At 64.8% G+C, this 55,444-nt stretch carries 59 protein-coding genes and 1 tRNA gene; 18 read left to right on the top strand and 42 right to left on the bottom strand.

The annotated features are described in order from the left end of the window. From RMN95_RS09650 to RMN95_RS09670, 5 genes are all read left to right on the top strand, one after another. Window positions 1-608 (top strand): exodeoxyribonuclease VII large subunit (locus RMN95_RS09650; protein ID WP_309616707.1); only part of this gene is annotated, 608 nt, incomplete at its 5' end. A gap of 1 nt (window position 609) precedes the next feature. Beyond that, complete coding sequence (locus RMN95_RS09655; protein ID WP_309616708.1) at window positions 610-843, top strand: exodeoxyribonuclease VII small subunit; 234 nt, start codon at window positions 610-612, stop codon at window positions 841-843. A 16-nt stretch (window positions 844-859) separates the two neighbouring features. Beyond that, window positions 860-1,489 (top strand): DUF4245 domain-containing protein, encoded by a 630-nt coding sequence (locus RMN95_RS09660; protein WP_309616709.1) that lies wholly within the window; start codon window positions 860-862, stop codon window positions 1,487-1,489. After that, on the top strand, window positions 1,486-2,157 hold the full coding sequence (locus RMN95_RS09665; RefSeq protein WP_309616710.1) for a carbonic anhydrase: 672 nt from the start codon (window positions 1,486-1,488) through the stop codon (window positions 2,155-2,157). Before RMN95_RS09660 ends, RMN95_RS09665 begins: the two co-directional genes overlap by 4 nt. 77 nt (window positions 2,158-2,234) lie before the next feature. Continuing rightward, window positions 2,235-3,644 carry a class II fumarate hydratase gene (locus RMN95_RS09670; RefSeq protein ID WP_309616711.1) on the top strand — a complete coding sequence of 470 codons (1,410 nt, stop codon included), beginning with the start codon at window positions 2,235-2,237 and terminating at the stop codon, window positions 3,642-3,644. A 14-nt stretch (window positions 3,645-3,658) separates the two neighbouring features. Here RMN95_RS09670 and RMN95_RS09675 read toward each other — a convergent pair whose 3' ends face one another. The 5 genes from RMN95_RS09675 to RMN95_RS09695 all read right to left on the bottom strand — a co-directional run bounded on the left by RMN95_RS09675 (window position 3,659) and on the right by RMN95_RS09695 (window position 8,546). Continuing rightward, window positions 3,659-4,207: an A24 family peptidase gene (locus RMN95_RS09675; protein WP_309616712.1), complete on the bottom strand. Its 549-nt coding sequence runs from the start codon at window positions 4,205-4,207 to the stop codon at window positions 3,659-3,661. A 58-nt stretch (window positions 4,208-4,265) separates the two neighbouring features. Beyond that, window positions 4,266-5,027, bottom strand: coding sequence for a fumarate hydratase (locus tag RMN95_RS09680; RefSeq protein WP_309616713.1), 762 nt, complete (start codon window positions 5,025-5,027; stop codon window positions 4,266-4,268). A 61-nt stretch (window positions 5,028-5,088) separates the two neighbouring features. Continuing rightward, a complete protein-coding gene (locus tag RMN95_RS09685) occupies window positions 5,089-6,435 on the bottom strand; it encodes a PhoH family protein (RefSeq protein ID WP_309616759.1) in 1,347 nt (448 codons plus the stop codon). A gap of 207 nt (window positions 6,436-6,642) precedes the next feature. Then, window positions 6,643-7,764: an aminotransferase class V-fold PLP-dependent enzyme gene (locus tag RMN95_RS09690; protein ID WP_309616714.1), complete on the bottom strand. Its 1,122-nt coding sequence runs from the start codon at window positions 7,762-7,764 to the stop codon at window positions 6,643-6,645. Then, window positions 7,761-8,546, bottom strand: a complete 786-nt coding sequence (locus tag RMN95_RS09695) for an isoprenyl transferase (protein ID WP_397545099.1) — start codon at window positions 8,544-8,546, stop codon at window positions 7,761-7,763. Before RMN95_RS09695 ends, RMN95_RS09690 begins: the two co-directional genes overlap by 4 nt. Window positions 8,547-8,610: 64 nt before the next feature. Here RMN95_RS09695 and RMN95_RS09700 point away from each other — a divergent pair, with 64 nt between their 5' ends. Continuing rightward, entirely contained in the window at window positions 8,611-9,366 is a 756-nt protein-coding gene (locus RMN95_RS09700) for a hemolysin III family protein (protein WP_309616715.1), read from the top strand. Here RMN95_RS09700 and RMN95_RS09705 read toward each other — a convergent pair. Together RMN95_RS09705 and mca are read right to left on the bottom strand one after the other, a co-directional pair. Next, a complete protein-coding gene (locus RMN95_RS09705; RefSeq protein ID WP_309616716.1) occupies window positions 9,347-9,664 on the bottom strand; it encodes a hypothetical protein in 318 nt (105 codons plus the stop codon). The two genes, RMN95_RS09700 and RMN95_RS09705, sit on opposite strands and share 20 nt — an antisense overlap. After that, window positions 9,661-10,554, bottom strand: a complete 894-nt coding sequence (gene mca / locus RMN95_RS09710) for a mycothiol conjugate amidase Mca (RefSeq protein WP_309616717.1) — start codon at window positions 10,552-10,554, stop codon at window positions 9,661-9,663. Before mca ends, RMN95_RS09705 begins: the two co-directional genes overlap by 4 nt. Window positions 10,555-10,609: 55 nt before the next feature. Between mca and RMN95_RS09715 the strand changes: the two genes are divergently transcribed. Both RMN95_RS09715 and greA read left to right on the top strand, forming a co-directional pair. Then, window positions 10,610-11,056 (top strand): DUF4307 domain-containing protein, encoded by a 447-nt coding sequence (locus tag RMN95_RS09715; protein WP_309616718.1) that lies wholly within the window; start codon window positions 10,610-10,612, stop codon window positions 11,054-11,056. Between the two features lie 63 nt (window positions 11,057-11,119). Further along, entirely contained in the window at window positions 11,120-11,608 is a 489-nt protein-coding gene (gene greA / locus RMN95_RS09720) for a transcription elongation factor GreA (protein ID WP_309616719.1), read from the top strand. 127 nt (window positions 11,609-11,735) lie between these two features. Here the strand turns inward: greA and ilvA are convergent, their stop codons facing one another. Together ilvA and RMN95_RS09730 are read right to left on the bottom strand one after the other, a co-directional pair. Then, a complete protein-coding gene (gene ilvA / locus RMN95_RS09725; RefSeq protein ID WP_309616720.1) occupies window positions 11,736-12,971 on the bottom strand; it encodes a threonine ammonia-lyase in 1,236 nt (411 codons plus the stop codon). Next, a complete protein-coding gene (locus RMN95_RS09730) occupies window positions 12,964-14,121 on the bottom strand; it encodes an AI-2E family transporter (RefSeq protein ID WP_309616721.1) in 1,158 nt (385 codons plus the stop codon). Before RMN95_RS09730 ends, ilvA begins: the two co-directional genes overlap by 8 nt. An 87-nt stretch (window positions 14,122-14,208) precedes the next feature. On the opposite strand from RMN95_RS09730, the gene RMN95_RS09735 reads away from it, so the two are divergent. Beyond that, window positions 14,209-14,451 carry a hypothetical protein gene (locus tag RMN95_RS09735; protein ID WP_309616722.1) on the top strand — a complete coding sequence of 81 codons (243 nt, stop codon included), beginning with the start codon at window positions 14,209-14,211 and terminating at the stop codon, window positions 14,449-14,451. A 12-nt stretch (window positions 14,452-14,463) separates the two neighbouring features. Here the strand turns inward: RMN95_RS09735 and RMN95_RS09740 are convergent, their stop codons facing one another. Genes RMN95_RS09740 through RMN95_RS09755 form a run of 4 tightly spaced genes read right to left on the bottom strand, consistent with a single transcriptional unit; the run spans window position 14,464 to window position 18,418 of the window. Further along, the gene (locus tag RMN95_RS09740) at window positions 14,464-15,549 is read right to left on the bottom strand and encodes an ABC transporter ATP-binding protein (protein ID WP_309616723.1); all 1,086 of its coding nucleotides are present in this window, start codon (window positions 15,547-15,549) and stop codon (window positions 14,464-14,466) included. Beyond that, window positions 15,546-16,367 (bottom strand): ABC transporter permease subunit, encoded by an 822-nt coding sequence (locus RMN95_RS09745; protein ID WP_309616724.1) that lies wholly within the window; start codon window positions 16,365-16,367, stop codon window positions 15,546-15,548. Before RMN95_RS09745 ends, RMN95_RS09740 begins: the two co-directional genes overlap by 4 nt. After that, a complete protein-coding gene (locus tag RMN95_RS09750) occupies window positions 16,355-17,299 on the bottom strand; it encodes an ABC transporter permease (RefSeq protein ID WP_397545275.1) in 945 nt (314 codons plus the stop codon). Before RMN95_RS09750 ends, RMN95_RS09745 begins: the two co-directional genes overlap by 13 nt. Window positions 17,300-17,314: 15 nt before the next feature. Then, complete coding sequence (locus RMN95_RS09755; RefSeq protein ID WP_309616762.1) at window positions 17,315-18,418, bottom strand: ABC transporter substrate-binding protein; 1,104 nt, start codon at window positions 18,416-18,418, stop codon at window positions 17,315-17,317. A 139-nt stretch (window positions 18,419-18,557) separates the two neighbouring features. On the opposite strand from RMN95_RS09755, the gene RMN95_RS09760 reads away from it, so the two are divergent. Together RMN95_RS09760 and RMN95_RS09765 are read left to right on the top strand one after the other, a co-directional pair. Continuing rightward, window positions 18,558-19,871, top strand: coding sequence for a DNA glycosylase AlkZ-like family protein (locus RMN95_RS09760; RefSeq protein WP_309616725.1), 1,314 nt, complete (start codon window positions 18,558-18,560; stop codon window positions 19,869-19,871). A 99-nt stretch (window positions 19,872-19,970) separates the two neighbouring features. Continuing rightward, complete coding sequence (locus RMN95_RS09765; protein WP_309616726.1) at window positions 19,971-21,095, top strand: hypothetical protein; 1,125 nt, start codon at window positions 19,971-19,973, stop codon at window positions 21,093-21,095. A gap of 77 nt (window positions 21,096-21,172) precedes the next feature. Here the strand turns inward: RMN95_RS09765 and RMN95_RS09770 are convergent, their stop codons facing one another. From RMN95_RS09770 to RMN95_RS09780, 3 genes are all read right to left on the bottom strand, one after another. Next, entirely contained in the window at window positions 21,173-21,805 is a 633-nt protein-coding gene (locus RMN95_RS09770) for a class I SAM-dependent methyltransferase (protein ID WP_309616727.1), read from the bottom strand. Window positions 21,806-21,980: 175 nt separating this feature from the next. After that, complete coding sequence (locus RMN95_RS09775) at window positions 21,981-22,874, bottom strand: M48 family metallopeptidase (RefSeq protein ID WP_309616728.1); 894 nt, start codon at window positions 22,872-22,874, stop codon at window positions 21,981-21,983. A 38-nt stretch (window positions 22,875-22,912) separates the two neighbouring features. Then, window positions 22,913-23,479, bottom strand: a complete 567-nt coding sequence (locus RMN95_RS09780; protein ID WP_309616729.1) for a LemA family protein — start codon at window positions 23,477-23,479, stop codon at window positions 22,913-22,915. A 184-nt stretch (window positions 23,480-23,663) separates the two neighbouring features. Between RMN95_RS09780 and RMN95_RS09785 the strand changes: the two genes are divergently transcribed. The 3 genes from RMN95_RS09785 to RMN95_RS09795 all read left to right on the top strand — a co-directional run bounded on the left by RMN95_RS09785 (window position 23,664) and on the right by RMN95_RS09795 (window position 27,090). Further along, the gene (locus RMN95_RS09785; RefSeq protein WP_309616730.1) at window positions 23,664-26,072 is read left to right on the top strand and encodes an immune inhibitor A domain-containing protein; all 2,409 of its coding nucleotides are present in this window, start codon (window positions 23,664-23,666) and stop codon (window positions 26,070-26,072) included. Between the two features lie 62 nt (window positions 26,073-26,134). Further along, a complete protein-coding gene (locus RMN95_RS09790; protein ID WP_309616731.1) occupies window positions 26,135-26,503 on the top strand; it encodes a hypothetical protein in 369 nt (122 codons plus the stop codon). A gap of 50 nt (window positions 26,504-26,553) precedes the next feature. Continuing rightward, a complete protein-coding gene (locus RMN95_RS09795) occupies window positions 26,554-27,090 on the top strand; it encodes an adenine phosphoribosyltransferase (RefSeq protein ID WP_309616732.1) in 537 nt (178 codons plus the stop codon). A gap of 195 nt (window positions 27,091-27,285) precedes the next feature. Here RMN95_RS09795 and RMN95_RS09800 read toward each other — a convergent pair whose 3' ends face one another. From RMN95_RS09800 to RMN95_RS09815, 4 genes are all read right to left on the bottom strand, one after another. Further along, the gene (locus RMN95_RS09800) at window positions 27,286-28,650 is read right to left on the bottom strand and encodes a GH1 family beta-glucosidase (RefSeq protein WP_309616763.1); all 1,365 of its coding nucleotides are present in this window, start codon (window positions 28,648-28,650) and stop codon (window positions 27,286-27,288) included. 77 nt (window positions 28,651-28,727) lie between these two features. After that, window positions 28,728-30,056, bottom strand: coding sequence for a D-arabinono-1,4-lactone oxidase (locus tag RMN95_RS09805; RefSeq protein ID WP_309616733.1), 1,329 nt, complete (start codon window positions 30,054-30,056; stop codon window positions 28,728-28,730). Beyond that, window positions 30,053-31,273, bottom strand: coding sequence for an alanine racemase (locus RMN95_RS09810; RefSeq protein ID WP_309616734.1), 1,221 nt, complete (start codon window positions 31,271-31,273; stop codon window positions 30,053-30,055). Before RMN95_RS09810 ends, RMN95_RS09805 begins: the two co-directional genes overlap by 4 nt. After that, entirely contained in the window at window positions 31,270-32,025 is a 756-nt protein-coding gene (locus RMN95_RS09815; protein ID WP_309616735.1) for a TetR/AcrR family transcriptional regulator, read from the bottom strand. Before RMN95_RS09815 ends, RMN95_RS09810 begins: the two co-directional genes overlap by 4 nt. A 31-nt stretch (window positions 32,026-32,056) precedes the next feature. Between RMN95_RS09815 and RMN95_RS09820 the strand changes: the two genes are divergently transcribed. Further along, window positions 32,057-34,294: a hypothetical protein gene (locus RMN95_RS09820; RefSeq protein WP_309616736.1), complete on the top strand. Its 2,238-nt coding sequence runs from the start codon at window positions 32,057-32,059 to the stop codon at window positions 34,292-34,294. 186 nt (window positions 34,295-34,480) lie between these two features. On the opposite strand, the gene RMN95_RS09825 is transcribed toward RMN95_RS09820, so the two are convergent. The 9 genes from RMN95_RS09825 to RMN95_RS09865 form a co-directional block, all read right to left on the bottom strand. Beyond that, window positions 34,481-34,969 carry a hypothetical protein gene (locus RMN95_RS09825; RefSeq protein WP_309616737.1) on the bottom strand — a complete coding sequence of 163 codons (489 nt, stop codon included), beginning with the start codon at window positions 34,967-34,969 and terminating at the stop codon, window positions 34,481-34,483. A gap of 207 nt (window positions 34,970-35,176) precedes the next feature. Continuing rightward, window positions 35,177-35,722 carry a DNA starvation/stationary phase protection protein gene (locus RMN95_RS09830; RefSeq protein WP_309616738.1) on the bottom strand — a complete coding sequence of 182 codons (546 nt, stop codon included), beginning with the start codon at window positions 35,720-35,722 and terminating at the stop codon, window positions 35,177-35,179. A gap of 85 nt (window positions 35,723-35,807) precedes the next feature. Next, window positions 35,808-36,533, bottom strand: coding sequence for a GAF and ANTAR domain-containing protein (locus RMN95_RS09835; RefSeq protein WP_309616739.1), 726 nt, complete (start codon window positions 36,531-36,533; stop codon window positions 35,808-35,810). A gap of 86 nt (window positions 36,534-36,619) precedes the next feature. Further along, window positions 36,620-37,171, bottom strand: coding sequence for a GAF and ANTAR domain-containing protein (locus RMN95_RS09840; RefSeq protein ID WP_309616740.1), 552 nt, complete (start codon window positions 37,169-37,171; stop codon window positions 36,620-36,622). Between the two features lie 310 nt (window positions 37,172-37,481). Beyond that, on the bottom strand, window positions 37,482-38,447 hold the full coding sequence (locus RMN95_RS09845) for a bacteriorhodopsin (RefSeq protein WP_309616741.1): 966 nt from the start codon (window positions 38,445-38,447) through the stop codon (window positions 37,482-37,484). Window positions 38,448-38,458: 11 nt separating this feature from the next. Next, entirely contained in the window at window positions 38,459-38,788 is a 330-nt protein-coding gene (locus RMN95_RS09850; RefSeq protein ID WP_309616742.1) for an ATP-dependent DNA ligase, read from the bottom strand. Window positions 38,789-38,897: 109 nt separating this feature from the next. Continuing rightward, complete coding sequence (locus RMN95_RS09855; protein WP_309616743.1) at window positions 38,898-41,126, bottom strand: heavy metal translocating P-type ATPase; 2,229 nt, start codon at window positions 41,124-41,126, stop codon at window positions 38,898-38,900. Window positions 41,127-41,129: 3 nt separating this feature from the next. After that, window positions 41,130-41,348, bottom strand: coding sequence for a cation transporter (locus tag RMN95_RS09860; protein WP_309616744.1), 219 nt, complete (start codon window positions 41,346-41,348; stop codon window positions 41,130-41,132). A 25-nt stretch (window positions 41,349-41,373) separates the two neighbouring features. Beyond that, entirely contained in the window at window positions 41,374-41,655 is a 282-nt protein-coding gene (locus tag RMN95_RS09865; RefSeq protein WP_309616764.1) for a metal-sensitive transcriptional regulator, read from the bottom strand. A gap of 169 nt (window positions 41,656-41,824) precedes the next feature. On the opposite strand from RMN95_RS09865, the gene RMN95_RS09870 reads away from it, so the two are divergent. Both RMN95_RS09870 and sufU read left to right on the top strand, forming a co-directional pair. Next, window positions 41,825-43,105 (top strand): SufS family cysteine desulfurase, encoded by a 1,281-nt coding sequence (locus RMN95_RS09870; protein ID WP_309616765.1) that lies wholly within the window; start codon window positions 41,825-41,827, stop codon window positions 43,103-43,105. Window positions 43,106-43,118: 13 nt separating this feature from the next. Next, window positions 43,119-43,586 carry a Fe-S cluster assembly sulfur transfer protein SufU gene (gene sufU / locus RMN95_RS09875; RefSeq protein WP_309616745.1) on the top strand — a complete coding sequence of 156 codons (468 nt, stop codon included), beginning with the start codon at window positions 43,119-43,121 and terminating at the stop codon, window positions 43,584-43,586. A 180-nt stretch (window positions 43,587-43,766) separates the two neighbouring features. Here the strand turns inward: sufU and RMN95_RS09880 are convergent, their stop codons facing one another. The 3 genes from RMN95_RS09880 to RMN95_RS09890 form a co-directional block, all read right to left on the bottom strand. Then, window positions 43,767-44,165 carry a type II toxin-antitoxin system VapC family toxin gene (locus RMN95_RS09880; protein ID WP_309616746.1) on the bottom strand — a complete coding sequence of 133 codons (399 nt, stop codon included), beginning with the start codon at window positions 44,163-44,165 and terminating at the stop codon, window positions 43,767-43,769. A gap of 355 nt (window positions 44,166-44,520) precedes the next feature. After that, window positions 44,521-45,081 carry an AAA family ATPase gene (locus RMN95_RS09885; RefSeq protein ID WP_309616747.1) on the bottom strand — a complete coding sequence of 187 codons (561 nt, stop codon included), beginning with the start codon at window positions 45,079-45,081 and terminating at the stop codon, window positions 44,521-44,523. A 43-nt stretch (window positions 45,082-45,124) separates the two neighbouring features. Continuing rightward, complete coding sequence (locus RMN95_RS09890; protein ID WP_309616748.1) at window positions 45,125-45,451, bottom strand: hypothetical protein; 327 nt, start codon at window positions 45,449-45,451, stop codon at window positions 45,125-45,127. A gap of 242 nt (window positions 45,452-45,693) precedes the next feature. Between RMN95_RS09890 and RMN95_RS09895 the strand changes: the two genes are divergently transcribed. Further along, window positions 45,694-47,103, top strand: a complete 1,410-nt coding sequence (locus RMN95_RS09895; protein WP_309616749.1) for an MFS transporter — start codon at window positions 45,694-45,696, stop codon at window positions 47,101-47,103. 167 nt (window positions 47,104-47,270) lie between these two features. Here RMN95_RS09895 and RMN95_RS09900 read toward each other — a convergent pair whose 3' ends face one another. The 10 genes from RMN95_RS09900 to RMN95_RS09945 all read right to left on the bottom strand — a co-directional run. After that, window positions 47,271-47,789 carry an AAA family ATPase gene (locus RMN95_RS09900; protein ID WP_309616750.1) on the bottom strand — a complete coding sequence of 173 codons (519 nt, stop codon included), beginning with the start codon at window positions 47,787-47,789 and terminating at the stop codon, window positions 47,271-47,273. A 359-nt stretch (window positions 47,790-48,148) separates the two neighbouring features. Continuing rightward, window positions 48,149-48,222: transfer RNA gene (locus RMN95_RS09905), tRNA-Leu, on the bottom strand. Window positions 48,223-48,266: 44 nt separating this feature from the next. Beyond that, complete coding sequence (locus tag RMN95_RS09910) at window positions 48,267-49,688, bottom strand: NAD(P)/FAD-dependent oxidoreductase (protein ID WP_309616751.1); 1,422 nt, start codon at window positions 49,686-49,688, stop codon at window positions 48,267-48,269. 51 nt (window positions 49,689-49,739) lie between these two features. Beyond that, window positions 49,740-51,026 (bottom strand): S8 family peptidase, encoded by a 1,287-nt coding sequence (locus RMN95_RS09915; RefSeq protein ID WP_397545276.1) that lies wholly within the window; start codon window positions 51,024-51,026, stop codon window positions 49,740-49,742. Next, window positions 51,008-51,511: a DUF501 domain-containing protein gene (locus RMN95_RS09920; RefSeq protein ID WP_309616753.1), complete on the bottom strand. Its 504-nt coding sequence runs from the start codon at window positions 51,509-51,511 to the stop codon at window positions 51,008-51,010. The genes RMN95_RS09915 and RMN95_RS09920 overlap by 19 nt, the downstream gene beginning before the upstream one ends. After that, window positions 51,508-52,017 carry a septum formation initiator family protein gene (locus RMN95_RS09925; protein ID WP_309616754.1) on the bottom strand — a complete coding sequence of 170 codons (510 nt, stop codon included), beginning with the start codon at window positions 52,015-52,017 and terminating at the stop codon, window positions 51,508-51,510. The genes RMN95_RS09920 and RMN95_RS09925 overlap by 4 nt, the downstream gene beginning before the upstream one ends. Before the next feature lie 157 nt (window positions 52,018-52,174). Then, window positions 52,175-53,455, bottom strand: a complete 1,281-nt coding sequence (gene eno / locus RMN95_RS09930; protein ID WP_309616755.1) for a phosphopyruvate hydratase — start codon at window positions 53,453-53,455, stop codon at window positions 52,175-52,177. A 59-nt stretch (window positions 53,456-53,514) separates the two neighbouring features. Beyond that, window positions 53,515-54,261 (bottom strand): alpha/beta hydrolase, encoded by a 747-nt coding sequence (locus RMN95_RS09935; RefSeq protein ID WP_309616756.1) that lies wholly within the window; start codon window positions 54,259-54,261, stop codon window positions 53,515-53,517. Then, a complete protein-coding gene (locus tag RMN95_RS09940; protein WP_309616757.1) occupies window positions 54,258-54,602 on the bottom strand; it encodes a MarR family transcriptional regulator in 345 nt (114 codons plus the stop codon). Before RMN95_RS09940 ends, RMN95_RS09935 begins: the two co-directional genes overlap by 4 nt. Window positions 54,603-54,687: 85 nt before the next feature. Further along, on the bottom strand, window positions 54,688-55,444 hold a 757-nt coding region (locus tag RMN95_RS09945; protein ID WP_309616758.1), incomplete at its 5' end, for an ATP phosphoribosyltransferase regulatory subunit.

Genomic DNA, 55,444 nt, shown 5'->3' on the forward strand with positions numbered 1-55,444 from the left:
CGGCACTGTCGACTCCGTTGGTGAGCGCGATCGGGCACGAGGCCGATCGACCCATGCTTGACGATGTGGCCGACCTGCGGGCATCCACCCCCACCGATGCTGCCAAGCGGGTCGTTCCGGATGTCAGCGACGAACTCGCGAGGGTGCAGCAAGCCAGAAGCGGCATGCGGCTTCGCATCACGCAGCGCATTTCTACTGAAGTCGACCGGCTGGGAGCCCTGAGATCACGTCCGGTTCTGGCCAACCCCGCCTCGATGATCGATGGCAGGTCGGAGGATCTGACGCGCCACGTGGCCAGAAGTCATGAACTGATCGAACGGCGGCTCGAGCGCGCTCACACCGGAGTCACCGAACTCACGAGCCAACTGCGGGCGCTGTCGCCGCAGCGCACGCTCGAACGTGGGTACGCGATCGCCCAGTTACCGGATGGCGCGGCCGTGCGTGACGCCGCTCAGGCGCCCACCGGCACGCGGCTCGTACTGACGGTCGCGGCGGGCAGGCTCTCCGCGACCGTGGATGACGCGCACAACGGCTCCTTCACAGGCGCAGCCGCATCAACTCGCACACCGATAAGGGCGGCCGCAACCGGGCGCGCCGGGCACGGATAGAATGAAGATCGTGGCCAGCGAACCGAAGAACGATGTCAGCGCGCTCAGCTATGAACAGGCTCGCGATGAATTGATCCGGGTGGTGAGCGAGTTGGAGCAGGGCTCCTCCAGCCTCGAAGAATCACTGGCGCTGTGGGAACGCGGAGAGTCACTGGCAACCCGCTGCGAAGAGTGGCTTATCGGCGCGCGCGCCCGGCTTGAGGCGGCCCGCACTGCAGCCCCCGCCAATAAGTAGCACCCGGGAGATCACCATGACACCCAAGGAACCCGCGATCGTCGCCGAATTGGGCAGGCCCGAGACCGCGGACGAGACAGCGCAGCGGAAGGCCGAAAACTCCCGCAAGCACAGGGCGAACCAGACCGCGTTGAACCTTGTGGGGGCAACGGTCGCGTCGCTGGCGATTGTCGCCTTCCTCATCATCGTGGTCGTGCGCCCCACCCCGGCGCCCGCCGAGTCGATCGACTACATCACCATCGCCAGCCAGGCGCAGGTGAACTCGGACCAACCGCTGCTGGCGCCCGTGCTGCCCGACACCTGGGCTGCGAACGATGCGCGCTTCGAGAGCAGGTCGCAGGTGCCGACCTGGTACATCGGGTTCGTCACCCCGAAAACCCAATTCATCGCACTCAACCAGGGGATCGGCGCCAACCCAACCTGGCAGGCTGCCGTGCTCGATAATGCCACGGAGACGGGCTCGGTGACCATCGAGGGTGTGACGTGGACAGTCTTCGACCAGCGCGATTCGGCGAGCCCCGGCAACTTTGCATATTCGATGGCCACGACCTCCGGCGACAGCACCATCGTGCTTCACGGCACCGCAAGCGACTCGGAATTCGAAGCACTTGCCACGGCCATCTCTCCCGAATTGGATGCTCCATGAGCGAAATCGACCTGGCACCACCCGGGCACCTAGCCCGGCCTCGGCGCACCCCTGCCAAGGCATGGGAGGAGATGGTGCGCGGCAATGAGCGGTTCGTCAGGGGCGAGCCGCAGCATCCACGACAGGATGTGGAGAGACGCGAGGCTCTGGTCGGCAAGCAAACTCCGGATGCAGCTCTGTTCGGCTGCAGCGACTCTCGCCTGGCAGCCGAGATCATCTTCGACAAGGGAATCGGCGACCTATTCGTTGTGCGCAACGCGGGCCAGATCATCTCGGAGTCGGTGATCGGATCGCTTGAGTACGCGGTGAGCGTGTTGGATGTTCCGCTGATCGTGGTGCTCGGCCACGACCAGTGCGGTGCCGTGCTCGCCGCCATCGAATCCCAGGGCGCCGAGGCGCCCACGCTGCCCCCTCATATCGGGTTACTGATCTCCAAAATCATCCCGGCCGTGCGCCGAGTAGGGCGCAGCGCCGGAATGCTCGATGTCGGCCTGATCGACTCGCAGGATGTGGGCCGGGAGCATTTGCGCGACACGATCACCGAGTTGCTCGAGACCTCCGAATTAATCAGCGACGCGGTCGCCGCGGGTACGCTGGCTGTGGTGGGGGCCAACTACCGCCTGCTCGAAGGTCAGGCCGTGCCTGACGTCATCCTCGGTATGAGCTGACCGGCCACCACGCCAGTTCCCCGCACCAATCCAGCCGATCGAGCCCGCGAAGCTCCAGAAAAGGACGACACAGCGCCGTGAGCAGCCCCACAACCCCAGACGGACACTTTCGAATCGAACACGACACCATGGGCGAGGTTCTGGTGCCGGTCGACGCCCTGTATGGGGCCCAAACCCAGCGTGCCGTCGAGAATTTTCCCATCTCGGGGTCCGGGCTCGAAGCAGCACAGATCGTCGCCCTGGCCAGGATCAAGCGAGCCGCAGCGATCGTCAACAGCGAGCTGGGCATCCTGGAGCCTCAAATCTCAGCCGCCGTCGTGGATGCCGCTGACACCCTGATCGCCGGGTCGCACCACGACCAGTTCCCGGTCGATACGTACCAGACCGGCAGCGGAACGTCGTCGAACATGAACATGAACGAGGTGCTCGCGTTTATTGCCACCGAGTCGCTCGGCCGTCCCGTTCATCCCAATGACCACGTGAACATGTCCCAGTCATCCAACGACGTATTCCCCACGTCGGTGCATCTCGCCGTGACCGGAGCGCTGCTGCACGACCTGATCCCGGCCCTTGACCACCTCGCCGCGTCGCTGGAGGTGAAGGCGGCTCTCTGGAAAGATGCCGTCAAGCCCGGGCGCACCCACCTGATGGATGCCACCCCCGTCACCCTGGGGCAGGAATTCTCCGGCTACGCCCGGCAGATTCGCCTCGGCATCGAACGCGTCCAGGCCACCATCGTGCGTGTCGCCGAGGTTCCGCTCGGTGGCACCGCAACAGGCACCGGCATCAACACCCCGCAGGGATTTCCCCAGCGCGTCATCGCGGTGCTCGCCGCAGACTCGGGGCTGCCCATCACCGAAGCACTCGACCACTTCGAGGCCCAGGGCGCCCGCGACGGTCTCGTCGAGGCGTCCGGAGCGCTCCGGACGCTCGCGGTATCACTCACCAAGATCTGCAATGACCTGCGCTGGATGGGGTCGGGGCCGAACACCGGTCTCGGCGAACTGCACATCCCTGACCTGCAGCCTGGGTCATCCATCATGCCGGGCAAGGTGAATCCTGTGATACCCGAGGCCGTGTTGATGGTGTGCGCGCGCGTGATCGGCAACGATGCGACCATCGCCTGGGCCGGGGCATCCGGAGCCTTCGAACTGAACGTCGCCATCCCGGTCATGGGAACAGCACTGCTGGAGTCGATCCGCCTGCTTTCCACGTCGTCCGTGGCGTTGGCCGAAAAGACGGTAGACGGGCTGGAAGCAAATCTCCCTCGCGCCAGGGCGCTGGCCGAATCATCCCCTGCGATCGTGACACCGTTGAACAAGATCATCGGCTACGAGGCCGCCGCAAGAATTGCCAAGCATTCCGTCGCGGAAGGCGTAACCGTGCGAGAAGCTGTCATCGACCTCGGGTTTGTCGAGCGCGGCGAGGTCACTCTGGAGCAACTCGATGTGGCCCTCGATGTCATGTCGATGACCCACCCTGGGTAGAGCGTACGCAGCACCTAGAGCGGAAGCAGCACGGCCGCCCAGAAGCCGGCGAGAATGAACGGCCCGAAGGGAATGTGCGTTCCGCGTGCGCTGCGCACGAGCGTGATGGTTGCGGCGACGCCACCGGCGAGAAACGCGAGCATGGGCGAAACGACGGCTGCCTCCACTCCAAGCATCCCTGCCGAGATCCCGAGAGCGCCCGCAAGCTTGACGTCACCCATGCCCATTCCACCGGCGAGGCTCAAGGCGAAGAGCAGACCGAAGTACCCGAGCCCTGAAAGTACGGCGACGACAGGGAACTGCCCCGCTAGGACTCCCTGCGCGACGAGCGCGACGATGAGTACGGCGTAGGCAGGCAACACCAGTCGATTCGGCAGTCGGCGTACCGTCAGATCTGATCTGACCAGGGCTGGAGTGACGGCGGCAAGATAGAGCAGGGTCACTGTGACGGGCCCCATCCCCGCCGCGAGTACTGCCGCAACCCCGAGCCCCACTGCTGCGGGAACTTCCCACGCCGGATCCTGGCCGCGCGAATGCGTGGTGGGGAGAACACTGGCGACCATACGCCTGACGCTAGCCGCAGGTCGGGCAGGCGGGAGCGAAAATTCCACAGGCTCCGAACTACTCGATCAGGTAGATCACCGGAACGGGAGCGCCCGTCAGATCCTGGACTATGCGGTCACCGAGGGGTGTAGACAGGGACACTGGGACGAGCACTGAGCTGGTGACGACGCCGGCGGCCGGGCATCCGGCGACATGATCGGGCGTCACGCCCGAGGGCTGATCAGGCAGGCCGTAGTACACGCCGATCTGAACCGTGGTCTCGCTCTCGATCACGACGACCTGCCGGGGGATGCACAGCAGCGGCCCGCGAACATTCACCACGAGACTGGCCGAGCCCTCCGCCGAAAAACCCGGGCTGGCTTGCGACCCTACATACCCCGGGACATCGGCGTTACCCAGGAGCGAGAACGACGGAAGTAACCGCACGTAGAGCGGCAGCCCGTCGTCAAAGTCCTGGGCTCCCAGAATCGGCGCCTCCACTAGGCCCGTCGGGGCGGCAGTCAGCCCATCGATGATCCGATCGACGAAGTGCGGTGCCGGCGATCCCCACATCTGCTCAATGGTGGTGGGAGGCACCCCAGGGCGGGGCGGGTTCACTATCGACGCCAGCCAGGGGGCGCCCGCGACCGCGAGCAGCCCGATAATGCCGAGGCCCGAGATGAACCGCCTCCACGCGTACGCTGCGCCACCCGGCTCGTTGGCGTTCGGATGTGACACCATCCACGCCGAGAGGGTTCGCCACTGGGACCGCGGTGCGAAAAGTCCCCACAGGAACACGATCCCCAAAGTTACCGCGAGGGCCCCAAATACCCAGCTCACGAATAGACCCTACGTGGTCTACCCCCAAACCGAATAATGCTGCCGCCGCGGTGACTCGCTCTCAGGCCAGTTCGTTGGACTCGAGCATCTCGGTCACGAGGGCCGCGATCGCCGACCGCTCAGATCTCGTGAGCGTGATGTGCCCAAACAGTGGATGACCCTTCAGCGTTTCGATCACGGAGGCTACCCCGTCGTGACGGCCGACACGCAGATTATCGCGCTGGGCTACATCGTGGGTGAGCACCACTCGCGAATTCTGCCCGATGCGGCTGAGCACGGTCAACAGCACATTGCGCTCAAGCGACTGCGCTTCATCCACAATCACAAATGCATCATGAAGGGAGCGACCACGAATGTGGGTGAGAGGAAGCACCTCCAGAATGCCGCGCTCGAGCACCTCGTCGAGTACGTTCTGGGACACCACCGAACCCAGCGTGTCGAACACCGCCTGCGCCCACGGGTTCATCTTCTCGGACGCATCCCCTGGTAAGAAACCGAGCTCCTGGCCGCCCACGGCGTAGAGAGGGCGGAACACCATGATCTTGCGGTGCTGCTGCTTCTCAAGCACAGCCTCCAGGCCCGCGCACAGCGCCAGCGCCGATTTCCCGGTGCCCGCCCGACCGCCGAGCGAGACGATCCCAATATCGGAATCGAGCAGCATGTCGATCGCCAGGCGCTGTTCGGCCGAACGCCCGTGCAGTCCAAAGAGGTCACGATCGCCGCGCACCAGCCTCATCTGACCCCGAGCGGAGACCCTACCGAGGGCAGAGCCGCGATCGGAGTGGATGATCAGCCCGGTATTCACCGGAAGATCCTCGATCACCCGCGACTGTAACTGCTCGTTGTCGTACAACTGCGACATCTGGCCCGAGGAGAGGTCGATATCCTTCTGTCCGGTCCAGCCCGAGTCGACCGCGAGTTCTGCGCGGTACTCCTCCGCGGCAAGCCCGATGGATGCCGCCTTGACGCGCAGCGGAAGATCCTTGGAGACCACCGTGACGGCGAGGCCGTCGTTGGCGAGGTTGAGCGCAACGGCCAGGATGCGCGAGTCGTTGTCTCCGAGCTGAAGCCCGGACGGCAGCACCGACATATTGGAGTGGTTGAGTTCCACCCGCAGTGACCCGCCATCACCCACCGCGATGGGGAAGTCGAGTCGTTCGTGCTGCACGCGCAGTTCGTCGAGATTGCGCAGGGCCTGCCGGGCGAAGTAGCCGATCTCGGGATCGTTACGCTTCGACTCGAGTTCCGTGATGACAATCACCGGAAGCACCACGTGGTGCTCGGCGAAACGGAAGATTGCCTTCGGATCCGACAGGAGCACCGAGGTGTCGAGAACGTAGGTGCGCTCGAGCTGCGATGTGCCAGAGCCTCCCGTTCGCGAGTCGTTCAGCTTCGACGTCGGGTTCATTTGCTCGGCCACGTGCACTCCATCCCCGAGTGCACAGCACCCGGATCCAGTAACGCGAAGACGGCCAGTACGTTGCGAGACGAACTTGCGTGGCCGCCTCGACCAGGCGCCGTGCCCGGTACTCATGACGCTAGGCGGTCGCCGTCAAGCCGCGCGAATCGACACGCCCAGTGAGTGTGTCCACACGGTGAATCTTCGCTGCTATTCCTAGACCGAGTACGCCACCAGGCTTGAGCGCAGCATTGCGAAGGTCTCGTCATCGGTGGTGGCGTGCGGGCTCAGGCGCACGGCACCCTGTCGCGTCGTGACGGTGACGCCGTGGTTGTGCAGGGATGCGGTGAGAGCGGTAAGCCGGTCGGCCGCGGGCTCCACCACGACGATTCCAGCCCGCTCCGCATCGTCCCGAGGCGAGACGACGTCGAGCGCGAATTCGTCGGCCATGTCGATGATTCTCGCGGTCTGCTCCGCGAGCCGAGCGGCGATGACCGCGACGCCCACATCGGCGATCTCCTCCAGCGCAACCGCGAAACGCGCCTGCGCGATCGGGTCCGGGTTGCTCACCTCGAATGCGCCGACGCCCCTGGTCGGCGGCGGCACCTCGTCCAGCGGAGTCCCCTCGGTGTCGGTGGCGGAGAACCCCGAGAACACGGGGACGAGGTGCTCCGCGGCACGGTCGCTCAACGCCAGGAATCCGGTGCCCCACCCGGCGCGAACCCACTTCTGGCCGCCAGACACAACGACATCGGCGACCTGGAACGGGGCATCCACTATTCCGAATCCCTGGATGGCATCGACGATGAGCAGGCGATCGCCGATGACCTGCCGGATGCCTTCGAGGTCGACGACATAGCCCGTGCGAAAGTCCACAAGGCTGACCGCCACGGCCACCGTCGAGTCGGTGAGCTGGTCACGCAGATTGCCCGGGGTGATCCGGCCGTGATCGCTGTCGAGCCACCGGGGGCTCACCGCCCCCAGCGCATCCGCCGCCCTGGTGATGGCGAACGGACTGCTGGGGAAGTCGGCGGAACTGACCGCCACCTCCCCGGTGAGTCCGAACATCACGTGCATGAGTCCCTGGCTGGTATTCGGCTGGAAAATTACCTGCCGCGGGTCGAAACCGATCACCGCGGCCACGGCGTCACGCACCCGCGCATCCTGCTCATCGAGAGTCGAGAGCGTGCCATACCGGGAATGTGCGAGCAGGGTCATCATGGCCTGCTCCTCGCCGAGCACGGTGGTGCCGACCGGCCCCATCCGGGCGAAATCGAGATAGCCGGGCTCCGCCTCGAAACGCTCCGCGAACGCCTCAAACGACACGCCGGCGGTCACTGGCCGAACCGTCTCTGGCGCCGCGAAAAATCGCGCAGGGCTCGCAGAAAGTCGACCTCGCGCAGGTCCGGGCCGAGGGCCTCGACAAAATAGAACTCACTGTGGGCACTCTGCCAGATCATGAAGTCGCTGATCCGCTGCTCCCCCGAAGTGCGGATGACCAGGTCAGGGTCGGGCTGCCCACCCGTGTAAAGGTGCTCACCGATCAACTCGGGCGTGAGAATTTCGGCGAGGGCGTCCAGAGTGCCTCCCTCGCTCTCATGGGTCTGGACGATGCTGCGCATCGCATCCGCGATCTCACGACGGCCGCCGTAGCCGATCGCAAGGTTCACATGCAGGCCGGTTTTATGTTGAGTGCGGTCCGCCGCCGCGGCGAGCTTCTGAACCAGAGCCGGCGGCAATCCTTCGGTCGATCCGACATGTTGGACACGCCAGTCGCGGAAGTGCGACAGGTCTTCCGCGAGGTCTCCAATGATGTCAAATAGGCCATCGAGTTCGACGGTCGTGCGACCGGTCAGGTTATCCGTCGACAGCAGGTACAGGGTGGCCACCGAGATGCCGAGGTCGTCGCACCACTGAAGGAACTCGCGGTACTTCGCCGCCCCGGCGCGGTGCCCGTGGGCTGCCGTCTCCATCTCCCGCAGCTTCGCCCACCTGCGGTTACCGTCGATGATCATGGCGACGTGGTGGGGCAGCGTCTCGGTGTCGAGCATGCGGCGAAGGCGGTTCTGGTAGATGCCGTAGAGGAAGCCCGGACCTAGGGCGCTCTGGCTGTCTTTCACATGGATACGCTAGCCCACTGTGAGCTGCCAGCCTGAGGATCGGCGGCTCCCGTACACTGGCGCGATGAGTGCCTCAGCATCAGCAACCGAGCCAGCAGGCACGCCCGACGTCGATCTTCCCAACATTCCCCTGCTCGATGACGCGATCGATTTCGACCATGCCACGGCGACGAACCCCACCGAAAAGAAGCCCACCTGGCGGGGCTGGATCCACACGGGAACGTTCCCGGTGGCGATCGCGCTGGGAATCATCCTCCTCGTGATGGCTGACGGCCCCACGGCAAAAATTAGCTGCACGGTCTTCTTCGTGTGCTCGCTATTGCTGTTCGGCACGAGCGCTCTGTATCACCGCATCAACTGGAGCCCTAAGGTTAGGGCAATTTTCAAGCGCCTGGATCACGCCAATATCTTCCTGCTGATCGCCGGCTCCTACACACCCATCGCGGCGCTCGCGCTGCCGCAGGACAAAGCCACGCTATTGCTCTGGCTGGTCTGGATCGGGGCCGGGCTCGGCATCCTGTTCCGGATCTTCTGGATCGGCGCGCCCCGCTGGCTCTACGTGCCGCTGTACCTGCTTCTCAGCTATGCGGCACTCGCGTTCATCGTCGACTTCTTCACCGCCGCACCGATCATGATGACGCTCATTCTCGTCGGGGGGCTGTTCTACACGATCGGAGCGGTCATTTATGGCCTCAAGAAGCCGAACCCTGTGCCCGGTGTCTTCGGATTCCACGAGATTTTCCACACCCTCACGCTTCTCGCGTTCCTGTGCCATTGGACGGGGATTTTCCTGGTGGCAACTAACCCGCCGCTGTTGTAGGCGGATCGCTCTCCTGCGCGTTTTTCGATGGCCGTGAGCCAGGCTGTGCATCCGAGGCCGCGATCGCTTCTTCGGCCTGCTCGATCGCGATCTGCTCGCGAATTTCGCTGCGGTAACGCACCCTTCGCACCCGACGGCTCATGTCTACCAGCAGCAGCACGGTGGCAATGGCAATGAGGAACGTCACTGCGAAACCGACCACACCGGGGGTGATGAGGTTCACGTCGCCCTCGTACGCTGGCACCGGCGTGGGTGTCGAGTCTGCCCACAGAATCACGAGCGAAGCAAATACGGTCATACGGAAACCTCGTCGTTCAGGTCGATGCCGGCAAAGAAGTCGTCCTCGGGAACCGTGCCCTGCACCGCCGAGCTGATGAGCTGGAAGTCTTCGAACGGCCAGGCCTCACGCTGCACATCGTTCGGCCAGAAGAAGAATCGGCTGTCGGGAGCAACCTGGCTGGCGTGCGAGCGCAACGCGGCATCCCGAACATCGAGAAAATCGCCCACCGGGATGTGAGTGGTAGCAAGCGACGGACGATCCCCCATCCATCCCTGGAACTCCTCCATCTCGGCGAGGCTGGGATGGCCGCTCGCCGTCATCACCTCGACCATTTTCGAGACGCGCTGGGAGTTGAAAATGCGGTCATAATAAACCTTCGGAATGCGCCAGGCCAGCCCCTGCTCCGGGTAACGCCCGGGGTCGGCGGCGGCCTCCCAGGCGTACATCGAGATCTCGTGGGTGCGGATATGGTCGGGGTGGGGATATCCGCCGGTCTCGTCGTAGGTCACCATGACCTGGGGGCGCAATTGCCGGATGACCCGCACGAGTGGCTCGGCGGAAATCTCCAGCGGCACCAGCGCAAAACAGTTGGCGGGCAGCGGTTCGATCGCACCTTCCTCGGTGCCGGTGCCCTCAGGGAGCCCCGAATCCGCGTAGCCCAGCCACCGATGCTCGACCCCCATCACGCGCTGGGCGTTCGCCATCTCGATGCGGCGAAGACCGGCGATGTCGCGCTCGGCCATCGCCCGAGGTTCCAGCGCCTCGTTCTGCACGTCGCCGCGCTCGCCGCCGGTGCAGCTGACAATTACCACTTGCGCACCCGAATGCGCGTAGGCGGCCCAGGTGGCAGCGCCCTTACTCGACTCATCGTCGGGATGAGCGTGTATCGCAAGCAGACGCCGTGTCACCGAACTCCTAGGTTGTGCCTCTAGCCTTGGAGTACCAAGCCTAATGGAGTCGTGCGTGCCCAATCCTGAGCCCCCTGGCGATACTGGCCGCGGCGCCGACCACGCCGCAGCCGTACTCGATGCACGCTACGGGCGATCACGCTCCTCCGCGAAGCGCACCCGTTGGATCGGCATTGCCACCGCGGCCGCCTTCACCATCGTTTTTGTCGCCTGGGCCATCTGGGGCGGACTCATCGGAGCTCCGGATGCACAGTTCACGGCCGTCGACGCGAGGCACACCGTGGTCGACGAGACCACGGTCGAGGTGACCTGGGAGTTCACCGCCCCACCCGGCACCCCCGCCCGCTGCGCCGTACAGGCCCTGAACTCGACGTTCGCCATCGTGGGATGGAAAGAGGTGGATGTGCCAGCCTCCACCAGGATCAACCGTGTGCTCACCGAGCGAGTGCTCACCACTGAGCGAGCCGTCACCGGTTTGATCTACCGCTGCTGGCTCACCTAGGCTGGGCTGATTAACCATGGAACCGGCCAGCGACGGCCGGTTCCTTTTTGTCAGGAGTACACCGTGGCCCACTCACATTCGGACACCTGGTTGACCCAGGAAGCCTTCGACCGCCGCACCGCGGAGCTCGAGCAATTATCGGGCGAGGGCCGACTCGAGATTGCCAAGAAGATTGAGTCGGCACGGGAGGAGGGCGACCTGAAGGAGAACGGCGGCTACCACGCTGCCAAGGAGGAACAGGGCAAAATCGAGGCCCGCATCCGGGTACTCACAGAACTGCTGCGTCACGCGACGGTGGGTGACGCGCCCGCATCAACCGGTGTCGTCGAACCCGGCACTGTCATCACGGCGACGATTATGGGCGACGAGTCGACGTTCCTGATCGGCAGCCGAGAGATCGTGGGAGACAGCGACCTTGACGTCTACAGCGAGGGAAGCCCGCTCGGCACCGCCATCATCGGCATGAAGGTCGGCGATGAGACCAGTTATACGGCCCCCAGCGGCAAGGTCATCCCCGTGAAAATTATCAGCGTCGAGACATACATTCCCTGACCCACCCAACACCTTCCCTTTCATTATCCAGGAGGTTGTGACAGGTGAGGCTAGTGTCACACAGGCAACAGCTCACCATTCACTCCGGCCTCACCAGCCCCATCACCTCCTGAATGATGAAAGAGAGCTAGAAGTCGATACGGGGCTCGTAGCCCTCATCGCGCAACCGCGTCAGCACCTCTTCGGCGTGCTCGGGCCCGCGCGTCTCGATGTGCAGTTCGAGCTCGACCTGGCTGATCTGCATCCCGTTGCTGTGCCGTGTGTGCAACACCTCGACGACGTTGGCGTTGGCCTCGGCAACGATCGCCGCGGTACGCGCTAACTGTCCGGGGCGATCCGGCAGCGGGATGCGTAACCGCAGGTAGCGCTCCGAAGTCGAGAGCCCGTGGCTGATGACCCGCTCCATCATCAGGGGGTCGATATTCCCCCCGCTCAGGATGGCGACGGTAGTGCCGCTCGCCGACACCTTGCCCGCCAGGATCGCTGCGACTCCGGCGGCTCCGGCGGGTTCCACGACGAGCTTGGCCCGCTCCAGCAGCACCAGCAGCGCCTGCGCCATGTCGTCCTCGGTGACGGTCACGATGTCATCCACCATCGCCCGCACGATCTCGAAGTTCAGCTCGCCCGGCCGCGCCACCGCGATCCCGTCGGCGATGGTGGGCTGCATGATGATCTCGGTCGGCGCCCCGTTAAGTAGCGACAGAGGGTATGGCGAGGCGTTCGCCGCCTGCACGCCAATAATGCGGATGATGCGGCCGTCGAGTGCGGCGCGCTGCTTGGCCGCGCTCGCGACACCCGAAATGAGCCCGCCGCCGCCAATCGGCACCACGATAGTCTCGACATCCGGTCGCTGATCGAGAATTTCGAGGCCCACCGTGCCCTGCCCGGCCACCACGTCAGGGTGATCGAACGGGTGGATGAACACCGCCCCCGTCGCGCGGGCGAACTCGGCGGCCGCCCTCAGCGGTTCGGTGATGGTATGCCCACGCAGCACCACCTCAGCGCCGTAGGCCCTGGTCGCCTGGAGCTTGGGCAGTGCGACCCCGAGGGGCATGAAGATCGTGGATGAGATTCCCAGTTCGCGCGCGGCGAACGCCACGCCCTGGGCGTGGTTTCCGGCGGAAGCGGCAACGACGCCGCGGGACTTTTCCTCGTCACTCAGGCGCGAAATCCGGTTGTAGGCGCCTCGGATCTTGTATGAGCCGGTGCGCTGCAGGTTTTCGCACTTCAGGAACACAGGCGAACCGAGAACCTCGGCCAGGTATCGCGAACTCTCCATCGGGGTAAGTTCGGCCACGCCAGCCACCCGATCCCGGGCGTCCTGGAAGTCGGCCAGAGTAGGGCCGATGATGGTGTTATGCATTAGGAAGAATGTCCTCCGCTGTCGGCCGCGGGTTGGTCTTCCCATCACCGCCTGCTATGTATTTCACCATGACATTGAGCACCGCGATGACCGGGACGGCGAACAGGGCGCCCGGGATGCCCGCGAGGAACGAACCGGCGGCCACCGCGAACACGACGGCGAGCGGATGCACTTTGACCGCCGACCCCATGATCAGGGGCTGCAGGATGTGGCCTTCGACCTGCTGGACGAGCAGCACGATGCCCAGCATCAGCAGCGCAGGGAACGGCCCGAGGTACACGAGGGCGACGAAGACGGCGATGGTTCCCGTGATCAGGGCGCCCACCACGGGAATGAAGGAGCCCAGAAACACGGCGATAGCAATCGGGATGACCAGGGGAAATCCGCCGAAAACGAGCCCGAGGATCCACGCGCCGAGCCCGATGCCCGTCGCATCCACGGCGGCGACAAAAATTTGCACCTTTACGAAGGTAGTGAGGGTAACCCAGCCTGCATGGCCAGAGCCGTCCACTGCGGATCGGGCGGTGCGGGGGAAGAGGCGTACGATCCAGGCCCAGATTCGGGCGCCATCGATCAGGATGAACAGCGTCGCGAAGATGATCAGCAGCAGCCCCGCGAGCACGTGCCCGGCGGTCGAGCCGAACGACAGGGCGCCCGTGACCAGCACCTGGCTGTCGCGCTGCACGGCGGCGATGGCCTGGTCGATCAACGCGGCGAATTGCTTATCATCAATCTGAAATGGCGGCCCGGCGAGGAAGCTCTTAAAGTCGCCGTACGCTGCCAGGGACCGACGCTGCAGGTCGGGGTAGCCGCTGCGGATCTGCGAGATGATCACGAATATCAACCCGGCGACAATCGCGAGCGTTCCGAGCATTGCCACCGCGATCGCAAGCGGTTTGGGCCAGCGATGGCGCACCAGCCACTGCACGAGAGGTACGAGCAGTGCCGCCACGAGCACGGCGATCATGAAGGGAACCACGATGTCACGCAGCTGCATGATAAGGAAGATGACCACCGCGATGACGCCGACGACCAGCAGGATGCGCCACGAATAGGCTCCCGCGATGCGCAACCCGGGAGGCACCGTGGCATCGGCGTTCGCTCGAGCAGTCTCCGGCGCCTGAGCAGCTTTCTTGCTGTCGAAAGTCATCCTCCCAGTTTAGGCATCGGAGGGCTGGGCGCCGCGGGCGCGTCGGGGCCCGGAGCTAAACTTGACACACCGAGGAGGAGCGCCCAGATGACCACGACAGAGCCCGAGCAGCCGCGCACACCCGCGGCCCGGAGCATCCCGTCCCGCCGCGTTCTCGTCGCCATTGCCGCTGGATTGATCGCGATGATCGTGGCGCTGGGAGCGCTGGTGATTGACCTGTCGGTGGCCCGGTCCGATCTTCAGGCGCAGCTTGGCGACAACAGGCGCATCATCAACGCGCTCACGAAACAGTTGTACTGGGCACAGCAGCAACTTAACGACCTGAAGTAACGACCGGCGAGGTCACAATGTTCGCCGCACCGCACTCACCGGCGACGCGGTGAGACGCACGAAGACGGGGTCACCCTGCTGTGGCCGGAGGTCGACATGGTGCTGGATCGAGAGCAGCGAATCGTCGGACAGAATCACTTGGGTGCGGCGCAGGCTGCCGAGAAAGCTCGACGAGACGACGGTGGCCGGGACTCCGGAACTGACGATCTCGACGTTCTCCGGGCGGACGAAGGCGGTAACGGGGCCGTCGGCCATCGGTTCGCCGAGCAATGCCATGCTCGCGCCGTGGACGATCACCCGGCCGTCCACCAGTTCGGCGGCAATTCGATTGCTCAGCCCCACGAAGTCGGCGACGAACGGGGTGCTCGGCGCCGAGTACAACTCTTCGGGGGTACCGATCTGCTCGATGACACCCTCGCGCATCACCGCAACCCGATCGGCGACGGCGAGCGCTTCCTCCTGGTCGTGCGTGACGAAGACCGTGGTGATGCCCAGTTCGATCTGGATGCGCCGGATCTCGTCGCGCAACTGCACCCGCACCTTCGCGTCGAGTGCGCTCAGCGGCTCATCGAGCAGCAACACGCGTGGGCGGGTCACTAAGGCCCGCGCAAGGGCAACACGCTGCTGCTGCCCCCCGGAGAGCTGGTGCGCAAAACGTTCGGCGAACGAGGCGAGACCGACCATGTCGAGTGCTTCGGTGGCTCGCCCGCGGCGCTCGCTGGCGGAGACCCTGCGCATCCTGAGCCCGAATTCGATGTTCTCGATCGCCGTCAGGTGTGGGAATAGTGAGTACGACTGGAACACCATTCCGATGTCGCGCTTATTGGTCGGCACCCCCGCGACATCGTCGCCGTCGATGACGATGCGACCCCCGTCGATGAGTTCGAGACCGGACAGCGCGCGGAGGGCGGTGGTCTTGCCGCAGCCCGAGGGGCCGAGCAGCGCGACGAACTCACCCGGCGTGATCGAGAAGTCGATCGAGTTGAGTGCCCGGTGCGTGCCATAGTTCTTCACCACACCGATCAACTCGACCGTGGCGCCAGTGGAGGCAGACAGGGAGGGCGCGATGGTACTGGCGATGGGGATGCTGCTGGTCATTCTCTACTCCGTTTGCGTGAGGCACCGAGTCTGCCGATGAGAAGGAGCAGACCGAATGCGACGGCCAGCGCGAGGAACGCGAAGATTGCCGCGACGTAGGGGTCTGACTGGGATATCTGCAGGAGCGCGGTCTGCAGGTTCGTGCGGTTCAGGAGGCTGGCGATGGTGAACTCGCCCAGCACCACGGCGACGGAGATGAAGGATGCGGCCAGCACTCCCCTGCGCAGGTTTGGAAGCAGCACGAGCCGCAGCACTGTCGGCCAGTCCGCCCCGAGTGAGCGCGCGGCCTCGCTGAGCATCACCGCGGGAATCGCGTCGAGGTTGGACTGGATCGCCCTGTACGCATAGGGCAACACGGTGATGCCGTAGGCGAAGGCAAGCGTCCACGCGCCGCTGCCGAAGATCCTGACAACGACCCCGTAGACGGGCGCGAGGCCCACGACCAGCACGATCGCAGGCACGGTGATCGGGATGATGCAGATGAACTCGAGCACCCGCGAGAACTTCGGAAACTGGATGTGCACCAGGATCATCGTCGGAAGCAGCAGCACGAGCACGATGCCGACAGTGACGATGGCGAGGACCACCGAGTTGCCGATTGCCTGGAACAGGCTGCGATAGGTGCGCGCGGCATCCTCTCCGATGAGGTTGTTCCAGTGCTCCAGGGTGTACCCGCCGCCGAGGCCGTCCCGGAAGGTGAACTGAAGTAGGGCTATGAGCGGGATGGCGAAGACCGCTCCGACGACGCCCAGGATCACTCCACGGGTGACTTTGTTCGGCTCGGTGCCGAGTCGGGACGCCGCCGTCACTTCTGCCACCTGGACGTGCGTAACTGCAGCACCGAATAGCCCCACATCACGATGATCATGACCGCGATCATCCCGAACGCAAGGGCACCAGCCATGTTCTCGCGACCCAGCACCGTCTCGCTGACGAGGGCCCCGCGGATCTGCAGGGGCACGATGGGTGAACCCTGGCTGACCAGCGCGGCGGCGGTGGCGTACGACGAGAACGCGTTCGCGAACAGCAACAGCAGGCTGCCGATAAACGACGGCGCAAGCACGGGGATGGCGATGCGGGTCCAATAGGTCACACGGGTGCCGCCCAGTGTGGCATTGGCCTCTGCCCAGGTGGTCCTAAGACCCTCAAGGGCCGGCATAAACGTGATGATCATGAGTGGAACCTGGAAGTAGACGTAGACGACAACAAGGCCCGGCACCTGGTAGAGCCAGGGGCCGCTTGCGAAAAGGTCAATGCCGAACGCGTCAGCGAGGAACCTCGTGACCAGGCCCTGGGTTCCGATAGTCGCGATGAAGGCGAACGCGAGCATGACCCCGCCGAATTGGGCGAGCACGCTGGAGATCGAATCGATGGTGGATCGAAGCGTGCCCTCCGCCCCAGTGCCGAGAAGCGCGTAACAGACGAGAGCGCCGATCACGGCACCGATCACGGCGGTCACGGCCGAGACAAGGAATGAACTACCGAACGTGGAGAGCACGTTCGGGGCGAAGATCCCGGCAATGTTGTCGAGAGTGACGCTGCCATCCTCGGTAAAGAAACCGGTCGTGACGGCGAGAACCGTGGGGATGACCAGGAACAGGATCACGTAGAGGGCGAACGGGGTGAGCCCGAGATATGTGCCGAGACTCCGACGTGCGGGGTGACGGGGGACCGGCTCTGAGAGCGGGTGACGCCGAGGCCCGGCCTCGGCGTCACCGCTGATCAGTGCTGGCGCAGGTACGACAGACACAGTGGATGTTGACTGCTAGCTGATCGCCGCAGCCCACTTCTCTGCGAGGATGGCGGCGTTCGCCTCGGCCTGCTCGGGTGTCGGGGTGACGAGGTCGCCCTTCAGCTCACCGAGAGTGTCGAGCGCTGCGGTGTCGACGGTGCCGGCATCCTGAAGCGTCTGGATCGTGACCGGGTAGGCGCCACCCTTGATGAAGAGGTTCTGGGCCTCTGCGCTGTAGATGAACTCCTGCCACAGGCGAGCGGCGGCGGGGTGTGGGGCATCCTTGCTGATGGCCTGGTTGTAGAAGCTGGTGTAGACCTCGCCCGGAAGCGTGGTCACCTCCCAGCCGTCGACCGTGGCCGCAGCAGAGAGGTTGTTGTAGCTCCAGTCGAAGACGACCTTGGTCTCGCCCGCGGCAATCGTCGCTCCCGTGGCGTTGACGGGCAGGAAGTTGCCCGCCTTGTTCAGTTCGGAAAAGAACTCGATGCCGGGGGTGAAGTCGTCGAGAGTTCCGCCCTGCTGCACGGTGACGAGCCCGATGGCGGCGAACGCTGCGCCGGCCTGGGTCGGGTCGCCGTTCAGCGCGACGGCGCCCTTGTACTCGGAGCCGAGCAGGTCATCGAGGCTGGTGGGCTTCGGAACCGAGTTCGAGTCATACCCGATCGACATGCTGCCCGTGTAGTCGTTGACGTAGAGTCCGGTCTCCTCCTTGTTCTCGGCGGGGATCTCATCCCAGTTGGCGACCTGGTATGGCGCGAAGTAGTTAAGGCTGTCGAGGGTCACGGCAGTTCCGAGGTCGAAGACGTCGGGGGCGGTGTCCTGGCCCTTGAGGTTATCGGCAGCAGCGATCTCCTCGGCGCTCGAGATATCGGGGTCGGCCGAGTTGACCGTGATGCCGTACTTCTCCTCGAATAGAGCCTTTATCTCGCCGTAGTTGGCCCAGTTGTCCGGGAGGGCGATGACGTTGAGCTGGCCCTCCGCCTTGGCGGCCTCGATGAGGGCATCCATTCCGCCAAAGTCGTCAGCGCTGGTGGCGGTGGTGGCATCCACGTCGGATGCCGCGGGGGTGCTCGCAGCGCAGGCGCTGAGTGTGATCGCGGCGGCAGCGATGACCGCAATGCCGGCGAAGTGGCGCATTCTCAACAAGGGTTCCTCTTTTCGTGCCTCCCGGCTGCCCGCGCTGCGGGTGAAGCGGACATGATAAAACCGGTTGACTGCTGAGAACGCTAGGCAGCGCAGGCGACGCGCTGGCATCCGTCGGGTGAACGGTGGGCGAATGTCGCCTGTCAGTGGCGGCGAGTACGGTCGGAACATGGTCGACACCGTGTCAGCGGGGCAGGCACGGCGCATCGCGTTGGCCGCCCAGGGCTTCGGCCGCACCGCCAGCGCGGGGAGCACTGGCACGGGTACACGACAGCTCAATCTGCTCATCCAGAAGCTCGGCGTGCTGCAGCTTGACTCGGTCAACGTGTTCGAACGCAGCCACTACCTGCCCGTGTTCGCGCGACTCGGCGGCTACGACAAGGCACTGCTCGACAGGCTTACGTTCGGCCCGCGCTCGCACTACACCGAGGCGTGGGCACACCAAGCGGCGATCATCCCGGTGCAATCCTGGCCGCTGTGGCGTTGGGCGATGGATGCCCGGCGCACGCCCACGAGCAACTGGGGCCGATGGGCCAACGCCAACGGCCCCATGCTCGAGTTCCTGCGGTCCGAACTGGCCGCGAAGGGCCCGCTGGCCGCTGGGAAAATCGAGCACGACGCCAACGTGCGTAAAGGCCCGTGGTGGGGCTGGTCTGACGTCAAGACCGGGCTCGAATGTCTCTTCATGACCGGCGAGGTGGTCACCGCGGGTCGCACCCGCTTCGAGCGCATATACGCGCTGGCCGAGCATCAGCTGCCCGCCGAGATCATTGACCGGAGCATCCCGAAGCATGACGCGGTGCGTGAACTGGTTCGATCGGGGGCGCAGGCGTTGGGCATCGGAACCGTGCGCGATATCGCGGACTACTGGCGACTGCCCCAGGCGCTGACGAAGGCAGCGATCGGCGAGCTCATCGACTCGGGTGACCTGCTGCCGGTCACCGTGGGTGCTCGCGGCCGTGCTGGCAGACGTGCTGGCCAAGGTACGGGCCGCAGCGCCGGCGAAGGCGGCGATCGCGGCGGGGGCAACGACTGGGGCGCACCGGCCTTCCTGCACCGGGATGCGCGCATCCCGCGCCGCATCGAACACAGTGCGCTTCTCTCCCCTTTCGACCCGATCGTCTGGGCACGTGCGCGTGCCCTGCGGATGTTCGGCTTCCACTACCGAATTGAGATCTACACCCCCGCGTCGAAACGAATCTTCGGCTATTACACGCTTCCCCTGCTGATGGATGACGCGATTGTGGGCCGCATCGACCTCAAGACCGATCGGCAGAACTCGGTGCTACTCGTGCAGTCGGCCTGGCGGGAGGCCGATGCGATCATCGACCTGGAACGCGTTGCCGCGCTCCTGCGCGACACGGCGCACTGGCAGGGCATGGAGCGGATCACCGTGGTGGGCCCAGGCGATCTGAGCGCCGAGCTTGCGGGGGCGCTGGGCGGGTGAATTCTTGATGCAACTACCATCGACAGAGAAAAATAACGATTATGTCTCGTTTTTAATGGTGATGGTGATGGTCTGGGCGGTAACCATAGAGTCTCGAATATGACCCAACGTGCACTCGTCGCCGCAACGCTGTTCGTGCTCGTGGGTGCCCTCACGGGATGTATCACTCAACCACAGACGACTCCATCTGCTTCCCCAACGGCAACGGCAGTACCCAGCCCGACCGCTACCCCTGAAGCAGGCGCCCCGGAAACCCGGTTCGACCTCGACTGCGATTCACTGGCATCGACAGCGGCCGTGGCAGCGTTCATCGGCGGACCAATTGAGAAACAAGATCCGCTGGCAAACTACTCCGAGCAGTCGCCAGAACTACCGCGACTCACCTACATCGAGGCGATGGGCGGTCTCGTGTGCGATTGGTCGAACGGAGTGTCAACTTTCTCGTCGTCAGGGGGTTCAGGAATCCCCTACATCGGCACGTCGATCATGATTCTTCCGGAAGCAGACACTCAATTCGCCAAATTTGAGACGATATATGGGCCAGCTTCTGGCGTGCAGTGTTCTGCGTCAGGGCCAACGTGCGGCCTCGACACGCTGGTCAACGGCTACTGGCTGAGCGTTGAGATGCACGGAGTTATCTTTGATGACCCGACCTCCGACCTGCCTCCCGCGCTCGTGTTGGAATTCTTCAACTCGGTCGACTCACTTATGTCTGCCCTCGGCGCACCCGCACCGAGATGGTCTCCTCCCGAGGGCACCATCGCACTCGGGGCTGATTGCGAACTAATAATTCCCGTGTCTGACGTTCAGTCGGCCCTCGCTCTGACGAATGAACCCAGCGTTCACAAGCCCGGCGGCGGCTGGAGCATGTGGGCAGGAGCTACGGTCGAGAGTGGAGGCGGGCGTTGCTCCTGGTCGGCCAACGACGAAGAGACCTACTATGGCGGGCTCTCTTGGCTCCCTGGAGGCGCATGGGCAGCTGAGAAGTTACTTCCCAGCACAACCAACCCATCAGGCGTGACCCCTGTCGCCATTCCCGACCTCGCAACGAGCGATAAGGCATTCCTCCGATGCGCAGACGACGATTCACACTGCGTCGTCGACCTGGTCATCGGCGGAAATTGGGTCCAGGTAGACGGTTACGCCAGTTCGGGTGAGTTGAACGTTGCGCACGATCGCGCCATTGCCCTGGCCGGTGTCATCGCGGCCCGCATCAACGGCTGACCGCCTCGCCGCAGGGTGGGGGCTTCGTACGAAGGTGCCCGTGTGCGGTGGAAGCCAGGGGGAAACCGCCTGCAATGTCAGGCTATTCGCGCGAGCATAAATGCCTGCGGTGTCTTCTCCGACGTGTCGGGCTCGCGGATGAGCTGCGCCTCGACGGCGAAACCTGCCGCCGCGAGGAGGCCTGCGATGCTCTCGGGCTGGAGCCGGTCTGCGTCGAGCGCGATGTCGTGCCCGTAGGCGTGGGACAGGTGGCGCGGCTCGTCGCCGATCTGGAACGCGAGCAGGAGCAATCCCCCCGCAGTGAGCACGCGGTGGAATTCGGCGAAGACCGCCGGCAGCCGGGAGGCCGGGGTGTGGATGATCGAGTACCAGGCCACGATGCCGCCGAGAGCGGCATCCGGAGTCTCCAGCGACTCCATCGCGCCAACCTCGAATCGCAGCGCGGGGTGTTCGCGGCGGGCGACCTGGACCATGCCCGGAGACAGGTCGATGCCGAACGTGTCCACCCCAAGCTCGGCGAGATAGGCCGTGACTCGCCCAGGTCCACATCCGATGTCCGCCACAGGGCCGTGCACCAGTTCGGCGAAGAGACAGAGCATCGCGCGGTCGGCAGGCTTATCGGCAAGCTCCGCGCGGAGCAACTCCACATAGTCGAAGGCAACCAGATCGTAGGCAGCTCGGGTGGCGCGCACGTCGTCGGGTTCACTCACGCGCAGAACCCTACCAAGTGGCTGGATGCGCTAACGGTGCCGTGCGCGCTTTTCACGGCGCCCGCTGCGCCACCGAAGCAGAATTCTGCGCCGAGAACGCCAAATATGCTGCCTCAGCCCGCGGCAACCCCGCACAAGTGGCGTTCTCGATGGTGCACGTCCGCAAGCGATGGGCCTAGAACCCGCCGCCGATCTTTCCGAGGCGCGCGATACGATCCGCCAGCGGCGGGTGGGTGCTGAACAGCCGGTCCATGATGCCGGGCTTGGTCGGATCCGAGATCCACATGTGCGCCATGGTGGAATTCTGTCGCCGCATCGGCCGACTGTAGTCGGCGAGTTTCTGCAACGCACTGGCGAGGGCATCCGGATGCCGCGTGGTCAGCGCCCCCGTGGCATCCGCCAGATATTCGCGCTGGCGAGAAATCGACGCCTGCACGGCCGCAGCGACTAGCGGCGAGATGACCAGCGCGGCGATACCGACGACGATCATGATCGGATTTCCACCGCCGTTGTTGTTGTTGTTCCCGCGGCCACCGAACAGGGTGAATCGCAGAGCAATGTCCGAGATGAAACCGACCGCCACGACGAGGCCGAACACGATCATCGAGACCCGGATGTCATAGTTCTGGACGTGGCCCATCTCGTGCGCCATGACACCTTCAAGCTCGCCATCATCCAGAATTTCCAGGATGCCCGTAGTCGCTGCGACTACGGCGTGCTGGGGATCACGGCCCGTAGCGAATGCGTTCGGCGCCGGGTCGTCGACGATGTACACCTTCGGCATGGGTGTACCCGTCGTGATCGACAGGTTCTCGACGATGCGGTAGAGGCGCGGGTTGTCTGCCTTCTGGATCTCCCTCGCGCCGCTCAGCGAGAGCGCCTGGCCGGACGCGGCGAAGTATTGAATGATCGTGAAGATGCCGGCGCCGATCACCGTGCCGATGGTGATCGTGAGCGGGTCTCCACCCATCAGGAAGCTCAGGGCAAAACCCAGGAACCCGATGATGATCACGAACAGGATGATGATGAATACCGTGTTGCGTTTGTTCTTCGCTATGGCGCGATACATCTAGTCTTCCAGCTCATACTCTCGGCATGGGGCAGTGGTTAGAACTGCACCCGGGGCGGCTCGGCGATCGCCGCGGCATCCGTCACCTCAAAGAACTCGCGCTCGGTGAAGCCGAGCTTGCGCACGAATAGCGTGTTCGGGAACACCTTGATCTTCGTGTTCAGCTCACGAACGCCGCCGTTGTAGAAGCGGCGCGAGGCCTGGATCTTGTCTTCGGTGTCGACCAGCTCGCCCTGCAGCTGAAGGAAGTTCTGGCTGGCCTGCAGTTGCGGGTACGCCTCGGCGACGGCGAAGATGCTCTTCAGCGCACTCTGCATATGGTTTTCGGCGGCTGCCGCATCCACCGGACCCTGCGCGCTCAGGGTCTCGGCGCGAGCCTTGGTAACTGCTTCGAACACGCCCTTCTCATGCGCCGCGTAGCCCTTTACGGCCTCGATGAGGTTGGGCAGCAGGTCGGCACGACGCTTGAGCTGGACTGTGATGTCGCTCCACGCCTCGTCAACGCGAACATTGAGTGTCACCAAAGAGTTGTAGGTCGACCACAGGTAGATACCCACGATCACGACGAGAAGGACGATAACGCCAATGACAATGAGGAATTCCATAGGCAGATCATAACTGAAGCTCATGTCAATGGGTCTCGTGGCACGAAGGCCGTCACCACACCGAATCTCGTTATGCAAACGTTATGTCCTCCCCTCTTTTGGGGGTAGACCGAAAGTTATGTTAGGGGCGTTGTGTATTTCAACCTTGGGGACGACCCCGTCCCTCCACGAAAAGGACCAGTCTGTGAGCTACAAGCCCAGCCGAAAAATCTCGACACTAGTGACAACCCTGGTCGGAGCGGCTCTTGTCGCTGCTGGTCTGGTGGGGGGCAGTCCGCTGACGGCGTCCGCCTCACCGCCGACGGCCGCGCCTCCGGAAGACACCTCGGTCGCCGCACCCCCGTCAGACGAGTTACTCAACCCTGCCGAGGATAAGCGGCGTGAGCTCCGCGAAGAAGCGGTGCAGCAGGTTCTCAACGGCGAGGCCACCGCGACCCAGAGTGAAGGGAGCACCGTCGTCAAACTCGATGGGACCGCTCGCGAGGGAAAGCAGGATAAGTTCGTCGAGATCGAGCGTGAGAAAACCGACAAGATCTTCGTGATCCTGACCGAATTCGGCGACCAGCGCGATCCGGCCTACCCCGACCAGGACACTGACCCCACCACCCCGGGGCCGGCAGTGTTCAACGGTCCGCTTCACAACGCCATCCCGCAACCCAATCGCACGCTGGACAACAGCACGGTGTGGCAGGCCGACTACAGCCCGCAACACTACCGAGACCTCTACTTCGGCACCGGGACTGGCGTTGAATCGCTGAAGACCTACTATGAAGCCCAGTCCTCCGGGCGATACAGCGTCGACGGTCAAGTCTCTGACTGGGTCAAGGTTCCCTTCAACGAAGCACGCTACGGCCGCTCCGACGGATTCCCGTGCGCATCGAATGTCTGCAGCAACACGTGGGACCTCGTGCGGGACGGAGTCAACCAATGGGTTGCCGACCAAAAGCTGGCGGGTCAAACCGACGCGCAAATCAAGGAGACGCTGGCCACCTACGACCTGTGGGACCGCTACGACTTCGACCTCGACGGCGACTTTAACGAGCCAGATGGATACATCGACCACTTCCAGGTCGTGCACTCGGGCGGTGACCAGGCTGACGGTGACCCGAACCAGGGCGAGGATGCTATCTGGAGTCACCGTTGGTACGCCTACTTCAACCAGTCCGGACAATCGGGCCCCGACGGCAATCTGCTCGGTGGGACACAGATTGCCGACACGGGCGTATGGGTCGGTGACTACACCATCCAGCCGGAGAACGGCGGGTTGAGCGTTTTTGCCCACGAGTACGGTCACGACCTGGGTCTTCCCGACGATTACGACACCGCGGGTGGCCCGAGCAACAACAACGAGTGGTGGACCCTGATGTCACAGAGCCGCCTGGGCGCGGCGGGCCAGGCTCTCGGCGAGAAGCCGGGAGACATGGGCGCATGGGAGAAGCTGCAGCTGGGTTGGCTCGACTACGAAATCGTCCTCGCCGGGGAGGAGAAAACTCTCGAACTCGGACCGGAGGAGTACAACTCGGCCAAGGCACAAGCCGCCGTCGTCGTGCTACCCAAGAAAGTTGTCACCAACCAACTCGTCACGCCGATAGCCGGAACGTACGAGTGGTGGAGCGGCCAGGGCAACGACCTCGACCAAACGCTGGCGCGAAGCGTTACTCTTCCCGCCGATCCCGCGACCCTCACGTTCCAGGCCAACTGGAACATTGAGGACTGTGGACCGGATCCGTGTGACTACGCGTACATCGAGGTGGACGACGGTACGGGCTGGAAAGCAATACCCGGCTCGATCGCCAACCCTGCTGAGGGCAACGGCATCGACGGCCTGAGCGCTGGCTGGGTTCCTGCCACCTTTGACATGACCGCATTCGCGGGCAAGACAGTCGGAGTGCGATTCAGCTACGTGAGTGATGGAGCGGCCCAGGGCACCGATGCCAAGCTGCCGTCGGGCCTCTTCATCGACGAGGTGAGCATCGCAACTGCGACCTCGGTCCTGTTCACGGACGGGGCAGAAACTCTCGATCCGGGCTGGACTGCCAGCGGATTCGTGCGCACCACGGGCGTCGAGACGGCGGAGTTCGACAACTACTACATCGCCGGCAACCGCTCGTACGTGGGTTATGACCGCTATCTCAAAACGGGACCGTACAACTTCGGCTTCGCCAACACGAAGCCCGACTTTGTCGAGCATTTCCCTTACGGCCAAGGCCTGATGATCTCATACTGGGACACCTCCCAGTCCGACAATAATGTCAGCGTGCACCCAAGTGAGGGGCGGAACCTTTACGTTGACGCTCATCCACAACCGATCAATAACCTCAATGGCACACCGTGGCGAAACCGCATCCAGCTCTACGACGCACCGTTTAGCCTGAAGAAGGCCGCTTCGTTCACGCTGCACCTCAACAGCAAGGCGTCATACATTCGCGGACAGGCTCCACAGCCGCTCTTCGACGACACGCTGAACTGGGACGGGATCTCGGCGATCGGGCAGGGAGTGAAGGTCGCGAACGCGGGCGTGAAAATCGAGGTCACCAAACAGAACGGCACGTCGATGACGGTTCGATTCTCCGGCACGACACCGAGGAGCTGAGCCGAATCATTCATGGGAAGCCGGTCATCTCTCGCGCAGCGCGGGTTCGATGGGCAGGAGCCATGCTCCTGCTCACCGGACTGGCGCTCGCGGGGTGTGCTGGCGTGGGGTCCGGCGTGAACTCGTCGGATCCCACCGATCCGCCCCTCTCGTCGACCACACCGCCAACGATCCTTCCCCCGACAGCGCCTCCGAAGGACCCCACTGATGTGCAGGGGGCATCGCGGCGCACGGGTACCGTGACCGTGGGCGGGAACGGTCCCTGCTACGGGTTTGTCACGGACGATGGCGCTGAACTCGCGCTCTACTCCGAAGCCGGACTCACCCTCACCGAGGGCCAGACGCTCACGGTGCAGGTGAGCCCCGCCGCATTCACGGCAGACTGCGGGCCGGGCATCCTGATGCGACTGCTCAGCGTCGATGCTGGCTAGGAGAGATGCTGGCCAGGAGCGAAGCGAGCTGGTGCGCATAGGCTCAGCAGGTGACATCCACCTTTGACTCTGCCGCTCGCGCTGTCGACGAACTGACGGTACTGGTGCCCGACTTCCCGAAGCCCGGCATTGTCTTTCGTGACCTGACCCCGGTGTTTGCCGATGGGCGGGCCCTGAAACTCATCACCGATGCGCTGGTCGAGCCCTTCAGGGGCGCAGTCGATGTCGTCGCCGGGGTCGAGGCCCGCGGGTTTCTGCTTGCCGCGGCGGCGGCCTATGCGCTGGGTGTGGGTGTCGCGGTCATCCGTAAGGCCGGCAAGCTTCCGCGGGAGGTCCTGGCCCAGGGCTACCTGCTCGAATATGGCCAGGCCACACTCGAAGTGCAGCCGCACGACTTGCCTCCAGCATGCCGCGTGCTGGTGCTCGACGACATCCTGGCCACCGGCGGAACACTTGCCGCCGCGACGACACTCGTGGAGCGCGCCGGATGGACCGTGGCCGGCGCGAGCGTAGTACTCGAGCTCGACGGGCTGGGTGGACGCGCCGCACTGCCGGGCCGCGACATCCGGTCCCTCGTCATCGCCTAACCCCCGTGCCGCCGCCACGCGCCCCCGGCGGCCGACCCGCTGCCTTTCATTATTCAGGAGGTTGAGGGACCAGAGGGACTGAAGTGGCCAGTGAGGTAACCAAAATCCCTTCAGCCCTCATCAACCCCACAACCTCCTGAATAATGAGAGGAGACAGCCGCGGCAGTCAGCCGTGGCAGGGGCGGGACAAGGATGCTAGCGCCGCTCGCGCAGAACATGCTGTAGCCAGGCGTACGACCGTTTCGGGGTGCGCTGCTGTGTTTCGGCATTGACGTGGATGAGGCCGAACCGCTGCTCGAAGCCGGCCGCCCACTCCCAGTTATCGAGCAGCGTCCACACGTAGTACCCGCGCAGGTCGACGCCTTCCACCCCGGCGAACGCGGCCGCGAGATGCTCGGCCAGGTAGCTGGCACGGTCAGCATCATCCACTGAGCCGTCCGCGGCGACCACATCGTCGAAGCTCGCGCCGCCCTCCGTGATGTAGACCGGCGGCAGAACACCTTGGTAGCGAGTGGCGTAGTCCTCCAGCGTCTCGGTGAGAAACTCGGGCGCGATCGGCCAGCCGAAGGCGGTGGTCGGGTACTCCGGCCAGGCCTGGATATGGAACGGCAGTAGACGCACTCCGGCAGCGACTCCATCGGGAGTGGTGTCATCGGCGGGCGGGCCAGAACCGATCCGCGTGGGCATGTAGTAGTTGAGACCGTAGAAGTCGAGCGGTTGCGCGATGATCTTCAGGTCGGCGTCATCCACTTCGATAAGGGGAGCGAAGAGCTTGCGCGACAGTAGTGGGAATCGCGGGTATCGCCCCAGCAGCACGGGGTCGGCAAAGATCCGGTTGTGGATGAGGTCGAACACCTCGGCGTGCGCCCTGTTTCTCATGGTGTCTTTGGCGGGATGCACCGGCGAATGCACGTTCGTGATGCCGATGCCGCCCGTGACCCCGACCGATCGCAGCGCCTGTACGGCCAGGCCGTGGCCCAGCAACTGATGATGCGCCGACAGTAGGGAGTCGAACATGAGCGTCGCGCCCGGAGCATGGATTCCGAGAGCGTACCCGTTGAGGGTGACCGTGGTGGGCTCGTTGATGGTGACCCATTTATCGACGCGGTCGCCGAACGCCTCACCGGCGAGTAGAGCGAAGTCGGCGAAGCGAGAGGCGGTGTCACGGGTCATCCACCCACCTTTATGCTGCAGGGGTTCGGGCATGTCCCAATGAAAGAGGGTGGCCATGGGCCTGATGCCGGCGGCCAGCAATTCGTCGAGAAGGCGATCGTAGAACTGGATGCCGGCCCGGTTGGCGCCCCCCACTCCCCCGGGCTGGATGCGCGGCCAGCCGAGCGAGAACCGGTACGAGTCGACACCGAGCTCTTTCATCAGCCCGACATCTTCGCGGTAGCGGTGGTAGTGGTCGGTGGCAATGGATGCGTCGGAGCCGTCGGCGATGCGCCCGGGCTGGGCCATGAACTCGTCCCAGGTCGACGGGCCGCGGCCGTCGTCGCGAACGGCTCCCTCGATCTGGAATGCTGCGGTCGAAACTCCGACTTCGAACCCGTCCGGCATGGTGGCGGCGAAGCCCGCAGGATCGTGCAGCCACTCGCTCTGCGTGCTGCGGCGGGTGATTCCGCGCAGGCTATCGCTCATTCGCCCAGTACCTTCCGCAGGTAGTCATTTGCGAAAAGCCGTCCGGGGTCGAGCCTGTCCCGAATCGCCAGGAAGTCGTCGAATCGTGGGTACAGCGGGCGCAGGTCTGAGGCCCCGCGAGTGTGCATCTTGCCCCAGTGCGGGCGCCCGCCGAAGTCGATCATGATGGCTTCGACCGCGGCGAAATACTCCGTTGGGTCTTCCCGGTAGTACCGGTGCACCGCGATGTAGCCGGTGTCGCGGCCGTATGCGGTCGACATCCAGTTGTCGTCGGATGCGGTGGTGCGCACTTCGACGGGGAACGTAATGCGCCAGCCGTTGCGCTCGATGGTGGCGCGGATCTCGCGCAGGGCATCCGGTACGTTCGCGCGAGGGATGGCGTACTCCATCTCACGGAAGCGCACTCGCCGAGGCGAGGTGAAGACCGAATACCAGCAATCGGTGACCTCACGCGTGGCGACGAGCCGTTCGGACAGCCGGTTCAGGGGTGGAGTGGTGGCCGGGAATCTGGCACCCAGTTCGCACAGCACCGCATAAAGCCGGTTGGGCAGCAGCTCGTCGTCGATCCAGGCCGCCAGGCGACGCTGGGTCATGCGGGGAGTGTCTGCCGGCAGCCGGGTGTTCGTCTTGGTCAGTGCGGAGGTGGTGTGGGCAAACCAGAAGAACTCGAAATGGTCGACAGAGCTGGCGCGCTCCAGCCAGTTGTCGAGCACCTCCTCCAGCGGCTCGGCTCGCTCGACCGCGTTCAACATGAAGTCGGGGACGCAGCGCAGCGTGGTCTCGACCACCACTCCGAGCGCACCCAGGCCGAGCCGCGCTGCTGGCAGCAGCTCGGCGTTCTCGGTCGCACTGGCGCGCACTAACGCGCCGTCCGCGGTCACCATCGTCAACGCCTCGATCTGCCGGGAGAGGCCCCCGAACGACGCGCCGGTGCCGTGCGTGCCGGTCGACGTTGCCCCGGCGATGGTCTGCTGGTCGATGTCGCCCATGTTCTCGAGTGCGAGCCCGTACGGCGCCAGCAGTGCGGGAATCTGGTGCAAATGCGTTCCTGCTCCAAATGTCACCAGCTCGCCGTCGACGGCGACCAGCCCGTCCAGCGACGACACGTCGAGTTGCACGCCGTCGGTGGACGCGATGGCGGTGAAGCTGTGGCCTGCTCCGACCGGCTTGAGGGTGAGACCGGCATCCCGGGCAAAATTCACCGCGCCCACCACGTCATCGATCGACGCGGCCTGAGTCATGAACTCCGGATGCGCGCTCACCGAACGCCCCCAGTTCTGCCACGGGCGGCCCGCCTTCATGGGCACTGCAGTTTTGATCGTCACAGGAAGGCCTTTCCCTCGCCTCGATAGGTGGGCATCATCTCGGTGACCCTACCCTCATCAACAATGGCGAATTCAGTCAGGTGCTCGCTCACTTCGCCCGCCTTGGTGTGGCGCATCCACACCCGATCCCCCACCGCAAGAGCCGCCGCACCCGTCAGCGGGGTCTGCACCTCGCCCGCCATCTCACGCGCCACGAATCCCAGCCCCTCCGGCCAGACCGCCCGCGGAAGCCGGTCGGCGGCCGGTGGCCCGGACGCAATCCAGCCACCGCCCAGAAGAGTGGCCATCTCCGGCGTGGGCTTGCGCACGACCGAGAGGGCGAAGGCCGCGGCGGGAGCGGGCTGGAAGTGGCCGTAGCCATCGAACAGGTGCGGACCGAACAGTCCGCTCCCCGCCGCGATCTCGGTCACGGCAGGGTCGGATGCCGTGCTCTCCAGTGAGCCGGTGCCGCCCCCGTTGACGAACTCCAGTTCGGTGAGATCGCGCAGCGCGAGCACCACCTGGCCGCGGCGCTCGCTCAACTCGTCTCTGGAATTCTTCTGCATCCAGTCGACGGTATGCCCCAGCATCGGTTTGCCCCGAGGGCGGTTGATCACGCCGGCGATCTGCGACTCGTAGGCCATCATCCCCACCAGGGTGAAGCCGGCGCGAGCCACGATGGCCCGCGCAAGGTCGATCGCCTGCTCCACCGTGCGCACGGGTGAGCGGAACACTCCCACGTGGCCGAGCACACGCGACGCCCAGGCCGCATCGAGCTCGAGGCAGACGCGAATGTTCTCACGCTGGCCGGGCGGCAGCACGGCATCCACCAGGTCCAATTGTTCGATCGTGTCGATCATGATCGTGACGCGTTGGGCCAGTATGGATGACTGCCCCAACGCCGCGATCGACGCTCGGTCGACCGTGGGATACCCGATCACCACGTCGTCGATGGTCTCGGCCAGCCACAGCCCCTCCGCGAGCGTGTAAGCCAGCACGCCGTGGTAACCGGGGATCGACAGCACAGCGTCAATCACCCCTCGGACTCTCACGGACTTGGACGCCACCCTGATCGTGGTGCCGTTGGACCGCCTGAGCATGTCGTGGGCGTTCCACGCGAGCGCTCCGGCGGAGATGATGCCGAAGGGGGTGTCGAGCGCCTCGGTGGCGGCGGTGAGGGCCGGCCAGTACCGCGCGGGTTCGAGCCATGGCTCGGAGGCGGGAACGGTCAAATTCATGCGCTGGCACCCCCGGGGGTTGAAGTTGATGACGCGTGGGGAGGTTCTGCGGCCGCAGGCGATATCGCGAGCGCCGCAATGGAGTCGACGGCGAGGTCGATCGTCCGCCTGGCTGCGGCGGTGTCACGGTCGGCGAGCCAGGCCAGGGTGAGCCCGTCGGTGAAGGTCACGACGAATCGGGCCACCTCGGCCACGGGTCGGGACCAGCTCACTCCCGCCGCGCGTGACGCCTCGACGAGAACCGTGGTGACGGCCCGACGATAGCTGCTGTACTGGGAGCGGGCGAGGCTTTCGAGCCCCGGAGTGACCATGGCGTGGTGCACGAGTTCTTGCAGCGCGCGCTCCTGCCCGGGATCGTTGACGACGTAGTCGAGGAACGCCGTCAGTCCGGCGGCGATGGACATCCGGATGTCGTTGCCCGGCCGCACCACGCGGAAGGCGGCCGTCATTTCGGCATCCACCACCCGTTGCATGACCTCCAGAAGGAGCTCGTCGCGAGACCGGAACGCGTAGTGAAAACTCGCGAGGGACATGCCGGCTTCGGCCACGATGGCTCGCGTGGTGGCCTGGCCGAGGCCCTGGGCGCCGATCACCCGCAGCGCGGCGCTGGCGAGAAGATCGCGGCGCTCAGCGGAGGGCAGTCGCGGCATGTCGTCCTCTCTGAGTGTCCCGGTAGTGGGACAACTGTCCCAGACGATCGACCCGCTGACAAGTTGAGCATTCAGCAACATTTTCGCCGGAAAGTTTGACATGACGGTCAATCTCTTGCTGAATTGACTCAGGGTGAGGTATCTCGACGAGCAAGGCCATCGGCGCTCGGTCCGCTACCGCGGGGCGGGGCTCGTCGTGCTGTTCGCGGCCGTCGCGCTATCCTTCGCCAGCGTCATGCCAGCCCGGGCCGATGACGGTGTCGCGGGCAGCGAACCGGCCGCCACAGACTCCCCGGCGGTGACTCCCGCACCGACTGCTTCTCCGGCACCGGCACCGGCACCTACTCCCGCTCCCTCCCCGGCACCGACTGCCTCTCCTTCTCCGGCACCTCCCGGCGATGTGGCCCCGAGGGAGCCACTGGCACTCTCGAGCCCGGCGAACGACACGCTGTTCCCGTCTTCTACGGTGACCCTCTCTGGGACGAAGGATGCCGCCGGCCGGGTTGAGGTGCAGTCGATCACCGGCGGCATCCCCTATTGCGTCATTCCCGACAGCCAAACCTGGAACTGCACCTTCAGCGCCCCGACCGGGCGATACACGATGACCGTTTTCCAGTACTTCGCCGGTGACGCCGGTGCGCCCGAGCAGAAGCAGGTGACCATCCGGGTGCTGCCCGCTCCGACCATCAGCGGCACCTCACCGATCGTCACGACAGGACTGATCGGCGGCACGGGTTTCCCCGGTTCAGGCATCGTCCTGACCGGCGCCGAGGTGGGCGACTGCCCCGGCATCGTGCAGCCGAACGGCTTCTGGTCATGCCCGCTGGCGGTCAGCGCATCCGGTGACTACACCATCAACGCTCAGCAGACCTGGAACGATGTCGACACCCAGCCCGGTGGGGCTAGCCGACAGATCACCGTGCGCGTCGATAAAGACCCACCTGCGGTTCCCGTATTCTCAGAGCCGACCTCCGGGGCTCAACCCGGTAGCCAGCCGATCCCGTTCGCGGGATCGGGGGAGAACGGCGGCAGGGTCGAGGTGTTCGTCGATGGCACGCTCGTCTGCACCAGCAGCGTCGCCGGCGGGCGCTGGGGCTGTGCGGCGCCGGTCGGGGGCGGACAGCACACCGTGCAGGCGATCCAGTGGGATGCTGCGGGCAATCCCAGTGGCGCCACGGCAGGCTTCGCGATCGTTGTGAGCGGCGCATCCACGCCGGCTGTCCCGCCGCCCGCACCAGCGCCACCCACACCCCCCGGCGCGGGCCCTCCGGAGACCGCCGACCCCGCACCGGTTCCCGCGACCGCGCCACCGCCACCGCAGGTCAGTGCGCGGCCGTCAACGGTCGCTCCGGCCTTTCCTCTCTTTCCGCCACCCGTGGGCGGCGTTTCGGGCCTGCCTCCGTTGGACACCTGGGGCACTCCCACCGATTACGGCGCCGCAATCCCCACCGTCGGGTCGACCGGCTCCGGTGTCGCCTGGCTCTGGGGACTGGCGCTCGGTGGCGGTTTCATCCTGCTGGTAGCTATGCCGCTGCGACTGGTGCTCACCGCCCTGCGCGGCCGCTTTCCCCGGCACTACTTCGCCCGCGACCACAGCAGGCTGACCGCGTCTGAGGTCCAGCTGCTACGACCACGGCTGACCCTGGCTGGCGCGATCGGCGCTGCGGCCGCACTCGCGGCGCTCGCTGGCGGCATCCAGGGTGAGGTGCGCTACCTTCGCCTCGCCCTAGCGATCGGTGTCGCCCTGCTGCTACTCAACGGCATCTCCGTTGCGCTGGCGACGAGACTTGCAACGAAGGCTCTCGGTGGCGCAACGCGCCTCAGACTCGTGCCGCTGTTCCTCACCATCGCCGCACTCTCGGCACTCGTCTCGCGAGGCGGCGGCATCCAGCCCCCGGTCATTATTGGAGTAGTGATAGCCGCGTCGTTCGTCGTCGAGATCGACCGTCGATCCCGCGGAATGATTGCCGCAACCCAACTACTCGTGACCCTGGCTCTGGGAGTGGGCGCCTGGCTGGCGCACAGCGCACTGGGCCCCGTCGAGGGATTCCTGCCGTCGCTGACCAGCGAGATCATCTCGAGCCTGTGCATCGCCGCGATCGGGTCTGGGGTCATGCTGGCCCTGCCGGTGAGCAGGATGCCTGGCCGCCTCATCTTCGAATGGTCGCCGGTCGCGTGGGTCGCTGTCGCTCTCGTCACGGCAACCCTCGCCGGCGTGATCGTCGCGGGCGGAGCCACCTTCCCCGTGCCGTGGCTGGTCGGGCTCTCGCTCGCGTTCGCGGCAGTCTGTCTCGCGCTCTGGGCGTGGATCCGGCTGATCGAGCCGTCATTCGAGCCCCGCCGCGCAGTCGTCGCAGACCGACGAATCTAGGACGCGTCTGCCACGGTCCGTCCCGCAACCGTCCGAAACGACGGAGATTCGCCCACCGTGGTCTCGGGCCGGTCGACGGGGCCGCGTATCGGCGTCGAACAATCCGTCATTTCGGACGCAGGAGCCGTCATTTCGGACGCGGGCGCCAGAGGCACGAGCCCCAAGTGTCAGCCACCGGGCGGGCGCTCAGGCCACCACGTCACGGCGCAGGCAGCTGATCAGGTCGGCGGTTTCGCCCTCGCGATCGGCCCAGTCGGACGCCCCCAGAGGCAGCGAACGGCTGAACAGCGGGTAGTTGACAGTGATGCGCACGTCGGCGAGCGAGTCTCCCGTCGGCTCGGAATCCGTTGCTTCCGACTCGAGGCTAAAGCTGCTGAGTGCACGGCGCGCAGTCACGGTCACCTCGAGCGGGGTGGCCCCCGTGCTCGGGTCGCCAGCGAAGTTCGCGTACGCCACGATGTCGTCGGTGAACGCGACCACCGCCACCGAACCCGGGTTCGGCCCACGCGGAGGCACATATTTAGCGGAAAAGTAGCGGATCGCCTCGTCGCCGGTGGCCAGGATGAGGTCGGTCAGCAGTTGTGAGTACCAGGCGGGAACCCCGTCGACGGTTCCATCACGCCAACTGAGTTCAGACCGGAACCGGTTCTCGAACCACTGCCGCTGGTTGTTCATGCCTGTTGCTTTCATCGTTATCGTCTCCCCCGAGATCGTATCGAGTGTCGCTGTGAATGGGCGCTGTGAGCGGGGGCTGTGACTGGGGACTGCGACTGCACGCTCTCAGTGTTGAGGATTCCTATTCGAGACGTGAGCATCCACAACACAGGAGCGCGCGCCCCCGAATTCCGCCGCCGAGCGGCGCCCCCGCCGGCGCTACTCGCGTTACTTGCCCGCGGCGGGCGTACGGTTCTCGGCCGACACCATCCACGCAAACTGCTCGAGTCGTTCGATCACGCCGTGCAGGATGTCGGCGCTGGTCGGATCCTCATCGTCGACCTCGTCGTGAACCTCGCGGATCGTCGCGACGGTCGCCTCGAGACGCACCGTCACCAGGTCGACGGTGTCGGAGGTATCGATCTCGCCGTTCGGATAGGCCGGGAGGGTCGTGGTCGCGGCGACGGTGTCGCTTCGACCATCCGGAATCCCATGCAGTGCACGCATTCGTTCCGCTACCGCATCGCTGAAGGTGCGCGCATCGTCGATGATCTCGTCGAGGATGCGGTGAGTGTCCCGAAAGTTGCGGCCGACGACGTTCCAATGCGCCTGCTTACCCTGGATCTGAAGCTCAAGCAGGTCTATCAGCACCTTCTGCAGGTTTTCGGTCAGCGTCTTTGACGCCGTGAAACCGTGCTCGGAATTTTGTCGGCGGGTCACCCTTGCACCAGATGCAGCGGCGGCCTTGGTGTCGTGCGCAGTGGTCGTTGTCATTTCCTCAGGCTAGAACGCGAGCGGTCATCCGGACAGGGGGTCGACGGCCGCTCCCGGTAGTGCTAGGGCTGCGCTGCGTCCTGTGCTACCGGGGCTGGCCGATGATCAGCGATCGGCTGGCGACGGCCTCGGCGACATCCTGCAGCGTCCTGTTGCTGGCCCTGGCGAAGCTGCGCATCCGGTTGAACGCCTCATCCATGCTGATGGATTCGCTCTGCGACAGGACGCCCTTGGCCTGCTCGATGAATATTCGGCTGGTCAGGGCGCGATTGAGCTGAGCGGTGATGATCTCACTCTCCCGAAGCAGCCTTTCCTGGAGAATCGCAATTGTGGCGGCATCGGCGAGTGACTGGATGGCGCCGGCATCGACATCAGTGAGAGAGCCCTGGGAGCTTCCGAGGAGGTTCAGCGTGCCGATGATCTTCCCACGAAGCCTCATCGGGGCCGCGTAAACGGAGCGAAATCCCTGAGCGAGGGCCTCACCACGAAACTCCGGCCAGCGAACCCCCTCGACGTCGATGTCGTTCACGACCACGGCGGCACCGAATTCGAAGCACTCGATGCAGGGGCCGGCACCCGCATTCAGTTGCATGACCTCCACGAGTTCGGCTCGTTCGCTCGTCGACGACACCAACTCGAGTCGACCCGAGTCATCGGCCAGCATGAGACCGCCGGCCTGCACGTCGAAGATCCGAACGCATTCGTCGATCAGGGTGTGGAGAAAGTCGACGAGATCGAAGTCTTCGGTCAGGGTGTCTGCGAGCTTCACGAAGGCGGCGCCAAGGAGGGCCTCGCGCGATACCTCGCTCATTGCGATGCTCCCACTGGACTCTCCCCTACCTGTCGGATCATTCTCTTACCTCTCGGACACCACGGGCGGTTGCAAGATTTGACTGCTCACTCAGGAATATCACGAAAGTCGAGTTGACGGGTGACGACATTCCTTGCGACCTCCTCGAGGGTCTGATTTGCCGTGAAGGCGTGAGACTTGAGGCGGATCAGCGCCTCTGTTGCCGTGGTGTTGAGTTGCACAAGAATCATCCCGGTGGCCTGCTGCACCTCGCGACGCATCTCGGGCGCGATAGCGGTGGGCATCGCCCATTCTCGGCCGGCTGCGACGGTGGCGCGCATCACCGCCTGCGCGGCCGCGACCGCCGCGAGCGTCCGGGCGGTTTCCGTCTGCGCACTGGTGAAGTTTCCCGCCGTGTGCCGATACATGTCGGCCACGCCCACGACTGCGGCACCAAGGATGAGGGGGAACACGAAGAGTGCTCCGACGCCGAGTCGTGACACCGCCTCGCCAAAAATCGGCCAGCGGGCGTTACTGTCGTCGGCAAGGTTCGGGATGATCGTGGCCCGCCCGGTGCGAACCACCTCCCAGCGCGGCCCCTCCCCCAGCGCAAACTGCAGTTCATCGATGCGAGCCGCCGTATCGTCACTCGCACACACCGTGGAGGACTCTCGACCAGCCCCCACGACCGAGACAGAAATGCCCGTAATGGGGAGAGAGTGAAGAAAGGGAAAGCACAGTGCGCTGTGTCGAGGTGGCGGCGCCTCACCGGAACGATGGTTCAGCGTGACCACACCCTCTGCCGTGAACGGCGATCAGGAGTGCACCCACGACCGAGATGAGCCCCGTCCGCATCGGAAACCACACAATGCGAGCACCCCTCAACCTAGACCCGATCGGGTGCCAGCGCCATACAGAGCCGCAAGGCGCCCGAACCTACCGTGACGCTGAGCGGCTGCCCGTCCAGAGTCAGTCGTCGGAAGGGTCGGGAATGTCGAGCGCCTCCTCGGCAGACATACCGAGCGCGGAGGAGGCAGGCGGCCGACTTCTCGGGGCGTGCACGACGCGACTCTGCTCAAGAAAGACCTGGGGCGGGAGGCCGGCGTCAGACTGCTTGATCGACGAGATCCAGATTGCTTCGGGATGAAGATCCTCCCCCGAGCGCACATCCTCGGCCGTGCGCAGCTTCGCGACATCAAGAATGATCGTGCTGAAACCCACCTTGACCACGATGTCGGCGATACACAACACGACCTGGATGGTGGTCGTCCATTCCCCGCCAAAGGTGAATACCTGGATGATGGCGATGATCGGGTACACCACCCATCCGGAGAGGAGCAGGATCGTCGCGTTGGTGATCAGCCTGCCGGCCTCGGGGGTGAGGCCCGGAATCGATGCCTTGACGGCCCGGATGAGCACGACGTTGGTGAGGGCCCAGAAGACAATACTCACGCCAAACCAGGCGAGAGTGGCGCCCGGGTTCGTGCCGCCGTCGACGACGATGCCCCCCAGGAAGCCGGTGAAAATCATGCCGAAGGCGAGCCCGATAGCTGTGAATAGCGCTCGCTTGGAGGCAACCCCGATCAGTGTCGTTACGGCGAGCAGTTCGGCGCACAACAGGGGAACGGTGAGTGACCAATCGACGTACCTGAGGGAGAAGGTGTTCACGGCGAACTCATTGGGCGACCACCCGGCGGAGGTCGAATCGTATCCGACCACGAACGCGATGAGCAGGAACAGATAGGACAGCGACGCGGTACCCAGCACTGCCAGTCTCGCGACGGTGGCCGAACGGTAGCGCGCCCCGACCTCGCCTCGGGTGGCGATAGCGCGCACGAAGCCTGCGCCCAGCACCAGGAACGCGAGCCCCAGGAAGTAGAGGATCAGCTGGTGACCTGACTCGGTGAGAGGCGCCTCCCACGGGGCCGGCAGCATGGCCACGGTGTCTACGAGCGCGATGGCGTTGCCTCGGTGGACGACTCAGGCTCGACCGTGAAAACCAAACCGCCGGGATTATTGGATGATGCGGCGAGCACCTCGATCCACTCCCTATTGATGACGGGCGGCCTGCTACCGAAATAGCGGAAGAAGAGTGTGGAACTGGGGTCGAGCCAGATGGCGCTGCGGCCGCTGCCCGCGCCGGGCGCACTGGTCCAGGAGAAGATAAACCCTTCTCGGCGGCGCAGTTTTGCCGTGATGACGATCTGGAGGTGTGCGAGCGCACGATCGTCGAAAGCAATCTCTGTGCCAGAAGTTCCGTATAGCAGCGTTCCCATGAAACCCCTTTCCTCTGCTCCGATTTTGTGCTTTCCAGGGTCTGGGGAAAGGCCAATTTTTACCAGCATAGCGCTCGCGGCAAGCGCTTCTACCCCAGTAAAGGGTGTGCTAGACCAGCGGGGAGAAGCGCCTCAACCTCAGGCTGTTCGTGACCACGAAGACCGACGACAGCGCCATGGCGGCTCCGGCAACCAACGGACCCAAGAGCCCCAGCATGGCTAGCGGAATTGCGGCGACGTTGTAGGCGAATGCCCAGAACAGGTTTCCCTTAATGGTGCCCAGGGTCCGGCGGGCCAGCCTTATCGCATCCGCCACCACCAGCAGGTCTCCGCTGACGACCGTAATGTCGCTGGCGGCCATCGCGGCATCCGTTCCGCCCCCCATGGCGATGCCGAGGTCAGCCGCGGCCAGTGCCGCGGCGTCATTCACGCCGTCCCCCACCATGGCCACGATCCTGCCCTCCGACTGCAGTCGCGTGATCAGCTCAAGCTTGCCCTGCGGTGTTACTGCCGCGTGCACCTCGTCGATATGCACGGCTGCAGCGACGAGAGCGGCCGCCCCCGCGTTATCGCCCGTGAGCAGCACCGGTCGCAATCCGAGGGCGACGAAGCGCCCGATCGCCTGCGCGCTGCTGGGCTTGACCGTATCGCCCACCGCGATAGTGCCGCGAAGTCGCCCATCCCATGCCACGGCGATGACGGTGGCGCCCTCGGCCTCGGCTGCGGCGATCGCTGCCGACGCGGCATCCGGAATCGCCATCGCCCATTCGGTGGCGAGCCATGACGACCGACCCGCCATGACCAGTCGCCCGTCAACGATGGCCTGCACGCCCTGGCCCGGGTGCGCCAGGAACGATTCTGCCGAAGAGATCGAGAGGCCTGTGGATGCCGCATGCTCAACGATGGCGCGTGCCACAGGATGCTCCGACCCATGTTCGACCGCCGCGGCGACGCCCAGGAGCTGGGCGGTCGGGGTTTCGTCGAGGGACGTCACGGCCGACACACTCATGCGACCGGTGGTGACCGTTCCGGTCTTGTCGAGCACGATGGTGTCGACGGCGCGGGTCTGCTCGAGCACCTGCGGGCCGCTGATGATGATACCCAGTTGCGAGCCACGACCGGTACCCACGAGCAGTGCCGTGGGGGTGGCGAGCCCCAGGGCGCACGGGCAGGCGATGATCAGCGTGGCAACGGCGGCGGTGAAGGCGAGCTCGACCGAACCGTTGATCAGCACCCAGGCCGCAAAAGTGACCAGAGCCAGACCGATGACGATCGGAACGAACACCCCAGACACCCGGTCGGCGAGTCGCTGCGCCTCGGCCTTGCCGTTCTGCGCGTCTTCGACCAACCGCCCGATGCGGGCGAGCTCCGTATCGGCACCGACCCGGGTGATCTCGACCACGAGTCGACCGCCGACATTGATCGTCGCCCCCACGACGCGGTCGCCGGCACCGACCTCGACCGGCACAGACTCGCCAGTGAGCATGCTGAAGTCGACCGCCGATGATCCCTCGACGACGAGCCCGTCGCTGGCGATCTTCTCGCCCGGGCGCACCACGATAACGTCGCCGGGCGCGAGGGAGGCGACGCTGACACTCGACTCCACGCCGCCCTTCAGCGCCGTGGCATCCTGAGCGCCAAGCTCGAGCAGCGCACGCAGGGCCGCCCCCGACTGCTTCTTCGCGCGCGCCTCGATGTATCGACCACCAAGGATGAACACGGTCACCGCGGCGGCGACCTCAAGGTAGATCTCGCTCGCACCGCCATGCGCACTGGCGAAGAACGTAAAACTCATGTGCATGCCCGGCATCCCGGCCGTGCCGAAGAACAGTGCGTACAGCGACCAGCCAAACGCGGCAATCACACCGACGCTCACCAGGGTGTCCATCGTGGCCCCACCGTGACGCGCATTCACGGCCGCAGCGCGGTGAAATGGCCACGCGCCCCACACCACGACGGGCGCGGCAAGGGTGAGCGCGAGCCACTGCCAGTGGGTGAACTGGATGGCGGGAATCATCGACAGCAGCACGACGGGCGCGGCAAGCGTTGCCGAGACGACCAGCCGGTGCCTGAGCGCTACGACCTCACGGTCGACGGGGAGTTCTGCGTCCTGCCGGACACGCACCGGTGCGGGCAGGGTGGCGCTGTATCCCGCCGACTCGACCGCGGCGATCAGTGCCGTGGTGTCGACGCCGTCGGAGCGCACACTGGCCTTCTCGGTGGCGTAGTTGACGGTGGCGGTGACGCCCTCGATGCGGTTCAGCTTGCGCTCAATCCGGTTCGCGCACGAGGCGCAGGTCATGCCCCCGATCTCAAGACTGACGACGCTGGCGGCCATCGGCTAGGCCTGCGCCACGGCGTATCCGGCCTCGGCGATGGCAGCCCGGATGTCGTCACTGGTGACAGGAGCATCGCTTACCACGTCGACCCGGGAGACTCCGCCGACGTGCAGGTCAACGGCCACGCTGGTGACTCCGGCGACGGAGGACACCTCCTCGGTGACGCTCGAAACGCAGTGGGCACAGGTCATTCCTTCGACGAGGTACGTGGTGGTAGTCATTGGTCTTCTTTCGTGTTGTCGGTTTCTAGGAGCGGACGAGCCTGGCGATGGCGGCCGAAGCCTCGCGCAGTTTCTCCTGCGCGACCTCACCACCCTCGGCCGTGGCCTGGGCGACGCAGTGGCTGAGGTGGTCCTCGAGCAGCGACAGGGCCACCGTCTCAAGGGCCTTGGTGGCGGCAGAGACCTGGGTGAGAATATCGATGCAGTAGGTGTCGTCTTCGACCATCCTGTGGATGCCCCGCACCTGGCCTTCGGCGCGACGAAGCCGCTTCAGCAGATCCTCTTTATTGTCGACGTAGCCGATCACGGTACTCCTGCCCTGGAGGCGCCAGCCGGGCATCCTCTCACACCTTAGTATACCCCCTAGGGGTATAAAGCGCGTGAGCCCATCGACACGGATCCACGAGGGGGAATTTCCCTCGCCAGGAAGGGTTCACACTAGTGATGTCACACTGGAGAGGAGGCAACCGTTGACGATGAACACCGGCGCTCCCGAGACGGCGTTGACCGAGGCCGAGGTCACGGCGATTCGTGCGGACTTTCCGATTCTTACGACCAGGGTGAACGGGCATCCACTGGTCTATCTCGACTCTGCCGCCACCTCGCAGAAACCGCGAATGGTGCTGGATGCCGAGCGCGACTTCACCGAGAACCGCAACTCGGCCGTGCATCGCGGTGCGCACACGCTCGCAGCCGAGGCCACCGAGGAGTTCGAGGCCGCCCGCGCCACGGTCGCCCGTTTCGTTGGAGTCGACGCCGACGAGATCGTGTGGACCTCCAACGCGACGGAGGGGCTGAATCTCGTCGCGTATGCGCTCTCGAACGCGACGTTTGCCGTCGATGATCGCCTGCGGCTCTCCCCCGGCGACGAGATCGTGGTCACCGAGCAGGAGCATCACGCCAACCTTGTGCCGTGGCAGCAACTGGCCCTGCGCACGGGCGCGACCCTGCGATTCATCCCGGTCGACGACAAGGGTGCGCTGCGGATCGACCTGCTTGATGAGGTCATCACCGAACGCGCCCGGGTGGTTGCGTTCACGCACGTCTCCAACGTGCTGGGCGTCATTAATCCGGTCGGCGAGATCGTCGCCAGGGCCAAGCAGGTGGGGGCCATCACGGTGCTCGACGCCTGCCAGTCCGCTCCTCATCTTCCGCTCGCTCTGCGCGCGCTCGACGTCGACTTCGCGGTGTTCTCCGGTCATAAGTTGCTCGCCCCCACCGGAATCGGAGTGCTGTATGGGCGCAGCGCTGTGCTGAACGCCCTGCCGCCCTTCATCACCGGCGGTTCGATGATCACCACGGTCACCATGGAGTCCGCGGAATTCCTGCCGCCCCCGCAACGCTTCGAAGCCGGCACCCAGCGCGTCTCGCAGGGCATCGCGCTGGCCGCCGCACTCGACTACCTGGGTGCGATCGGCATGGGCCGCGTCGCCGCGCACGGACGCCAGGTCAGCCACCGGCTGCTCGACGGACTGGCGACGATCGAGGGCGTACGGGTATTGGGTGCGGCGGGCGACCGCATCGGCCTGGCCAGCTTCGACGTCGCCGGCATCCACGCTCATGATGTCGGCCAGTTTCTGGATGACCGTGGCATCGCCGTGCGCGTCGGCCACCATTGCGCACAGCCGCTGCACCGGCGGCTCGGGCTCACCGCGACCACTCGCGCCAGCGGATCCATCTACACCACCGACGCTGAGATCGACCTGTTCCTGCAGGCGGTCGCCGATGCCAGGTCGTTCTTCGGGGTGGCCCAGTGAATGGGGTGGCCCGGTGAGTTCTGAGCAGCTCAACGGCCTCTACCAGCAACTGATCCTCGATCACTCGAAAAGCCCGCACGGCAGGGTCACGCTCGAGCACCCCACGGCGAGTTCGCACCAGCTGAACCCGACCTGTGGTGATGAGATCACCCTGTCGATCCAGGTGGATGCCGGCACCATCGCCCACGTCGGCTGGGAGGGTCACGGCTGCACCATCTCGCAGTCGTCCGCATCGCTGCTGTCGAGCCTGGTCGAAGGCCGCGAGGTGGACGACACCCGCCTGCTGCTCGAGGAGTTTCGCACCGCGCTGCGATCGCGCGGGGCAATCGAGCTTGACGAGGAACGTTTCGGGGATGCGATCGCGCTCAACGGCGTCTCGCGCTATGTCGCCAGGGTCAAGTGCGCGATGCTCGCCTGGGTTGCGCTGGAGCATGCCCTCGCCGACACCGGAGACAACAGCTCCCCCCGCGGCGGGAGTTAATCCCGGATGGCGGGAGTCGTAAATCCCGCGGCGGGAGTTAGTCCCGGATGGCGGGAGTCGGAAATCCCGCCAACCGGCACGAACACCCGCCACAGCGCTGCGTGCGCAGGACTCGATTTCCCGGAAACCGGCCGCTGCACAGCAGTTCCCGCTGCGGCGGTTCAAGGAAGACCGAAGAGTTCAGCGCAGAAGCGACTCCCAGGGCGCCCTCGGGACGATGCCCCCAGCCCGACCGGCGAGCGCGTTGTCCACCGTCACAAACGCGTCGGCCTGCAGCTGGGCGACGGCAAGGTACTCGGCGTCTCGAATGCCTGGCCAGTCGAGCTTCTCCGCGATCTTCCACGCCGTGGCGCGGGAAACCCGGTCACCCAGAAGCCGGATGCGCATTGTCGTGATGCGATCCAGCATCTCCAGTGCCTCTTTTCGGTCCAGGTTGCCCGCACGCACCTGGCCATAGAGGATCGAGAGCGCCTCGGAGCGCAACAGGCTTGGCGCGACGAGCTGGTGGGCTTCGGCGACAGTGACCGATTCCCTGGCGAGTTGAATGGCGGTGGGTGCGCCGATGGCAAATCGAGTCATGCGTCGAGTATGCCGCCTACTACCGTCGACGACCGAGATCGCCGTCTGATCGTCGATCGCATATGCCTGCCCGGGAATATTCGTCGCCCAGCGTCGCGCTGCCTCCGTTCAGTTCTGCGACCAGCCGGAATATTTCAGGTGCGGGAAGATGGCAGAGGTACGCAGCGTCGCCCCCGCCGACGAGGAGGATGTCTGCGTCACTGACCCATTGCACCCAGCGTTCCCCGGGGATCGTCGGCAGCGCCGCGACGCCGTCGGACGAACAGGGAGCGGCATTCGCCGAGCGGCTTCGCCAGCAATCCTATGAGCGCAGCTCGAACCGGCTGATGCTTAGAGTGCGGCGCCTTCACCGTCATCAAACGGCGCCACCGGTGAGCTGCGTCATCCACCGGTCGACCTCGCGCTGGCTCCGCAGGCGCACCACTGTCAGGTGTGGATGACTCGACTGGGCATCCGGCACCATCCACCTGAGCGTGTTCCGGGTGTGGATCGCCCACCGGATGACGTGATCGGGATCGGAGAAGAAGTCGAGCAGCGGCCCCTCGCGGTTACCGTTCCAGAGCTGCGCATTGCTGCGTCGTCGACGGATCGTGCGGGCCGTCACCCGATAGAGAGACACGCGGGTCGGCAGGTCGAGCCAGACCAGGGTGTCTGCGCGAGCGGCAATCGCCTCTCTCGCGGTGGGATATTGCCACTCAACGACCCAGGATAGTCCTGCTGTCACGGCGTCGACATCGGTCTCGAAGGTGGGCCGCCGCGTCCACCCCTCGCCATGGAACAGGCCGTCGATTTCGGTGTGGGGAATGCCTGTGGCGGCGGTGATCCGTCTCGCTAGGGTCGTCTTGCCTGCCCCGGTGATGCCCGCAACAGCGATGCGCCTGGGCGACCAGGTGACGAGATCATCGGCGCCGAGCATCCGGCAATCGTACCGGTGCCAGTGCCGGCGTCGATATAGCTCGCTATAGCGTGACCAACGCCATCGGCACTCCGGACGTATCCGCCCAGTGGATGCGCGTAAACCCCGCAGGCTTTCCCGTCAACTCATCCGTGAGCTCGCCAACCAGTTCGTCGAGATCGCGGCGGCTGGTTCCCGCGATGTGGAGCCACACAGACTCTGAGTCCCACTCGACCAGGAACGACCCGATCGGGGGGATCAGCACCACGCGCTGCGAGGCCGACACCCTGATCGTTCGATAGCGGTGCAGTCGGTAGCGAAGCGCGTCCAGAGCCCCGACATCTGTGACGTGCACGGACCCGGTCATCGACAACATGACTTCTATGATCATCGGCCCAGTGGAACCCTCGATGAACTCCTGACGATATTCAGGAGAAGTTCTCACTCCTCGGGTATGCGCCCGAACCCTCGACATGTTCACGGTGTCTACATATACTGGACCGAGTCGCGGCACTACGGTGTCGCCGCGATTGTCGGCTGTGGCTGCGACTATCAGGCCCAGCGATGCCCCCTTGGGATGGCGATTGCGCCGACGGGAAAGGACCACTAATGGCCAGCGCCAAGGAGTCATCCATGTCAACTACTCCGCCCGCTGCAGATCCAGAATCCCGGCAACCCCCGCCCGGCGGCGCGAGAACCTTTGCGCAGGTGCTGGTCAACACCGCGGTCGCGAACGTCACCACGAGCTTCCTTTGGTTTGCCCTGACGTTCTGGGTCTATCTCGAGACGCGCTCGGTGCTCGCGACCGGCATTATCGGGGGCACGTACATGCTGCTCGTTGCGGTGTTCTCGATGGCGTTCGGCACCATTGTCGACCGGCATCGCAAGCATCTCGTCATGGTATTCGCGGGGGTGATCACCCTGCTGGCCTTTGCGCTCAGTGGCGCGATCTACCTCGTATTCCCCGAGTCGGCCCTGCTCAACCTCGGCTCGCCGGTGTTCTGGCTGTTCGGTGGCATCATCCTCTTCGGGGCGGTCATCGAAAACATGCGCAACATTGCGCTGTCGACCACCGTGACTCTGCTCATCCCCAGCGAGCGGCACGCGAATGCTAACGGACTTGTGGGCACCGTCCAGGGTCTCGCCTTTATGGTGACGAGTGTGTTCAGCGGCCTGTCGATCGGGCTACTGGGCATGGGGTGGACGCTCGTTATCGCGATAGCCCTCTCCGCAGCGGCGCTGATGCATCTCCTGTTCCTGCGCATCCCTGAGGATCAGCCCGATCAGGATGGGGAGCGTCGACCACTCATCGACCTGCGAGGAAGCATCACGGCAGTGCGCGCGGCGTCGGGCCTCTTCGCGCTCATCATCTTCTCGACGTTCAACAACTTCATCGGTGGCGTGTACATGGCCCTCATGGACCCGTACGGTCTGGAACTCTTCCCGGTCGAATTATGGGGCATCGTTCTCGGTGTGACGTCAACCGGATTCATCATCGGCGGCCTTGTGATTGCGAAGTTAGGGCTTGGCCGCAATCCGATCCGCACCATGCTTTTGCTCGTCATACTCATGGGCGTGCTCGGGGCGCTGTTCACCATCCGGGAGTGGTGGTGGCTGTACGCGGTGGGCATTTGGCTCTACATGATGCTCATTCCGGCGGTCGAGGCAGCCGAGCAGACCGTCATTCAGAAGGTCGTACCGTTCCGCACGCAGGGACGGGTGTTCGGGTTTGCTGCCGCATTCGAGTCTGCGGCGGCACCGATCACGGCGTTCCTCATCGCGCCGATTGCGGAGTTCATCATCATCCCGTACATGAACTCCGACGCTGGGCAATCCAGCCTCGGCTGGCTACTGGGCGACGGAGTGGCGCGGGGAATCGCGCTCGTGTTCCTAGTCGCGGGCGTGATGATGGTGCTCGCGGCCGTTGGCGCATTCTTCACCAGGTCGTACCGTCGCTTCTCCGCCCAGTACGCCAGCCAGGACGAGTCGGTGGCGATAGACGAGCCCGACGGCGAGAGGGAGGACGCACAGCTTCATCGCTGATGAGGCGAACTGCCGCAGAGCCACCGCAGAGCCACCGCAGAGACGCCGGTCAGCGCCGGCCTAGATCGCCACCCATGACGGCACTCTGTTAACTCCAGCCCGCGGCATAGCGAACAGTGACCGCCACATCGCGCGGGCTCATAAACGTCGAATCCAGAAGGAGGTGCTCAACGGCGTTGATTCTCAGGATCTCGCCGAGTTCGTCGGCCCGCCAGATGCCACGCCAGCCCACTCGCGTCTGCCCGCCCACTCAAGTCTGCCCGCCCACTCGAGTCTGCCCGGTGACGTCGCACGAGCCTCTCCGCCACGACCTCCTTGCTCGCGACCAGACGGCAGATGAACATTCGCTCCACACCGAGAGCCTCACGGTAACGGGCGACCTCGGCGCGCTTCTCAATAACGCCCGCCATGATGAAGCGGACGGCCCCCGCGCGCCGGTAATTCACCACCACGCTGCGAAGGTTGGCTAGCGCAAGCTCGTGATTGAACCGGTCGCCCTCGGGCGCTGGGCTGAGTCGACGAATGTCGTCAAGGTCGATGACCGCATGCACGGAAGTCTCGCTGGCACTCAGGGCAGCGGCAAGAGTCGACTTTCCGACACCAACAGTGCCGTTCAGGAAAATCGCGTCTTGTTGTATCGATGCCGCTGGCCTATGGATGCCGCTGGCTCGATCACTCTCGTTCATTGAGGTCTACTCTCCCCAGTACAACTGCCCGATGTCTCAGAGTTCTAGTGTGCCCCGTCAGGCACTGGGAGCCCCGCTGGCACGGCGGGATCCTGTTGCATCACGTGCTCACTCCGGGGCATGAAGGATGGGGGGGAGTCGGTGCGCCCTGCTAGCAACGTATGGCACAGTGCCATACGTTGCCGGGATCACACCCCTTTCACCGAGGGAATGCAAAGTCGACGCCATCATGCCGCGAGCGGACCATTTGCTACCGTGCCCGGCAGGGGCTCGGCGCAGCACCCGGGCGGGCAAGCCGGAGTCGCCACGCCCCGATAGGGACTCGACTCCCCTGTGTCGCGGGCGGCGCACTTCCACCGTGCCCCGGCAGGGACTCGAACCCTGACTGGGACGATTTTAAGTCGTCTGCCTCTGCCGATTGGGCTACCGGGGCGGACGCGGCGCCGCAACGATGATGCTACCGCGCGGCCGCACCCGTCACTTCTTGACGGCCACAGCCTTAGCCCTGGCGGGCGCTTTTGTCGCGACCTTTGCGGGGGCGGGGGCTGCAGCGGCAGCGGCAGCAATGACAGGCTCGGCTGCGGGCTTCGGGCGGGCGGCGAACTCCTCGAACGCAGCGCGCGGTACGGCGCGCGCACCGAGTTCGACCTGGTCACGACCGAGAATGAAGCCCAGAAACCAGTTGCCGAAAACGCGGATCTTGCGCTCCCACATCGGGATCGCCAGCCCGTGGTACCCACGGTGCATGAACCATGCGGGCAACCCCTTCACGGCGAAATTCCCTGCCTGGAACACGCCATTACCCAAGCCAAGACCGGCGACAGCGCCCGCGTTCTTGTGAAAATAATCTTTTGGCGACTCGTCGCGCAGCACCGACACGATGTTCTTCGCCATGAGTTTGCCCTGACGGACTGCGTGCTGGGCGTTCGGAACGCAGAAACCTGCGACGCCTCCATCGGTCAGATCGGGCACGGCACTGACATCGCCCGCACCCCAGGCACCGTCGACCACACCATCGTCATTGATGACGCGCATGTCGGCCTGCACGCGCAGGCGACCGCGCTCCTCGAGCGGCAGGTCGGTGTTGCGCAGCACCGGGTTGGCCATGATGCCAGCCGTCCAGACGATGGTGTCGCTCTCAAAAGTTTCGCCGGTTGACAGCTCGATGTGCCCGCCGACGGCCGACGACAGCTGTGTGTCGAGGTGGATCTTCGCGCCGCGCTCGGCGAGATCCTTGATCACCCAAAGGCTCGTCTTCAGCGATACCTCGGGCATGATGCGGCCCATCGCCTCGATGAGGTGGAAGTGCGTGTCATCGAAGCTGAGCGTCGGGTAAAGCGGAAGCAGCGACGACGCGAGGCTGCGCATCTCGGCGAACGTTTCGATGCCCGCAAACCCCCCGCCAATGACCACGAAGGTCAGCAGTCGGTCGCGCTCCGGGCCTGCCGGCATATTGGACGCCCGGTCAAAGTTGGTAAGGAGGCGATCGCGCACCGCGATGGCTTCCTCGATCCACTTCATGCCGATGGCCTCGTCAGCCACCCCCGGGATCGGGAACGTGCGAGACACGGAACCGGCCGTCACCACGACAACGTCGTAGTCGATCTCCCACGACTCACCCATCTCTGGGGTGATTGTGGCGGTCTTCGTGGCGTGGTCGATGTTCGTGACTTTCGCTGTGATGATGTTGGTCTTCTTCAAGTGACGACGGTGGGGCACCACGGCGTGGCGAGGCTCAATGGTGCCGGCCGCCACCTCGGGCAGGAACGGCTGGTACGTCATGTACGGCAGCGGGTCAACCATCGTCACCTCAGCTTCGCCGCGGCGCAGCCACTTCTCGAGCTTGCGAGCGGTATAGAAGCCGGCATAGCCGCCGCCGACGATCAGAATTTTAGGCACGAGTGGTGGTCTCCTGGAGGAAAAGTTCTGGATCAAAGTTTGACCCCAATTCTAACCGGTCTGACGCACAGCTCTGACCCGCTTGACACCGACCACAATGACCACACCGAAAGCACCGATGAAAAAAACAAGAACGGCGAGCGGGATACCGACGTTGCGCAGCAGCGACACCGTCGGCAGGATCGTGCCAAGCGGAGTTTGGGGGCCCGCCGCATCGGCCGAACCCGGAGTGGGAGTGCTGGTCGGCGGCGCGCTGGGCGCGCTCGTGGGTGCGGGCGTGGGTGACTGGATGGATTCCGCCCGCCTGTGCACGGTGATCCACTCGGCAAGGCTGCCCATCGGATTTTCCGAGACGCGCGGAACGGATGCCTCGACCGCCGCCTGAGCGTCGATTAGCCCGAAACCGTAGATAGGGTCGGCTCCGGGCGCCCCCGTGTCGCGCGCAGTTTTCACAATGCGGTTGATGATGTTGTTTGCATCAAGCCCCGGATGCGCGGCGCGCACAAGCGCGACGATGCCGGCCACAATCGGAGTGGCGCCGCTGGTGCCGCTCCACTTCACGTACCGGCCGCCGGGAACAACCCCCACGAGCTGCTCGCTCGGCGCCGCCACGGCGATGGTGATTCCCTGCGATGACGCGTCGAAGCTGGCCCGGCCGCTGATGTCAACGCCACCCACGGTCAGCACGCCCGGCATGGTGGCCGGCGCGCCCACCTCTGTCGTACCGCTGCCCCGGTTGCCCGCCGCCGCGACGATCACCACGTCGTTGTCCGCGGCATACGAAAATGCGTCGTCCCAGCTCTCGGGCCAGTCACGGGTGTTACGTGTCAGCGACATGTTGATCACGTCGGCACCCTCATCCACCGCGAACCGCACGGCCGCCGCGATCTGGTCGTCAGAGTTCGACTCGCCCTCACCAAACCCGATCGAGATTGCGAGAATGGATGCCGCCGGCGCCGACCCAATGACGCCATCCGTTGCGTTCGTACCCCGGCCGGCGGCAAGCGACGCGACCATGGTTCCATGTTCGGGGCCGTCGGCGCCGACCGGTTTTTGGCCGTTCGACGAACCGAGACCCGAGAAGTCTGCTCCCCCGACCACCGCGCCCGCGAGTTCCGCAACGCTGCCATCAACACCGGTGTCGATGATGGCGATCGTCACGCCGTCGCCACGAGTGGTGGCCCAGGCCGCGCGGATCCCATAGGTGTCAAGCCAATACTCGTCGTCGCGCACCGGGTCGGCAGTGGCGGCCGTGCCGGTGAAGATGGTGGATGCCACGACCAGTGTCGCCGCCACCGCCGTCGTAGCCCAGCGCCTGCTCACGAGTAGTCCGCACATTCGCAGACCGTCGGGCTCCAGCCGGAGCGCTCAAGCGCGAGGTCACCGATCGGGTTCACCCCTGGGCCAGCGGCCAGCGCGTGTCCGACCAGCGCGTGCAGGCACTTCACGCGATCGGGCATCCCCCCGGCAGAGATACCGGCGATTTCGTCGACCACCGCGAAGCGCTCGCGATCGGCGAGATACGACATATGCGCCTCGCGGTATGCATCGTGCAGTTCGTCACCGGCCAGCAACTCGGCGAAGCCCGGCATCTCGCCGTCAGCCTCCAGGGTCGACACCGCCGCCGTGGCCGCCGGATGCGTGAGGTAGTAGAAGGTGGGAAACGGAGTGCCATCGGCCAGCCTCGGCGCGGTCGACACCACGGTGGGGGCGCCGCACACACAGCGTGCCGAAATCCCGACCACGTCGCGCGCGGGTCGGCCCAGCTGGAGGGAGACAATGCGTACATCCTCGCTCGTCACCGGGTCGAACGGCGGCCTCACGGGGTCACCGGCGGCACGCCTAGAGTCGGCGCGACGAGATCGGCGGGCGGAGCATCCGTCAGTCCCGCCGTGAAAATCGACGACAGCAGGGTGTTCGCCCAATCGACCTTCGTAGTCTGAATCTTGTCGCTGATGGGAAGTGCGCTGTTGCTCACGACCGCGCCGCCATCGCCGATGACGAGGTAGCTGACCTCGCCGGGGAACACATAAAAGAGCCGCTCGCGGGCCTGCGACTTGATATACGCAGGGTCGCCCCAGCGGGCAACATTCTTATCCAGCTCATCGACGGACTGTTGCGCGTCATCGACCGTCTGCTGCAACGCCGCGATCTGCTGGCGTTGCTCGATGAACACCCGCAGGTTGGGGGCAAGCACGATAACCGCAAGAATCAGCAGCGACAGCATGAGCACGGTGAAGCCCGAGAAGCGGATGGTGCGCAACCAGCGTTCGGGGGCACTCTCCTCGGGAAGCGAGACCGCCACTCGAGTCGTTCCGCTCCTGGCCATGGGTTAGAGCTTAAACGACGACACCGGCACAGCGGCGCCGCCACGGGGCCGAAATGACAACTGGGGGTACGGGACGCGCGGCCCTCAACCCTTGACCACGGCGGTGCGCACAGCCGCGGTCGAGGCGAACGGCTGCGCTCGAGGAGACGATGCCCCGTTACTTCCCGAACCTCGGGAAAGCACCGCGCCCCGCGTAAACCGCGGCGTCTCCGAGTTCCTCCTCGATGCGCAGCAGCTGGTTGTATTTCGCGACCCGGTCTGAGCGAGCCGGGGCGCCCGTCTTGATCTGGCCCGCATCCGTCGCCACAGCGAGGTCGGCGATCGTGGTGTCTTCGGTTTCGCCGGAACGGTGCGAGATGATCGCGGTGTATCCGGCGCGCTGGGCCATGGCCACGGCATCCAGCGTCTCGGTCAGAGTGCCGATCTGGTTCACCTTGACGAGAATCGAGTTGCCGACCTTCTCGTCGATTCCGCGCTTCAGGCGGGTCGGGTTGGTCACGAACAGGTCGTCCCCGACGATCTGCACCTTCTCGCCGAGCACGGAGGTGAGGTGCGCGTAGCCCTCCCAGTCGTCCTCGGCCAGCGGATCCTCGATGGTCGCCAGCGGATAGTCGCCAACGAGGCCCACCCAGAATTCGGTGAGCTGCTCGCCGGATAGTTGCTGCTTCTCGAAGGAGTACAGGTTGTCGGCGAAAAACTCGGTGGCCGCGACATCCAGGCCCAAACCAAAGTCCTTGCCCGGCTGGAAACCGGCCGAGGTGATCGCCTCGACGATGAAGTCCAGGGCCGCACGAGCGCCCGGCAGGTCGGGAGCGAAGCCACCCTCATCGCCGAGGCCGGTCGAATGGCCGTTCTTCTTCAGCAACGATTTCAGCGCGTGATAGACCTCGGTGCCCCAGCGCAAACCCTCGGCGAAGGTGTCGGCACCGAGAGGTACGACCATGAACTCCTGGATGTCGAGTGCGGTGTCAGCGTGCGCGCCACCGTTGATGATGTTCATCAGCGGCACCGGAAGAGTGTGCGCGTTCGGGCCGCCAAGGTAGCGGAACAGCGGAAGGTCGGCCGAATCTGCGGCTGCCTTCGCGACCGCGAGAGACACACCGAGCAGGGCGTTCGCGCCCAGTTTCTCCTTGTTATCGGTGCCGTCGAGGGCGATCATCTCGGCATCGACCAGGCGCTGGTCGGCGGCGTCGAAACCCTCAACGGCGGGGCCCAGCACATCGAGAACTGACTCGACGGCCTTCAGCACACCCTTGCCGCCGTAGCGGTTCGCGTCGCCATCGCGCAGCTCGTATGCCTCGAACGCACCAGTGGATGCCCCGGACGGAACGGCGGCGCGAGCCACGATCCCGTCTTCAAGAAGAACCTCGACCTCGATGGTCGGGTTTCCCCGAGAGTCAAGAATTTCGCGAGCGCCGACTGCCTCAATCAAAGCCACGATGGGTCTCCTTCAGAAATAGAATCTGCGGACGAACAGGTGGATGTCCGTTCAGAAGCCTACCCGTGCAGCCCTTCGGCCACCGTTCCCCGCCCGACCCACGCGAGCATGGTGTCATTGAAAAGCTCGGGCGCCTCGATGTTCCAGGCATGATGTAAGCCCCGGGCGCGCGCGGCACGCACATTGGGAATCGTGGCTTCGAGCATGCGATGCGAGTCGCGCGCGACCGAAGCGCTGTCTTTAGTTCCGACGACGACGAGGGTCGGAGCGGCAATAGCCTCGAGCAGGCTTGTCGGCGTGCCACGAGTGGCCTCCTCGAAGATCGACACGGCAGTGGATTTGTCAATGCCAAGACCCGTCGTCACGAACAGTTCTACCGAATCGGCGGGCAGCATGTATGCGCGGGCAAGGCCGCGCCAGAACCACTCCATATTCCAAAAACCGAGCATGGCCCGACCGAGAACTCGCTCCGTCAGCGACGGTCGAGTGGCCGTCGTGCTGGCGAGAAGGAGATCTTTCACGAGGGCCGGATGCCGTGCTGCCAGGTGGATGGCCACGCTCGAGCCCAGAGACAGACCCACGATGTGCGCTGGGCCCTCGACGACCTTCGAAACCTCATCAGCGGTGTCGGCGATCGATAGCCAGCGCAGATGGTTACTGTCGCCGAAACCCGGCAAATCGGGGACGAGAACGCGATAGCCCGCCAACGCCGATAGTTGTTGCGCCCACATCCAGCCAGCCACGGTCCCGCCGTGAAGCAGCACGACTGTCTCCGCCTCATCTGGGTGGTACTCGCGAACTTTCATGATGGACTCCCCAGTATTCGAATGCTGTTGGCGATGAGTTGATCAAGCTGGCTGGCGAGGGTCGTCTCGTCGACGCCGTTGTCGATCCCGTTCCTGCGCACTTCGAGTCCGTGCCAGGCGGCGGCGAGGGTTACCGCGCCGGCCTCGCTGAGACGAACGCAGTGAGCGCGCGAGTCGTTGGGGTCTGGTGTGACGTCGACGAGCCCAGTAAGCGCTCGGAGACGCTGTGTCACCGAGGCACGCGAGACCCCGAGATTCGCGGCGATCGTTTGCTGTGAAGTCGATTCGAGCACGCCGACCATGAGCAACACGAGAAACGGGGCGTAGTGAATGCCATGCACGCGAACGAGGTATTCATCGGCAAGCCGGTCGAGCAGGATGGTGGCCCGGTGCAGCTTGAAGGCCGTGCTGTCGGTGAAATTATTGTTAATGACTTAACAATACCCACTTTAAATCGGAAAGGGTATATCCGTGGGAATCCACGACGGCGTATCGACTGAATCCGGATGCCGCCAGTTGGGTCAGTAGCGGAGTCATGTTGCGGGGCTTCCGAACGAGACGCACACGGATGCCCCGGCGAATGAGCTCGGTCTGCATCCCGATCAGGGCGGCCGGAGGAACGGAGCCATCGTGGATCAGAGCCGCGGCATCCATCGACTCAGGATGCTGTAGCTCGACCAGGTCGACCAGACGCTCGAAGCCGAGCGAGAACCCTGCCGCCGGAACCTCGGAGCCGAGGAAGCGGCCGATCATGCCGTCGTAGCGTCCACCGCCGCCGAGGTAGTAGCCGAGACTCGGGTGGGCGACCTCGAAGATCGCGCCGGTGTAATAACCCATTCCACGAACCAGCCAGGGGTCGAACTGCACGAGGGGCTGGGTTCGGTTCGGCATGGGGATAGCGGTGTCACGCGCCTGCGCAGGCGCGTCGCGGACTGGTTGGCCGGCTGCCGGCTCGGCGCGGGATGCGGTTTCGTCGGGCGCTATCGCTCGGGCGGCCTTGTCGCGGGAAGGGAGTTCGCCCGGCGCGAGCATCCGGGTGGGCACCCCGCCTCGAGCCGCCTCCACTGCCAGGCCGATCGCCGCGAGTTCGGTCACCGCTACCGAGTCGACCCCCTGCGGCAGCGCCTTACGAATCGCGGCCTCGCCGAACGGGAGGTATTCCATGGTCACGGGTCGGCGAAAG

It is taken from the genome of Salinibacterium sp. (assembly GCF_031364185.1).
Taxonomy (GTDB): domain Bacteria; phylum Actinomycetota; class Actinomycetes; order Actinomycetales; family Microbacteriaceae; genus Rhodoglobus.

Excerpts from the sequence above, each read along its gene's own strand:
- RMN95_RS09655 (WP_309616708.1), top strand. The coding sequence starts at position 610 with ATGAAGATCGTGGCCAGCGAACCGAAGAACGATGTCAGCGCGCTCAGC.
- RMN95_RS09660 (WP_309616709.1), top strand. The coding sequence starts at position 860 with ATGACACCCAAGGAACCCGCGATCGTCGCCGAATTGGGCAGGCCCGAG.
- RMN95_RS09665 (WP_309616710.1), top strand. The coding sequence starts at position 1,486 with ATGAGCGAAATCGACCTGGCACCACCCGGGCACCTAGCCCGGCCTCGG.
- RMN95_RS09675 (WP_309616712.1), bottom strand. The coding sequence starts at position 4,207 with ATGGTCGCCAGTGTTCTCCCCACCACGCATTCGCGCGGCCAGGATCCG.
- RMN95_RS09685 (WP_309616759.1), bottom strand. The coding sequence starts at position 6,435 with ATGAACCCGACGTCGAAGCTGAACGACTCGCGAACGGGAGGCTCTGGC.
- RMN95_RS09700 (WP_309616715.1), top strand. The coding sequence starts at position 8,611 with ATGAGTGCCTCAGCATCAGCAACCGAGCCAGCAGGCACGCCCGACGTC.
- RMN95_RS09705 (WP_309616716.1), bottom strand. The coding sequence starts at position 9,664 with ATGACCGTATTTGCTTCGCTCGTGATTCTGTGGGCAGACTCGACACCC.
- ilvA (WP_309616720.1), bottom strand. The coding sequence starts at position 12,971 with ATGCATAACACCATCATCGGCCCTACTCTGGCCGACTTCCAGGACGCC.
- RMN95_RS09730 (WP_309616721.1), bottom strand. The coding sequence starts at position 14,121 with ATGACTTTCGACAGCAAGAAAGCTGCTCAGGCGCCGGAGACTGCTCGA.
- RMN95_RS09735 (WP_309616722.1), top strand. The coding sequence starts at position 14,209 with ATGACCACGACAGAGCCCGAGCAGCCGCGCACACCCGCGGCCCGGAGC.
- RMN95_RS09740 (WP_309616723.1), bottom strand. The coding sequence starts at position 15,549 with ATGACCAGCAGCATCCCCATCGCCAGTACCATCGCGCCCTCCCTGTCT.
- RMN95_RS09755 (WP_309616762.1), bottom strand. The coding sequence starts at position 18,418 with ATGCGCCACTTCGCCGGCATTGCGGTCATCGCTGCCGCCGCGATCACA.
- RMN95_RS09760 (WP_309616725.1), top strand. The coding sequence starts at position 18,558 with ATGTCGCCTGTCAGTGGCGGCGAGTACGGTCGGAACATGGTCGACACC.
- RMN95_RS09765 (WP_309616726.1), top strand. The coding sequence starts at position 19,971 with ATGACCCAACGTGCACTCGTCGCCGCAACGCTGTTCGTGCTCGTGGGT.
- RMN95_RS09775 (WP_309616728.1), bottom strand. The coding sequence starts at position 22,874 with ATGTATCGCGCCATAGCGAAGAACAAACGCAACACGGTATTCATCATC.
- RMN95_RS09780 (WP_309616729.1), bottom strand. The coding sequence starts at position 23,479 with ATGGAATTCCTCATTGTCATTGGCGTTATCGTCCTTCTCGTCGTGATC.
- RMN95_RS09790 (WP_309616731.1), top strand. The coding sequence starts at position 26,135 with ATGCTCCTGCTCACCGGACTGGCGCTCGCGGGGTGTGCTGGCGTGGGG.
- RMN95_RS09800 (WP_309616763.1), bottom strand. The coding sequence starts at position 28,650 with ATGCCGGACGGGTTCGAAGTCGGAGTTTCGACCGCAGCATTCCAGATC.
- RMN95_RS09810 (WP_309616734.1), bottom strand. The coding sequence starts at position 31,273 with ATGAATTTGACCGTTCCCGCCTCCGAGCCATGGCTCGAACCCGCGCGG.
- RMN95_RS09815 (WP_309616735.1), bottom strand. The coding sequence starts at position 32,025 with ATGTCAAACTTTCCGGCGAAAATGTTGCTGAATGCTCAACTTGTCAGC.
- RMN95_RS09825 (WP_309616737.1), bottom strand. The coding sequence starts at position 34,969 with ATGAACAACCAGCGGCAGTGGTTCGAGAACCGGTTCCGGTCTGAACTC.
- RMN95_RS09830 (WP_309616738.1), bottom strand. The coding sequence starts at position 35,722 with ATGACAACGACCACTGCGCACGACACCAAGGCCGCCGCTGCATCTGGT.
- RMN95_RS09835 (WP_309616739.1), bottom strand. The coding sequence starts at position 36,533 with ATGAGCGAGGTATCGCGCGAGGCCCTCCTTGGCGCCGCCTTCGTGAAG.
- RMN95_RS09845 (WP_309616741.1), bottom strand. The coding sequence starts at position 38,447 with ATGCTGCCGGCCCCGTGGGAGGCGCCTCTCACCGAGTCAGGTCACCAG.
- RMN95_RS09850 (WP_309616742.1), bottom strand. The coding sequence starts at position 38,788 with ATGGGAACGCTGCTATACGGAACTTCTGGCACAGAGATTGCTTTCGAC.
- RMN95_RS09855 (WP_309616743.1), bottom strand. The coding sequence starts at position 41,126 with ATGGCCGCCAGCGTCGTCAGTCTTGAGATCGGGGGCATGACCTGCGCC.
- RMN95_RS09860 (WP_309616744.1), bottom strand. The coding sequence starts at position 41,348 with ATGACTACCACCACGTACCTCGTCGAAGGAATGACCTGTGCCCACTGC.
- RMN95_RS09870 (WP_309616765.1), top strand. The coding sequence starts at position 41,825 with ATGAACACCGGCGCTCCCGAGACGGCGTTGACCGAGGCCGAGGTCACG.
- RMN95_RS09880 (WP_309616746.1), bottom strand. The coding sequence starts at position 44,165 with ATGACTCGATTTGCCATCGGCGCACCCACCGCCATTCAACTCGCCAGG.
- RMN95_RS09885 (WP_309616747.1), bottom strand. The coding sequence starts at position 45,081 with ATGCTCGGCGCCGATGATCTCGTCACCTGGTCGCCCAGGCGCATCGCT.
- RMN95_RS09890 (WP_309616748.1), bottom strand. The coding sequence starts at position 45,451 with ATGATCATAGAAGTCATGTTGTCGATGACCGGGTCCGTGCACGTCACA.
- RMN95_RS09895 (WP_309616749.1), top strand. The coding sequence starts at position 45,694 with ATGTCAACTACTCCGCCCGCTGCAGATCCAGAATCCCGGCAACCCCCG.
- RMN95_RS09900 (WP_309616750.1), bottom strand. The coding sequence starts at position 47,789 with ATGAACGAGAGTGATCGAGCCAGCGGCATCCATAGGCCAGCGGCATCG.
- RMN95_RS09915 (WP_397545276.1), bottom strand. The coding sequence starts at position 51,026 with ATGTGCGGACTACTCGTGAGCAGGCGCTGGGCTACGACGGCGGTGGCG.
- RMN95_RS09925 (WP_309616754.1), bottom strand. The coding sequence starts at position 52,017 with ATGGCCAGGAGCGGAACGACTCGAGTGGCGGTCTCGCTTCCCGAGGAG.
- RMN95_RS09935 (WP_309616756.1), bottom strand. The coding sequence starts at position 54,261 with ATGAAAGTTCGCGAGTACCACCCAGATGAGGCGGAGACAGTCGTGCTG.